Annotated in this window: 35 protein-coding genes and 4 pseudogenes (2 of these 39 running past the window's edge); 25 read left to right on the forward strand and 14 right to left on the reverse strand. The window is 58.7% G+C overall.

The window, feature by feature from the left end; all coding sequences use genetic code 11:
- The 5 genes from BH682_RS34875 to BH682_RS34890 form a co-directional block, all read right to left on the reverse strand.
- On the reverse strand, positions 1–251 hold the 5' portion of the coding sequence (locus BH682_RS34875; RefSeq protein ID WP_080961020.1) for a BldC family transcriptional regulator. It extends 43 nt beyond the left edge of the window; the window shows 251 of its 294 coding nt (coding positions 1–251); it begins with the start codon at positions 249–251; the stop codon falls past the left edge of the window.
- Entirely contained in the window at positions 242–589 is a 348-nt protein-coding gene (locus BH682_RS36570; RefSeq protein WP_190287619.1) for a hypothetical protein, read from the reverse strand. The genes BH682_RS34875 and BH682_RS36570 overlap by 10 nt, the downstream gene beginning before the upstream one ends.
- Positions 590–930: 341 nt before the next feature.
- Positions 931–1,863: a DoxX family protein gene (locus tag BH682_RS34885; protein WP_003944048.1), complete on the reverse strand. Its 933-nt coding sequence runs from the start codon at positions 1,861–1,863 to the stop codon at positions 931–933.
- A 234-nt stretch (positions 1,864–2,097) separates the two neighbouring features.
- Complete coding sequence (locus BH682_RS36575; RefSeq protein WP_087503835.1) at positions 2,098–2,253, reverse strand: DUF6131 family protein; 156 nt, start codon at positions 2,251–2,253, stop codon at positions 2,098–2,100.
- 615 nt (positions 2,254–2,868) lie between these two features.
- On the reverse strand, positions 2,869–3,273 hold the full coding sequence (locus BH682_RS34890) for a hypothetical protein (RefSeq protein ID WP_143542554.1): 405 nt from the start codon (positions 3,271–3,273) through the stop codon (positions 2,869–2,871).
- 223 nt (positions 3,274–3,496) lie between these two features.
- On the opposite strand from BH682_RS34890, the gene BH682_RS34895 reads away from it, so the two are divergent.
- A complete protein-coding gene (locus tag BH682_RS34895; RefSeq protein ID WP_047270445.1) occupies positions 3,497–4,402 on the forward strand; it encodes an IclR family transcriptional regulator in 906 nt (301 codons plus the stop codon).
- 657 nt (positions 4,403–5,059) lie between these two features.
- On the opposite strand, the gene BH682_RS34900 is transcribed toward BH682_RS34895, so the two are convergent.
- Complete coding sequence (locus tag BH682_RS34900; RefSeq protein WP_047270446.1) at positions 5,060–5,845, reverse strand: membrane protein; 786 nt, start codon at positions 5,843–5,845, stop codon at positions 5,060–5,062.
- Positions 5,846–6,165: 320 nt separating this feature from the next.
- The gene (locus tag BH682_RS34905; protein ID WP_047270447.1) at positions 6,166–7,080 is read right to left on the reverse strand and encodes a DUF2510 domain-containing protein; all 915 of its coding nucleotides are present in this window, start codon (positions 7,078–7,080) and stop codon (positions 6,166–6,168) included.
- A gap of 367 nt (positions 7,081–7,447) precedes the next feature.
- Between BH682_RS34905 and BH682_RS34910 the strand changes: the two genes are divergently transcribed.
- Complete coding sequence (locus BH682_RS34910) at positions 7,448–8,203, forward strand: hypothetical protein (RefSeq protein WP_047270448.1); 756 nt, start codon at positions 7,448–7,450, stop codon at positions 8,201–8,203.
- 1,058 nt (positions 8,204–9,261) lie between these two features.
- On the opposite strand, the gene BH682_RS34920 is transcribed toward BH682_RS34910, so the two are convergent.
- Together BH682_RS34920 and BH682_RS37250 are read right to left on the reverse strand one after the other, a co-directional pair.
- Positions 9,262–9,972, reverse strand: coding sequence for a DUF2254 domain-containing protein (locus BH682_RS34920; protein WP_263284180.1), 711 nt, complete (start codon positions 9,970–9,972; stop codon positions 9,262–9,264).
- Positions 9,973–9,989: 17 nt separating this feature from the next.
- A complete protein-coding gene (locus BH682_RS37250) occupies positions 9,990–10,352 on the reverse strand; it encodes a DUF2254 family protein (protein WP_317629244.1) in 363 nt (120 codons plus the stop codon).
- Between the two features lie 382 nt (positions 10,353–10,734).
- On the opposite strand from BH682_RS37250, the gene BH682_RS34925 reads away from it, so the two are divergent.
- Positions 10,735–11,133 (forward strand): hypothetical protein, encoded by a 399-nt coding sequence (locus BH682_RS34925; protein WP_047270451.1) that lies wholly within the window; start codon positions 10,735–10,737, stop codon positions 11,131–11,133.
- Positions 11,134–11,136: 3 nt separating this feature from the next.
- On the opposite strand, the gene BH682_RS34930 is transcribed toward BH682_RS34925, so the two are convergent.
- On the reverse strand, positions 11,137–11,442 hold the full coding sequence (locus BH682_RS34930; protein WP_047270452.1) for a MerR family transcriptional regulator: 306 nt from the start codon (positions 11,440–11,442) through the stop codon (positions 11,137–11,139).
- Positions 11,443–11,766: 324 nt separating this feature from the next.
- On the opposite strand from BH682_RS34930, the gene BH682_RS36205 reads away from it, so the two are divergent.
- From BH682_RS36205 to BH682_RS34945, 4 genes and pseudogenes are all read left to right on the forward strand, one after another.
- On the forward strand, positions 11,767–11,913 hold the full coding sequence (locus BH682_RS36205; protein WP_155419208.1) for a hypothetical protein: 147 nt from the start codon (positions 11,767–11,769) through the stop codon (positions 11,911–11,913).
- Positions 11,903–12,166, forward strand: a complete 264-nt coding sequence (locus tag BH682_RS34935) for a hypothetical protein (protein ID WP_143542612.1) — start codon at positions 11,903–11,905, stop codon at positions 12,164–12,166. The genes BH682_RS36205 and BH682_RS34935 overlap by 11 nt, the downstream gene beginning before the upstream one ends.
- 160 nt (positions 12,167–12,326) lie before the next feature.
- A complete protein-coding gene (locus tag BH682_RS34940; protein ID WP_047270454.1) occupies positions 12,327–13,127 on the forward strand; it encodes a SigB/SigF/SigG family RNA polymerase sigma factor in 801 nt (266 codons plus the stop codon).
- Positions 13,128–13,363: 236 nt separating this feature from the next.
- A pseudogene (locus BH682_RS34945) lies at positions 13,364–13,708 on the forward strand (DUF3349 domain-containing protein); the annotation flags it as partial.
- Between the two features lie 111 nt (positions 13,709–13,819).
- Here BH682_RS34945 and BH682_RS34950 read toward each other — a convergent pair.
- Entirely contained in the window at positions 13,820–14,077 is a 258-nt protein-coding gene (locus BH682_RS34950) for a hypothetical protein (protein ID WP_047270455.1), read from the reverse strand.
- Positions 14,078–14,991: 914 nt separating this feature from the next.
- Here BH682_RS34950 and BH682_RS34955 point away from each other — a divergent pair.
- The 15 genes and pseudogenes from BH682_RS34955 to BH682_RS37395 all read left to right on the forward strand — a co-directional run bounded on the left by BH682_RS34955 (position 14,992) and on the right by BH682_RS37395 (position 35,157).
- The gene (locus BH682_RS34955; RefSeq protein WP_047270456.1) at positions 14,992–16,392 is read left to right on the forward strand and encodes an IS1380 family transposase; all 1,401 of its coding nucleotides are present in this window, start codon (positions 14,992–14,994) and stop codon (positions 16,390–16,392) included.
- Between the two features lie 933 nt (positions 16,393–17,325).
- Positions 17,326–18,852: a sugar transferase gene (locus tag BH682_RS34960; RefSeq protein WP_047270457.1), complete on the forward strand. Its 1,527-nt coding sequence runs from the start codon at positions 17,326–17,328 to the stop codon at positions 18,850–18,852.
- A 127-nt stretch (positions 18,853–18,979) separates the two neighbouring features.
- Positions 18,980–20,002 (forward strand): GDP-mannose 4,6-dehydratase, encoded by a 1,023-nt coding sequence (gene gmd, locus BH682_RS34965; protein WP_047270458.1) that lies wholly within the window; start codon positions 18,980–18,982, stop codon positions 20,000–20,002.
- 5 nt (positions 20,003–20,007) lie between these two features.
- Positions 20,008–20,976 (forward strand): GDP-L-fucose synthase family protein, encoded by a 969-nt coding sequence (locus tag BH682_RS34970; RefSeq protein ID WP_047270459.1) that lies wholly within the window; start codon positions 20,008–20,010, stop codon positions 20,974–20,976.
- 130 nt (positions 20,977–21,106) lie between these two features.
- A complete protein-coding gene (locus BH682_RS34975) occupies positions 21,107–22,426 on the forward strand; it encodes a UDP-glucose dehydrogenase family protein (protein WP_047270460.1) in 1,320 nt (439 codons plus the stop codon).
- A gap of 576 nt (positions 22,427–23,002) precedes the next feature.
- Positions 23,003–24,286, forward strand: a complete 1,284-nt coding sequence (locus BH682_RS34980; protein WP_223304681.1) for a glycosyltransferase — start codon at positions 23,003–23,005, stop codon at positions 24,284–24,286.
- Entirely contained in the window at positions 24,286–25,458 is a 1,173-nt protein-coding gene (locus tag BH682_RS34985) for a glycosyltransferase family 4 protein (protein ID WP_080961170.1), read from the forward strand. The genes BH682_RS34980 and BH682_RS34985 overlap by 1 nt, the downstream gene beginning before the upstream one ends.
- On the forward strand, positions 25,455–26,810 hold the full coding sequence (locus BH682_RS34990; RefSeq protein WP_047270462.1) for a lipopolysaccharide biosynthesis protein: 1,356 nt from the start codon (positions 25,455–25,457) through the stop codon (positions 26,808–26,810). The genes BH682_RS34985 and BH682_RS34990 overlap by 4 nt, the downstream gene beginning before the upstream one ends.
- Before the next feature lie 77 nt (positions 26,811–26,887).
- Positions 26,888–27,715, forward strand: coding sequence for a glycosyltransferase (locus BH682_RS34995; protein WP_075836637.1), 828 nt, complete (start codon positions 26,888–26,890; stop codon positions 27,713–27,715).
- Positions 27,712–28,749 (forward strand): glycosyltransferase, encoded by a 1,038-nt coding sequence (locus BH682_RS35785; RefSeq protein ID WP_080961172.1) that lies wholly within the window; start codon positions 27,712–27,714, stop codon positions 28,747–28,749. Before BH682_RS34995 ends, BH682_RS35785 begins: the two co-directional genes overlap by 4 nt.
- Positions 28,750–28,772: 23 nt before the next feature.
- On the forward strand, positions 28,773–30,161 hold the full coding sequence (locus BH682_RS36210; protein ID WP_143542613.1) for an O-antigen ligase family protein: 1,389 nt from the start codon (positions 28,773–28,775) through the stop codon (positions 30,159–30,161).
- 81 nt (positions 30,162–30,242) lie between these two features.
- A complete protein-coding gene (locus BH682_RS37170) occupies positions 30,243–30,824 on the forward strand; it encodes an acyltransferase (RefSeq protein WP_080961173.1) in 582 nt (193 codons plus the stop codon).
- A gap of 98 nt (positions 30,825–30,922) precedes the next feature.
- The gene (locus BH682_RS35010; protein ID WP_075836641.1) at positions 30,923–31,465 is read left to right on the forward strand and encodes a DapH/DapD/GlmU-related protein; all 543 of its coding nucleotides are present in this window, start codon (positions 30,923–30,925) and stop codon (positions 31,463–31,465) included.
- A gap of 736 nt (positions 31,466–32,201) precedes the next feature.
- Positions 32,202–33,516: pseudogene (locus BH682_RS35020) on the forward strand (ISL3 family transposase).
- A gap of 1,374 nt (positions 33,517–34,890) precedes the next feature.
- On the forward strand, positions 34,891–35,157 hold the full coding sequence (locus BH682_RS37395) for a transposase (protein WP_190287666.1): 267 nt from the start codon (positions 34,891–34,893) through the stop codon (positions 35,155–35,157).
- 29 nt (positions 35,158–35,186) lie between these two features.
- On the opposite strand, the gene BH682_RS35030 is transcribed toward BH682_RS37395, so the two are convergent.
- Complete coding sequence (locus tag BH682_RS35030) at positions 35,187–37,037, reverse strand: DUF4012 domain-containing protein (protein WP_052959829.1); 1,851 nt, start codon at positions 37,035–37,037, stop codon at positions 35,187–35,189.
- Between the two features lie 192 nt (positions 37,038–37,229).
- Here BH682_RS35030 and BH682_RS35035 point away from each other — a divergent pair, with 192 nt between their 5' ends.
- The gene (locus BH682_RS35035) at positions 37,230–53,321 is read left to right on the forward strand and encodes a non-ribosomal peptide synthetase (protein ID WP_075836643.1); all 16,092 of its coding nucleotides are present in this window, start codon (positions 37,230–37,232) and stop codon (positions 53,319–53,321) included.
- Positions 53,322–53,437: 116 nt separating this feature from the next.
- Complete coding sequence (locus BH682_RS35040) at positions 53,438–54,946, forward strand: polysaccharide biosynthesis tyrosine autokinase (RefSeq protein ID WP_083954829.1); 1,509 nt, start codon at positions 53,438–53,440, stop codon at positions 54,944–54,946.
- Between the two features lie 500 nt (positions 54,947–55,446).
- On the opposite strand, the gene BH682_RS35045 is transcribed toward BH682_RS35040, so the two are convergent.
- Positions 55,447–56,016 (reverse strand): arsenate reductase/protein-tyrosine-phosphatase family protein, encoded by a 570-nt coding sequence (locus BH682_RS35045; protein WP_075836645.1) that lies wholly within the window; start codon positions 56,014–56,016, stop codon positions 55,447–55,449.
- A 295-nt stretch (positions 56,017–56,311) separates the two neighbouring features.
- A pseudogene (locus BH682_RS35795) lies at positions 56,312–57,146 on the reverse strand (transposase); the annotation flags it as partial.
- Between the two features lie 216 nt (positions 57,147–57,362).
- Here BH682_RS35795 and BH682_RS35060 point away from each other — a divergent pair.
- Positions 57,363–57,671: pseudogene (locus BH682_RS35060) on the forward strand (helix-turn-helix domain-containing protein); its annotated part runs 411 nt beyond the window's last position; the annotation flags it as partial.

Genomic DNA, 57,671 nt, shown 5'->3' on the forward strand with positions numbered 1-57,671 from the left:
GAGTGCAAGAGCATACGGATTTCGGTGCGGTGGTAGCGGCGGTGACCGCCGATGGTCGAGGTAAACCCGATTTTTCCTTCGTCAGCCCAGCGAGCGACTGTTTTCGGAGTTACACGAAAAAGTTCGGACACTTGTTTTGGGGTGAGTAAGTCTTCGGAGCCGATATCAAAGGCAGCGGGAGGAGGTGGCGGTCCATTGCCGCCGCTGCTTTCGTGCTGAGCGGAGGCTGGAGTCGACCCGTTCAGTCCCATGATTGTCCTTTCGAGGAGTCGACGGTGCGTGATTCTTTCTGACTCGGATGCCCGGTATCGGATCGAACTATTTTTCTGTAGGCGGTGAGCAGATATTTTTCGGCAGCGGTGTAGTCGGTGATCGGGGTGCCGTCTGAGTCTGTGGTCTGGGCGATGAGTTCGAGGTAGCGGCGGCGGTATAGATAGGCATCGGGTTGCTGCAGCAAGAATTGCGCGGCGGCGATGACTTCTGGACTTGGCGCTGCACGTGCGAATCTGGCGTGAGACTGCAGGTGGCGATCTATGTCGTTGTGCGGGTACGGATCTGACTCTGTATCTGTTGGGTCGTGGGCGTTCATCAGGTCGTGCTCCTGGCGTTGATTCGTTCTGTGTCGCCGTCGTAGTAGTCCAACAATCTCTGATCCATCACTCTCCGTAATCATCCGTCAATTTCGCGAGGCGGGTCCCTGTATGACCTGCCTATACCTTCGTGTTCGTTGGCGCACCCCCGAGTCGCGCTCTCAAGCAAAGCCCCGCGAGCGCAGCCAGTGGGTGCCCCGCTGTGTCATCCGCTCGGAGCACTCATCTTGTGGAGTGCATGTCCATCGCGTTTTCGGCGGCTACGAAATTTAGCCAGGAAACGCTAGCCAACAAACTCGTAGTAACGTCACTGCAGGTGGTGACCGTGTTTTCGGTGCACTCAGTGCGTCAATTCGTCCTTCTTGGCGCGAGCCTTTTCGAGCGCCTTCTCGGCGCGCTTTCGGGCACGCTTACCCAGCACCTCGGTCTGCTCCGACGCCGTTTCTGCCCACTCGTTGCTCTTTTCGAGCGCGAGTTCGGCGAACTCGGAGCTGCGCTTGCTCGCCAGCTCTGCCAGTTCGGCGCTGCGCTCACGTGCGGTCTCGGCCAGTTCGGAGCCGCGCTTCTGCGCGACTTCGAGGATGTCCGGGCCGCGTTCTTTGGCGACCTCTCCGAATTCAGCGGCACGCTTGCTCGCGATCTCCGCGAACTCGGAGCTGCGCTCCTTGGCAAGTTCGAGCCAATCCGTGCCGTGCGCCTTCGCGGTTTCGGCAAGTTCGGAACCGCGTTCGGACGCCACCGACAGAGCGTGTTCGACGCGATCGCTCGTGTGATCGGTCTGCGATGCGACCAACGGAAGTGCCGCGGCGATAGACGCCTGAGCCTTCTTCGCGGCGCGGCGGCCACGCCAGCCGAGCGACGGCTTGCCCTCGGTGTCGACGGACGCGATCATCAGTCCGCCGAGCAGGCTGACATTCTTGATGAAGTTGGTCCGCTGCATCGCTCGCAGTGACGGATCGGTTTCGTTCCAGAAGTCGTGACCGGCAAGCGTGGTCGGTACCAGGCTCCCCGCGAGGACCAACGACGCGAGCCGCGGCGCCTTGCCGGTGGCCAGCAGGGCACCGCCGCCGATCTGGACGGCGGCGTTGATCTTGACGAGTGTTTCCGGATCAGCAGGCACCTTCTGCGTCACTGCTCCTGGCAGCGTCTCGACGGATTTGTCGATCAGCGGTGACGCTTTGGCTGCTCGCTGAGCGGGGTTGCGCAAAGCATCGATTCCCCCGGCGATGAAGATCGTGGAAAGCAGGGGACGAGCAATTCGACGTACCAGCATGTTTCAAGCCTTCCAGAGTGAGTGCGACATTCGGAGATAACCACTCTCCGCGGGGCCTCCCGGCAGGTTGCTCAGCTGTACTGAACTCTGTCGACAGGCGCCCTCAAAAAAGTGGAGGTGGGATGTGTTTCAGTACCCCTCTTGCAGGAGGAGGTGGTCCTGGTAGTGGTGCATGATCATCGGTTGAGCCAGCCAGATGTCCCAGGCGGGAGTTAGGCCGGGGTATGTAGGGCATTAATACCAAACTTTTCGACCGCCCACAGAACGACCCATGGTGCCCAGAAGTGTCAGGATTGCGCCGACCACCACCAAGATGATGCCGAATGTCGTCAAAATATCGATTGCGGTGAAGTAACCGATCAAGGCCAGAATGATGCCGAGGACAATCACAGTGATTCCTATTCTCTCGCGAGGTTCTCGCTCTGCGCACCGGCCGGCCACCAGATCCGTAGGTGCGAGCGAGGCAATAGACCCCAGAATCTATACCACTCGACACAGATTATAGGCAACATTGAAGCCAGATGTAGGGAGGTGGCGCCTAAGCGCCGACCTGGCCGGCCAGGTCGGCGGTGTTTGGCGAACATTGAGAAACGCCCTAGCTAAGGGCCCACCGACACGGAGCGCGAGCAAAGTCTCGGTGGGCGGGCACGCGCCCGCCGTGTCGGCAACGGGCGCGAAGTTATGGTGGTCCACCGACCTCAGGTGTGAACATCGGGTCGGTGGACCGTGCGTGTCGGAACCGGCGACAACTCCGACACTCGGACCGAGGACCCGCCGGGACGGAGTGGGGGACTCAACCGGCGGGTCAATATCCTCGATGCCCTGGTGCCTTGTTCTACAAACATGTACACCCCGCCGTATTTGTCGAGCAGGCATAGAGGGGCCTAGCAGAAACCGATCAAGGCGGCGGACAGCACTCCTGATGTTGGCTGTGTCGTCCAGAGATGCCTGTTGCGGCAGATGAGCGTCATTCGGCCGTGCGTCCGTAGGTATATCGCCGCGTTCCTAATACTTGACTGAGAGCGTGCAGGTCGGCCCTCGTTCGAGGCTGGCGCGGGTGGGTGTGGGGCCGAGAATGTTCATCTCGATCACGCCGGCGGAGCGCGGCGGAGCGAAAGCCTCACGCCCGCAACTCGTTGCCATTCTCAGCGGTTGCGACTCGGGTAGACGTTGGTGATCACTCGCCGCGAAGTGGCGAGATCCTGGTGTCGGTCTACGGCTGATGTCGATACCGACCGGCTGTTCGATAACGCCCTTGCATCCGCTGCGGCAATCAACGAAACTTTCCCGGCGGCCAGTCAGTTCAGGCGGTGAACTGGAGTAGAACTCGAGCACGGTAATAGACAGCGGACCTCCGCATTGAAGGTGGTCGCGTCCGAGTTCGGTTCCGACGACGGGCACAGTGCTCACCAATCGACCATAGGCTAATTCCTCGAACGCGCATCCCTACTGGCAGGCAACGCATCCCGTCGCACCAATGGGACCGGTAAGTCTGTGTCGCGATGTATGTGTCCGCTGCGTTTACCGTCGCGTTCTGCAAGCGGGTCACCGAGTGTGTGAAGAACATGCTAGTTCTGAATGTGTCGACCGCAGTAGCTAGAATGAATTCTAGTTAATTTCGGAAGGAGTCTCCGTGGACATCGCTGACCAGAATGGCACAACGCCGAGCGCCTCGACGGCAGAGATACAGTCGGGCAAGGCCCTGCCGCCCTCGATGATCGAGCGACTGACGTTGATTCTCGACGCCTTCGGCGGCCAGGCGGCCCGGATCACGCTCGAACAGGTTGCATGCCGTACTCGATTACCGCGCTCCACTGTCCACCGCATCCTCGATCAACTCGTCACCTTCGGGTGGGTCGAGCACGCTTCGTTCGGATACTGCCTCGGTCGCCGTGCTCTCGGGGGAGGGGGCGGAGAGGGGAACGGCTTGCTTCGTGAAGCGGCCGCACCGTTTCTGCACGAATTGCACCATCAGACCGGTATGGTCGTGCATCTGACCGTCCTCGACGGCCCCGACGTTGTCTACCTCGACAAAGTCGGCGGGCGGTTCGCCGCTGCAATCCCGTCGCGTGTCGGGGGTCACGCCCCCGCTCACTGCACCGCCGGCGGAAAAGCGATCCTGGCGTGGATCGCCCCCGAACGTGTCGACGCTCTCTTCGGCGCAGTCCTTTCTCACGGTACGGAAAACACCATCACAGACATCAATGTTTTGCACCAGGAACTGAGTCGCATCCGCCGGCGCCGCGGTGTGGCCTTCGAGCGAGAAGAGGCAGCTCGTGGCGTGGCCTGCGTCGCGGCTGCGGTTCGCGGATACGATAACCCCGTCGGCAGCATCGCGCTGTGCGGCAACAACAGCTCTGCTCAGCTCGAACGCCTCGCCCCCTTGGTCGTCCACGCGGTCCGTGAGATTTCTCGATCGTTGTACCCCGAATCGGACCATTCCCGTAGACCACGGAAGGCACCTTCCGTTCCTGCGGACACGTTCTCTGCAGAGACGATGAATCGCCTCCTGGCGGCATCACCGGAAGACTGGACCTGACGTATCTCGACCGATCGAGTCCGCGGTGCCAGTATCTGGACTACATTCTCCGGGAACTCGCTGACGCATCCCTAACTCCTCGACCACGATGGATGCTCTCGCTTGTTGACATTTGCCGCAGTTTACCGTCGATGATCTTAACATTCTTTTTACGGGGTTAACACGTTGCGCTGCAGTAAATTACGTTCTCAGTGACAGTGGATTGTCATGTCGCGGTGCGGTTATCGTCTGGATTTACAACCCCCACAGCCGTTTTGTGTGATCGTTGGTGTCTGCCGCGAGCCTCGGGCCTCCGGACAGCGGGCAATAGGAGGCGAAACTGTTCGTTTGGGTCACGTCCTTCGTCAAGCAGTCGCAACAGCACCTTGAGCTTCTTGGCGAAGGGCTATCGTTCGGATAGGGGGAAAAGTTTATGGGAAAGTGCACTTCTCGGGGAACAGTCTCCGGTTCGAAATCGTGTAGTCGGTCGGGTGAGATGTGGGCTGTGGTCTGGCCGAGTAACTCCGCAATATCGGTCCACAGTTGAGTCCGTGCATACTTGGTTATCGAGAAGGAAGGTATCGTCAGGAATCCGCGGGATATCCCCTCCTAGTTGTATGAGGCGCGGACGTTGGTGACGCGGTGCCGGCGGTTAGTGTCTGGGACACGGCCTGTGTACTACTCCGCGATGATTGTGTCTCTCAACAACTGCGTATCGCTCGCACAGCTTGGCTTGGTGAGCGGCAAACTCGCGAGGTGCCTCCGAAGGCGCTTGGACATGGGCAAGAATGTGGCGAAAGTGAGACTGCCCGAGACGGCTGCCCCGACCAACGGAACGATCTTGGCCGCACTCTTGGCGAAGATCTGCTTGGTCATCTGGACGCCAAGAACTGTCGCGACCTTCTTGACTATCGGATAGATCGTGCCCTTGGTCAGCGCTTGCTGCGGGAGCTTTTTCGCCATCTGCTTCGCGATCAGCGCCGATACTTGCGCTACGCCGGCCTGCGCCGCATTAACCCCAAACATGACGCCGATGAACAGCGTCAGCATGCTTTCGGTCGCGGCGTCCATACCGTCCCCGTCAAACAGATCCGGCCAGCTGTAAATGTAGGCAAGCTTCTGAACAACGCGTAGGAGGTGACCATAGTATTGCGCGACATCGGCAGGGACAGTGCCGAACGCTGCAAATCCACCCGGAATGCCCGCCACAGCCGAGATCGTCGTTACTTTGCCTGTCTCGTACTTGATCACGCTGTTAGCGATCTGGTCGATCACACTCAGCGGAATGTTCGCTTCTGCGGGGGTCGTGGCAATCGCGCGGGCGATCTGGTCGTCGGAACAGAACCGCTTCAACTCGCTGCGGAGGAACGCTTCCCTATCGATCCGTACCCCAGGCATTTGGGCCGTTGCCCGCAAGGTTTGCTCGAACTTCGATATTGGCGCGATCTGATTGCCGTTGGCCATTGGGACAACCTACTGCAGTACTGCACCCGTCCGATTCCGCCGTCCGATTCGTGCCGTCTGGTGCATGCCAAGTTGCTGCAGCGGCTTTTCTTCACTATTTAATTGGCCATCTGCGACAGCGGGGTTGATGCGCGCTGTCAGTGCGAGCATCGCAGCCACGGATCACGGATCTCGGGTGGGGTGCCAGAGAGGTCAACGGAGTCTGTTGTAGACGTGGACCGCGGTGAATGGACCGGGCGTTACTCGTGGCCGGACGTTTTGGTGGCCCTTGCTGTCTCCCTGACTAAGTGGTTCCGAAGCCGATCGCAGGTGGTCCTCCTCTATGAACAATCTCGCGACTGGTAGTTCGAGCTCCCGAACCCCGCGCCGTCGTACCAGGTTCCAGCCATGAACCCGAAGGTTTTCCCCGTTGGCAACAGTGGCAGTTCCTTCGGATCGATTTGGATGACAACATCCTGGTCGTCCCGAAAGATTTTGATGTTCTTCGGTTGCTCTATACCGGTGCGCCCGTTGTCTTCGGAGAGGTATACGGCGAATCGGTCTTCGGGCCGGATTGACAGGTAGTACTTGTCAAACGCCCTTTCACCTCGAGACAACATGCTTTGTGTCTTGGACAGGGTTAGCTCCAAGGTGGTGACCGGCGTTCGGAGAACTCCGTCGGTATTCGGTGTCTTGTTTTGTGTCGGGACGGGGTCGAACCGTGCACGAAATTCCACCAGCGCATCGTTGTTCTCTGTCAGAGTGATTGATTTGATGATGGCGGGCGGCGTTTTGACTGCGTACTTGCCATCACCGCCGTACCAGTCGCAGGTGATGGAACGCGGGCCTTGCTCGGTCTGCAATTCCAGCGGATCCGTTCGGAAGGCGAAGTAGCCGACAGTCGAGGCCGCGGCAAGAAACAGGCACGCAGCGAGCGCGAGTATCGACCACTTGGATCGAATCCAATGCGGACCAGCGGCCTTCTTGGTGGGTACAGATGTCCCATCCGAGGACGTGACCTTTTCGATTTCTTCCCGGTACTGAAAGTCGTTCGCCTGCAGCGGTTCACTGCGACCGGATGTCGTGGTGGGCCCCGCGGGTGCGCTGATGGGTAGGGGAGTGGATGTCGGGGTTCCCGACGCGGGTGCCCATTTGTCGACCCAAGTCTGGCCGTCCCACCAACGGAGAGAAGGCGATTGCGGATCTGGATACCAACCTGGAGCAGGGTTGGGTGGTCCGGCGGAATGTTCAGGCACTGGTAGATGTTAGATGTCGACTTCGTGCGTCTATGCGGATTCTGGATGTCGACAAACTCACAAGTCGAGTAGGTAACGAAATCCTGCGAAGGGCGATTTTCAGCGCAATGCTGCCGGAAATGTTCGGCGATTTCTGATCGATGACTCGCGAAGGCGCCGCAGTGCCGGAATCGGCAGGAGATCGTCGGGCGGACGGGCTCGGCCACATGACGTCCAACAGCCCCGCCCACTACCACTAAAGGACTAACCCGAAAGAACTAATTTCTCCGGTAGATGAGGTTTGTCCGATTCGGCCTAGCACAAACCGTCCGGTCTGTGCTAATTTTCCCGGAGCTTTACTTTCCCCCTGTGAGAGGCGTCAATTCGCATGTCCAAGAACACTCGTCGTACCGGAACCATCGCTGCCCTCGTCGGCGCGGCCGCGCTGATCGCGCCGGCTTTCGCCAATGCGGCACCGACCGGTTCGCTCGGCTCCGCAGATCCGGGGGCGGGCTTCACGTGCTCCGCGACGTCGACCGAAACCACCGTCAACGGATGGGGCATCCCGTTCACCGACGAGAAGGATCAGACCGCTTCCTACTCGGCTGAGAACGTCTTCGACAAGGACGGCTCACTCAAACTCGAGGTCACCGATGTCAAGGATCGCTCCGTCTCGTACCACTCGGCAGGGGGTATCAAGCTCTCCGATGCCGCAGCGAAGGAGATCGGGTTCTCCGAGCGTGCCGTCACTACCAGCGCCGCGTTCCAGTTGCGTCTGACCGGCACCACAAGTCCGGCCGACAACGGTTTCACGACTCTGGTGTGGATGCCGAGTCAGAATGGCGCACCCGTTACGACGGACGCGGTGACGCACGAGAACATCCAGGTCGGACTCTGGTGGAGCACCCGCACCATCGGCGGCGCAGCCAAGGGCGTTCCCACCTCACTCGATGCCATCGTCGCAGCTAATCCCGACGCCAAGGTCGAGCACTACGGGGTCAGTGTCGGCACCGGCTCAGCCGCCTCGAGCGTCTTCGTCGACGCAGTGAAGCTCAACGGATGCACGACCAACTTCGCCAAGAAGGACGCCGACCCCGAGACGGGCACCGGCTCGCTCGGCAACATCTTCGGTAGCCTCTCCTGATCTGAGGCTCCACACAAAAAAATCAGGCCCACTCTCTCTCCACGCGAAGAGTGGGCCTGATTTTTACGTGACTGCGAGTGAAGATGGAAAGAGGGCACGGATCGCGTGCCACCCAAGTGTCGCGCTGCTACTCGACGGTTTGGCCCGATGAGGAAGGCCCATTCGGGTTTTGCGAATGGGTGATGTACACGATGTTGTTCGTGGGTAGCCAATATGGTTGCAGTAGAACTGATTTCAACGTTTGAGCTGTGTGACGACGCTATTCGCCGAACTGAACGTGGTCGCGACCATGGAAGGATGCTGAGATGCGTACGTTGATCGCAGCGGGGGCTGCAACCTTCTTGATTGGCGGTCTTATCTGCGTTGGCTTCGTGCTTTGGTGGCTCGGACAACCGACCCATTGCTCTTCGTACGCACCTCTGACATCGCAGATCACGGATCCGACCAACTTACCTACGATCTCCCTCTGCCCTGGCAGTGATGAGAGCCCGACGCTGTATCTCATCGTCGGGCCACTGGCCAGCGCTGCGGTCGGAGCGCTCACCGGGTTCGTTGTCTGGCGCAGCGGAGTTCAGTTGTCGCGCACCCGGTAATTTTCACCCTTCGCACTACCGACCTCGCGGCCAAGCGCTGAAGCGGCATGTGCTTCGCAACGGCGCGAAACCCGAATTCACCACGCATCGAAGCGACACCGCAGGTTGTCGAATGCTGGCACATCCGTCGCTACACAGCGGACCTTGCTTCCCGCATTGAGATCCTCAGTGCGACACGTCGAGACGCGCCCTCTTACATCCGAAAACAACTGCAGTCCAAGCAGCTTGGCAACGCGCTACCGCTACCTGTGAAATTTCTGCCGTGCACCTTTTCTGGATAGTTGCCCTCGTACTCGGCGGACTGGTTGTTGGTTTCTTGATTTTCGCCTTCGGCTACCAAAAGTGGGCAACGGTTAAGATGATTCGCGAGCGCCGTGCCAGGAACGAAAGACTGCTTGCCCAGCAGAAAGCGGAACGGGAAAATCGCGCGTTTTCGTCCGGATACGACTCAGGGGTTTACGGCGATTACATTCCGGTTGATCCTGAGACCGGCGAGCCGATACGAGTGACGCGACCCGACCGAATCAAGCTCACGACCGACCAGTTCAAGCGGGAGCATCCGTGTGGAGTATCCCTAGCGCCGTCCACGATGGCGGATAGGCCGCCAAATCCGTTGCGGTCTCGCTGATCGCGGGGGCAAAATCGACACCATTTGCCGCTTCGAGTGGAAACGCCAATTAGTGGGGACGACGTTTGTCGTTGAGGTGGTGTTCGGCGGGGGTCTTCGTCGGAGAGGGCGATTTCGTGGAATCGGTGCAGGTCGTGCGGGTGCATGAAGGGAGCAGTTTCCACCGCGTCGATGAGTAGCCGAAGTTGGGTTTCCAGTGCCGGAAGGTAGTCTTCGCGCCCGATTTCGTGAACGTACTCGATCAGCATGCGAAGCACCCGTGCCAGGGTGGTCGCTACGTGCTGCTGGTGGGCTCCGGCTTGTCGGATTTGATCGAAGGCGTGGTGGAGGTACTCCTGGCGGGAGAGCAGCCACGGCTGGAGCAGCGTCTTCCCTTTCGGTCCACGGATGGCTGTCGCTGGAACGTCGTTGTCGGAGATCAGGCGTAGAAGACTGCCGAGACGCAGTACTACCTCACTGGCGGTGGTGGGGTCGTTGATCGCGGAACTGAGGGCGCGTAGGGCGATGTCCGTCAATTGACGTAGCGCGAAATCAACGTCCTGTTGCATCGTACGAGTATCGGAAATCACCACTGACGCCTGCAGGCGCCCGGGGATCGTGTTTGCCAAGGGCGGGCGTCGTGCGGCAACCACAGCCGAAACAGAGCTTCCCCGCAGTGGATATACGCGCCCGGTCGTGTCTCGAGCTGAATCGTCGCGCTGTCGGGCACCGCGGCGAAAATCTGTTCGGTCGGGACCTGGGATATCCATCCGTCTCGATCGGCGGGGACGACGATCCCGGGACCCGCGACGACGTCCGGTGCGTTCCATTCCGTGCTCTCTCGCGCTCGGCGGCCGTCCGCTTCGATTGCCCGTGTCTCTCTACGCCACCGACGCCGACCACCTGCGCGCTCTCGCGCCGGCCTGTTCCGGCGAACTCGCCGCCCGATCGGAAGAGCTGACTGCGCTCACCGCGCGCCGGCCCGGTGAACATGAACGCGCATTCTGCGCATCTTCCGCACGAGGAGTTCCGCCCCTCCGAGACGACGCCGATCCCAGCACAAGACGTACGCCTAGGGCGGTGTCGCGATACGACAATGTTCGATTGTCCGCGGCTGCAGGGTGTTTCCGCCACAGGTAAGAGTGAGTCCTGGAGTCGGAGATCGTTTGCCTGCGCGTCCATGCGAATCTGCGCGCCCACAGTGCGGGACTGTACGACCGGTGACGGGCTTTGACTGGGTTAGGATCTTTGGCAGTTCCTCGCCCTGTGGCTGGAATGCTTCTGTGCCCGGTGCAGGGCACGGCGATGGCGAAGAGCAGGTAGGAGGGGCTGTGCCACTGACGAAGAAGTTCTCCGAGATGTATCAGGACGCTCTCGTGGCGTTGGCTGCAGCCTCGCAACGGCCAGTCAATGTCGTCAACCTCGACGGTGCCTACGCCATCCGGATCGATCTCGAATACAACCGCCATGTCCTGGCAACGAACTCCCCGCAGGGGCTGTGGTACGAGCCCGACGTGAACGGTTCCTGGTGGGTGCGCATCCTGCACACCGAAGAAGACGGCACGAACGCTCAGCTCAGTGAGGCCACGAACCCGTGGCTCATCGACGCGTTTGACTCGGCCGTCGAGAGACTCGAGAGCGGCGGAAACAAAATCGAGGCGGACGCCGAATTCGGCGACATCCGCCATACCGACGCACCCGTCTGCGCGCCACCCGACGCTCTCAGGTGAGGTTCATTCCTCCGATGGGCTGGCCAGCTGAGCTATCCGCGCCGCCAGGACGGCGTTCTCTGTTTCCAACGCGAGAATGACGCTGATGCCGGTCAGGTTGATCCCCTCGTCGATCAGCGCGCTGATGCGCTGCAACGTGTCGAGGTCCGCTTCGCTGTAGCGGCGTGTCCCACCGTCGGTACGGGCGGGAGTCAGGAGGCCGCGGCGCTCGTAAAGTCTCAAAGTTTGCGGACCGACTCCGGAAAGCTCCGACATCACCGAGATGCCGTACACCCCTCGGCGGGCGCGTACCGCAGTCTCGGATGTCACAACGACAGCCCTTTCCGTTCGATTCCGGTCCATATCGACTCTAACATGCACGCACAGCTCTTCTTCGCCCGTTCAATCCGCAAATATGATGCGTACGCCACATATTTCGTCTGCCGCGCGCAACGCAGGCGCGCAGCAACGAGACCCTATGGTGCCGATGTAGTTCTCTCGGTCGGCGCATCGACGGGAATCGATACCCCGGATCGACGTCGTAGCCGACCGCGCAATGCTGGAAGTGTTGTCAATTATCTGCGTCAGCTGATATAGATTTATGACATTGCAACGATGAGATACATGCGGGAAACCTGGACCTCGGGAGTACGAATGACCATCGCCATGACGTCCAGCACTGCTGACGTGATCAGCTTGAGCACTTCGCGTTCGAGCTTGGGGACTGCTGAACTCAAAGTGCGCATCGCGATGATGTTCGGCGATCCGCTGCCAGGTAAGGGTGAACGCGATGACCTGTGAATCGTTCGTCGAACGGGATCGAGCAGGTGTGATCCCCGTGCGTGAAAACGGAGCAAGGCTGGACATGCGGCGTTCGGCGTCGCGGGGGTGGCGAGGGGCGGCGATCGACGCCGTTCTGGTGGCGATGATCGCGGTGGTCTTGGGTGTCGCCGTCGGTTACGTGCTCGCCGGCCCCGTCGCGGGCGCCGTGTTCGCTCTTCTCGCCGCGATCGCCTTCCCCCTCGTGCTGCAGACGATCAACACCACCGGTTAAACGACCACGAACGTGAATTCGAGCAAACTGTGAGGCCCGGACTCTGGGACGCGGTACGCCCGCACCGCGGTGATCCCTTCGTCAGTGCGCGGACAGCGTCAACTGCTTCCCCTCAACGCTCGGCCCAGGCAGTGCCCCTCACCCAGGAGATCGTGAACTCATGACCGCCAGGACCACAGATGCCGACTACGCCCACCTGGGAGCTCTCTTCGAGCAGATGGCCTCAGCACCGCAGGACGGAGCGGGCCGTGAACGCGTGCGCGCGCAGATCGTAGAGTCGTGTCTGCCGATCGCCCACCACATCGCCGCCCGGTACCGCGGTCGCGGTCAATCCCACGAGGAACTCGTTCAGGTTGCCAGCGTCGGACTGGTCTGCGCGGTGAACCGATTCGACCTGGAGAAAGGGCGAGATTTTCTGGCGTTCGCGGTCCCCACGATGATGGGCGAAGTGCGTAAGCATTTCCGCGATCGCGGCTGGGACGTTCGGGTTCCGCGTTCCCTGCAGGAGAACTACCTCGCGCTTAAGAAAGCTCAGTCCTCGCTCACCCAGACCCTGGGCCGCGAACCCACGGTGCCCGAACTTGCTGCAGAACTGGGGGTGGACCCTGCTGACATCGGGGAGATAGCCGCCGCCGGAGACTCCTATCATGCCGCATCGCTCGATGCGACAACAGTCGATGACGGAAGGTCCCTGGCGGACACCCTCGGGGACTTCGACGCCGCACTCGACGGCATCGACAACCGCGAAACACTTCGGCCGGCGCTGCTTGCGCTCCCCGAACGCGAACGACTGATCGTGGTGTACCGCTTCTTCGGACAGCTCACCCAAGCGGAAATAGCCGCCAAGGTCGGACTCTCCCAAATGCATGTTTCCCGGATGCTCACCCAGTCCCTCGAGACCTTGCGCATGTCGCAGTCCTTGACTACATCACGCACCGGCGTCGAGGCAGTTGCCGCATGAGACCGTAAACGAAAGACGCACTCGAACCTGGCCATGCCGACGGAAGTTACTGCAGCGCAAGTTACACAAAGCTACTGGAGCGCACGGTAAATAAGACCCGCGGTGGCCGCCGGAGTGAACCGTCGCACGGATGAGCGACTCGGCGACAAGTGCGTACAGTCCCTCGGGATCGTTCGTTGACCAACGAGTCCGAGGTGCCGGAGTCGGGCCGAGCAGAGCGTGAGGCGGTTGTTGTGGTGAACCGTCATCCGGTGAAAACTGTGCGCGATTGGCTCAGAAGTGGTTACCCGGAAGGGATTCCGGAGAAAGATCATTTCGCAATGCTTGTTGTCCTACGGCGGCGGTTGAGCGAAGACGAACTCGAGGCAGTGGTGGCGTTGTCCATCGAGCACGCCCACGAGACCCCGCGGCGCCGTATCGATTACGGCCATGTTCGTGCTGTGGTGGCGGATGTTTTGCGGGAGGAGCCATCCGAGGACGATGTTGCCCGGGTGTCTGCGCGGTTGTCAGCGGGCGGCTGGCCTGTGGAGCACGATGATTCGCCGGTGCCCGAAGACAGAAGACTGGCCGATGGGACCGGGCATGCTGCCTCTGTCGAGCAACGCGACGAACAGGGGACACCAGAGAAGGCAGCCCCGCCGACGGACGCCAGCGGACGGGAAGGATCGACCTAGATGGAGTGCGGGATGGTGTCAGATCCAACCGGTGCCGTCGTGCCTGTCGCGGTGAGCGCGCTGTTCTCGTTGCCCACGAGCACTTTTCACTCCACGGGTCCTTACGGCTCGCCGTTGTTGCAGACGTATCAAACATGCACTTGCTCCGCCTGCGACGATCAGCCAGGCGAGAGTGGCCACCCACATCGAATGCGCCAGCCCCACGGCGATGCCGACCACTGCGATCAGCAGGACGGACCACAAGAACATCGCGCTGAACTTGGTGAGGGGTGTCACGGGAAGGCTCCTAGAGTTGTCGTCCGATGGTCCTCCCACAGGTGGCGGCGCAGACAGGTCCGTACGCGGGTCGACACCTCGTAGAGGGTCGCGATGAACGAAGAGACTGTTCTCATCGGACCCATTCGTTTCTGCCCACCTGTTCACGACGCATACAAAAAGGTGGTCCGCCCAGTCGCTCGTCAGTAGTCGATTGGGCGGACCGTGTGCGCCCAAATCCGACTAAAGAAAAGGCGCACAGTCCACGTAGCTTCACCGGATCCCCAGGGGTACTCCGGATTAGCTGTGCGCGTCAGGGTTGACAGGCGACGCGCAGTTTGGATGGCCCACCTGGACGGGTGCGTTTGTTTCGGTGGGCCGAGCTATTACTGCCCTCGGCCGCTAGTTCCTAAACCTAAAGAGTCGGCCCGCCGATCCCGAGCAGTAATTTCGATTGAGTCTTGGAGGCGTCCAAGGCCTGGCCGGTCCACCGAGACGGCCGGTTGGGTGCTCGACCGCGCGGGTACTGCGGTGATGGCGGGGGATGTGATGGCGAGCTGTCGCGCATTCAGCGCCCGATTGCCCACTAGGGGTACGGGTTCGAGCGCACCGATGGAAGGGCAAACGAACGGTGTGGAGGTCAGCGGTTCGACGGCCATTCCCGCGGTGGGTGCTTGAATCGAATCGAGCTATGGTTCGCAGCCAGCGTTAGCCGCGTGTCGGTGCGTTATCTGGCCGGAGCACCGACGTCGCTTTACCGACGCCTGGAGCGCCGGCGGCACGTTCGGCTCTACGTGGGTATGTTCGACGCCTAACCCGGGTGATTCATGGGAATCTGCGGATCGCTGGGCGTAAATAGACCGAAGTGCTTCCTGAGCAGGGGAAACTGGGACTTGTCTAAGGTTCCATGTTCTCCAGCAGAAAGCACTCGGTAGGTGAAGCGTACTTCGTGGTCGGCTGGTCTGTCCGTTACTGCTGATGGTGTCGGGGTGATCTCGCATGCCGGGGCTATCGTGCCTCGACTTCTGGCTGATCAGGTCGGTCTGACCGCCGAGCTGTCAGGGGCCATGGCTCGCCGCCGGTTCATCCCGATCCACGACCGCGGCCGTGTGTTGATCGACGTCGCGGTGATGCTCGCCGATGGCGGCGAGTCCATCTCCGACATCGGCGTCCTGCGCCACCAGTCCGGGGCCCTGGGCCCAGTGGCGTCGGCGCCGACGGTGTGGCGCACGCTCGATGAGGTCACTGCCGGCAAGCGCAAGAAGATCCAGGTGGCGCGGGCTCGGGCACGGCGGCACGTGTGGTCCCAACTGCCCGGCGGAGTACCCGCATCGGCGTGTGCGGGGCGGGATCTGGGATCGACGGTCGTGCTCGATGTGGACGCCACCATCGTGGTCACCCACAGCGAGAAGGAGAACGCCGCGCCGACGTACAAGCGCACTTTCGGCTACCACCCGATCGGCGTGTGGTGCGACAACACAGAAGAGTTCCTCGCCGCGAGCCTGCGCCCGGGCAACGCCGGGTCCAACACCGCCGCCGACCACATCGACGTTCTGGGCCAAGCCATCGCGCAGATCCCCGCCGCCCGCCGGCGTGACCTGCTGATCCGCTCCGACGGTGCCGGCGCCTCCCACGACTTGCTGGATTGGATCACCGAGCAGAACCGCGTTCGTGGTCGACGGGTGGAGTACTCGGTCGGCTTCGCTATCACTGCCCCGATTCGCCGGGCCATCGCGACCTGCCCCGAGGCCGCGTGGGGACCAGCGCTCAACCCCAACGGGGACATTCGTGACGGGGCCGACATCGCGGAGCTGACCGGATTCCTCGCTCCCGGGATGCTCGCAAAGTGGCCAGACGGGATGCGGGTGATCGTGCGCCGCGAGCGGCCCCACCCCGGCGCCCAGTTGTCGATGTTCGAGGAGATCGATGGATGGCGCTACCAGGCTTTTGTCACCAACACCAGCGCCGGGCAGCTGCAGTTTCTTGAAGCCAGGCATCGGGCTCACGCCCGGGTCGAGGACCGGATCCGTCACGCAAAAGACACCGGGCTCGGACGTCTGCCCTCACGCGAGTTCGCGCTCAATCAGGCTTGGCTGGTGGCGGTGATGATCGCCGCAGATCTGGTGGCGTGGACGCGGATGCTGGCCTGCATCGGCGAGGCCGCAGTTCTCGCCTTGTGCGAGCCCAAGGCGCTGCGATACCGCTTCCTGCACGTGGCAGCCCGGCTGACTCGCAGCAGCCGCAGGCGACGCGTGAAGATCCCAGAGACGTGGCCCTGGGCCGTCGCGATCGTCGCCGTGTTCAACAAGATCGCCGCGATCCCCAAACCCGCCTGACCCCACCTGCCCGCCCACGACAGCACCACCCGGAGACCCGCCCACGACAGCACCAGCCGGCACCCCCGCACGCCCACACGCGAAAACAAGCCCGCCGTCACCCGACATCAGCAGTTACACCGGCCCGTGAATCAGCGGGGTTAGCGAGGGCGGCGTCATGGAGCAACTTGCCGATAGGCATGCATCGTCTCAGGGGTTCAGTTTGTCTGAGGAGAAACGGCCGCCCCCATTACGACCAATCCGTGGACTGGGCACGAATACCAAATATCAAAATCATGTGATCTATATCACTTTTGTCGAGTGTGGCTCGGATACGTTATGAGCGATTGCCGGCGCGAACTCGTGCAGCGCGCCGCGTAACAGGGAGCATTCGCCTATCGGTTGCGGGATTTATTACTCTGAAGCCTCCTTAGGACTAAGGTCCTGCGATGCCAGGGTTGTTAAGCCCACCTCGTTGCGGTACTTATTGAGCTCTGGCTACGGGTACAAAAACAAGTTACCTGCAAATACCTCGTTAATCGGCGATGCTGTGGTCGGGGGGGCGTAGTGAAGGTTTTTCGTATCCCTGACGAGTAGGTGACCTGCTAGGAGTTTGCCAATTAGTGAGGTGAATGTGAAATTTTCTCGATCAGCGTCGGTGTCGAGGCCTTTTTGCTACGGAGAATCGCCGGCGGTCGCAACGCAGCCGCGACGGGAGGGTTTCGCTTTGGCCTGCAGACCTGTCGCGGATACATCCTAAATTCGGACAACAATGCGAGAATGCTTGCGAGGTCCGTAACGGACACAGCGAAATCGCGATTAGTCATGTTGACGTGGAAGCGAAATACTTGCTTCGGGCCGGTTTGGGCTGAGCATTTGCCTCGACTAATCTACAAATCGCCATGCTAGGCCGCTTTCCGCTCGTCGGACGGCAAGGAAAGGGGAAGCGGTCCAGTGACGGCGTTCTACGACAGTGAGCAGTCCCACGCGCGCCTTCGTGCGGTAACCGACGCTCGGTCACAGCCGTCGACACGTCACCGGTGGCAGGCCAACTACGTCCGGCGATTGGCAATCAGTGACTCAGTGATAATCATCGCGGCGGTAGCACTCGCGCAGTGGTTTCGGTTCGGAGGAGAATCAGTTGGAGTGACGTCAGGTGGAGTAACCCCGAACGTGTCCGGTCAGTACAGCTATACCGCAGTATCGCTCGTTCTCGTACTCATGTGGATCGCGACCCTCAGCGTCTTCCGAACCAGATCAATCCGAGTAATCGGCAGCGGACCCGAAGAGTACAGACGAATCTTCGTGAGCACTGTACGACTCTTCGGTCTGATCGCGATCGTGAGCCTGCTCCTCCAACTGGACATCGCCCGCCTGTATCTCGCTTTCGCCTTCCCCGCCGGCCTGGTGGCGTTGATCGCAAACCGTTGGTACTGGCGACGCGTCATCGCCCGCCGACGTGCTCACGGCGAGTTCAGAACGTCCGTACTCGTTGTAGGTAGTCGGCAAGGAGTAGTCAACCTAGCTGAGAACTTCGAGCGTGGAACGGCTGACGGCTTCCAAGTCGTCGGAGTGTGCATTCCAGGACATAACCGAAAAGTGAGCCAGGCGATCACAGTTGGTGATCGAAGCATCCCCGTGCTCGGTAACGAACATGACGTCGCCCAAGCGCTCGACGTAGTAGGGGCAGATACTGTCGCTGTCACCGCGACCGAACATCTCGGGTTGGACGGAATGCGCAAGCTCGCGTGGGATCTGGAGAGCCAGCATGTCGACCTCGTAGTGTCCCCCGGCATTCTCGATGTCGCCGGACCCCGACTGTCCATGCGCCCCGTCGCAGGCCTCCCGCTGATTCATGTGGAACGCCCGCGATATCACGGGGCCCAGAAGTTCGCGAAGACGTCGTTCGATCTTCTGTTCGCGACGACGGTTCTACTTCTCATCAGTCCGGTACTTCTTGCTGCTGCCTTAGCGGTAAAACTGACAAGCGCAGGTCCCATCATTTATAAGGCCGAGCGTATGGGCTTGGACGGCGAACCGTTCCCTATGCTCAAGTTCCGCTCGATGGTGCAGGACGCCGACCGACAAATCTCCGCACTGATGAAAGACAATCAAGGCGCAGGAGTCCTCTTCAAGATACGAGACGATCCGCGAGTCACGCCGGTGGGGCGATTCTTACGCCGGTACTCCATCGACGAATTACCACAGTTCTTCAATGTCCTCCGCCGCGAAATGAGCGTCGTCGGCCCGCGCCCGCCTCTCCGTCGCGAGGTAGAGACCTATGACGGAACCGTCAGTCGACGACTGCTGGTCAAGCCCGGGATCACCGGACTTTGGCAGGTAAGCGGACGGTCGGACCTCTCCTGGGAGGACACTGTGCGGCTGGATCTTTCCTATGTCGACAATTGGTCAATGATGGGAGACATTCTGATCATCGCCAAGACTCTCAAGGCGGTGGTGGGGAGTGATGGGGCCTACTAGTGCGTCGCAGAAAGCCCTTGAGTGAGATAGAAACCGTGTCCCGATAGCCGGATGGTCGCCAAGTCTCGAATGTGCCTGGCCCATTCTTTACCCGATGTAGTTTGCGACTAGTAAGTAGGAGTATTCAGTGAAACGAGCATTGATCACCGGGATCACAGGTCAAGACGGGTCGTATCTTGCCGAACTTCTTCTGAGTAAGGGTTACGAGGTACACGGTTTGATTCGCAGGTCGTCGACGTTCAATACGTCTCGTATTGACCACTTGTATCAGGATCCGCATGACACGGATGCGAGATTATTCCTTCATTACGGGGATTTGAGTGATGGGGCTCGGTTGGTGACGCTGCTGACCGAGATTCAGCCTGACGAGGTGTACAACCTCGCTGCCCAGTCACACGTGCGTGTGAGCTTTGACGAACCTGAACACACCGGGAACACCACCGGGGTCGGGTCTGTCCGCCTCCTTGAGGCTGTCCGGATGGCAGGCCTGGAGTGTCGCTTCTACCAGGCGTCGAGCTCGGAAATGTTCGGAGCGACACCGCCTCCTCAAGACGAAAACACTCCGTTCTATCCACGCTCGCCGTACGGTGCAGCGAAGGTGTATGCCTACTGGGTCACCAGAAACTATCGAGAAGCTTACGGTATATTTGCTGTCAACGGCATTCTATTCAACCACGAATCACCAAGACGCGGTGAGACTTTCGTGACGCGAAAGATTACGCGAGCGGTTGCGCGAATCAAAGCGGGTCTTGAGCAGAACCTCTACATGGGCAACTTGGACTCCATCCGCGACTGGGGGTATGCACCCGAGTACGTAGAGGGAATGTGGCGAATGCTTCAGGCAGACGAGCCCGAAGATTTCGTGCTGGCTACCGGCGGCAATTTCTCAGTCAGGGATTTTCTCACAGTCGCGTTCGAACACGCCGGTCTCGACTGGGAGAAACATGTCAAGTTCGATGAACGGTATCTTCGCCCCACCGAGGTCGATGCTCTCATCGGCGATGCGAGCAAAGCCGAACAGAAACTTGGATGGAAAGCCACGGTACACACCCCAGAACTCGCCCGGATCATGGTTGATGCAGATGTCGAGGCACTCGAGCACGAGGGTCGGCACTGGATCGACACACCATCGCTACCGGACTGGGCATGAGACCTATGACTTCCGAATTCGAGCCCAATACCCTGGACCGCGACGCGCCGTTCTACGTGGCTGGGCATCGCGGGCTGGTCGGGTCTGCAATTTGGCGTCAACTGGAGGGCTCAGGCTTCTCGCATCTAATCGGTCGGACCTCGGCCGAACTCGACCTCAAGAACCGTGACGCGGTGTTCGCCTTCTTTGCGCAGCAGAAGCCGACGACAGTAGTGCTCGCCGCAGCCAAAGTCGGTGGAATCCTTGCGAACAGCACATATCCTGTCGACTTCCTCTCCGAGAACCTGCGAATCCAGGTGAACGTACTAGACGCCGCACTCGCCCACGGTGTTCAGCGCCTGCTGTTCCTGGGTTCATCATGTATCTACCCCCAGTTGGCGCCGCAACCGATCAAGGAAGAGTACCTCCTCACCGGTCACCTTGAGCCGACCAACGACGCCTATGCAATCGCGAAAATCGCTGGCATTCTGCAGATTCAGGCGGTGCGAAAGCAGTACGGCCTGCCATGGATCTCGGCGATGCCGACCAACCTCTACGGTCCAGGTGACAACTTTTCGCCACAGGGCTCGCACGTATTACCTGCCCTCATCCGTCGGTACGACGGTGCGCGCCGTGACGGCATACGAACGGTAACTAATTGGGGCTCAGGCTCGCCACGACGAGAATTCCTCCATGTCGATGACATGGCGAAAGCCTGTATTCACTTGCTCGAGCATTACGACGGCCCCGAGCAGGTCAACGTCGGTACCGGCGAAGACTCAACCATCAAAGAAATCGCCGAGATCGTCGCCGACGCAGTAGGATTCACCGGCACTACCGCATGGGACACCACCAAACCCGACGGCACTCCACAGAAGCTACTGGACGTCACCACGCTTCGGGAAGCGGGTTGGAAACCGAAGATCAGTTTGAACGACGGTATTGCATCAACCGTCGAATGGTATCGGTCGCACGCGCAATCCCTGAGGACCTAGCGACGCGAGGTGCGGCGATTCGCTACCGCTGCAACCTGTTCCAATCTCTTTGTCCAACCGAGATCAGAATTTCAACATCTAGCGTCCACCACACTAGGTCGGCGGAACGTACGTAAAGGAATGCGAGAGCATGCGAATCACGGTCTTCGGTACGGGCTACCTCGGTGCAACACACGCAGCATGTATGGCGGAATTGGGCCATGACGTGCTCGGAGTCGATGTCGATGAGTCAAAGCTGCACAAACTCGAGGCCGGAGAGGTCCCATTCTGGGAACCGGGACTCGAGGAAATTCTGCAACGAAACATAGCCGCAGGCCGCCTACGCTTCACCGCCTCCTACATCGAGGCCGCTGAGTTTGCTGAGGTCCATTTCTTAGGCGTCGGCACACCGCAGAAAAAGGGCGAGTACGCCGCCGACATGAAGTACGTCGATGCGGTGATCGAGACGTTGGCGCCCCTGCTGACAAGGCCCGCCGTGATCTTCGGAAAGTCCACCGTACCCGTCGGAACCGCCGAGAGGCTCGGTGCAAGAGCTCGGGAGCTGGCACCCGCCGGTGCTGGTGTCGAGGTAGCGTGGAATCCCGAGTTCCTCCGAGAGGGATACGCAGTCAAGGACACGCTGCATCCGGATCGACTGGTACTCGGAGTTGACCCGTCACGAGCGGGGCGAGCAGAAGAATTGGCGCGGGGCATCTATGCACAACTGCTCGACGAGAATATCCCGTTCATTATCACTGATCTGGCCACTGCAGAGCTAGTGAAGGCTTCGGCCAACGCCTTCTTAGCAACGAAAATATCGTTCATCAATGCTATCGCCGAGGTCTGCGAAGCAGCGGGCGCCGACGTGACGGTTCTGGCAGACGCGATCGGACACGATGATCGAATAGGCCGAAAATTCTTAAACGCCGGCATCGGGTTCGGTGGTGGTTGCCTGCCCAAAGACATACGTGCGTTCATGGCGCGCGCTGGAGAGCTAGGTGCCGATCAAGCATTGACGTTCCTTCGAGAGGTAGACAATATCAACATGCGCCGCCGTTCGCGCATGGTGGAACTGGCAAGAGAAGCATGCGGATCTCTTCTGGGTGCGCGTGTGGCAGTACTCGGTGCTGCGTTCAAGCCCGATTCCGACGACGTACGGGATTCACCAGCCTTGAACGTCGCAGGGCAAATCCAGCTTCAAGGCGCAACCGTAAATGTGTACGACCCAAAAGCGATGGACAACTCCCGCGCCCTGTTTCCCACGCTCAACTACAGCGCATCGGCTTTGGAAGCGTGTCGGGGTGCCGACGTGGTCCTAGTACTTACCGAATGGAAGGAATTCAAGGCGCTTAAGCCGGCCTCGCTTGGGTCTATCGTACGACAGAAAAAGTTGATCGACGGACGAAATTGTCTGGATCCCAACCAATGGCGTTCGGATGGGTGGATGTACAGGGGACTGGGTCGGCCATGAAATGGATCGGCACGAACTACCTTAATCGGCTGATGAGTCGGCGGAACCATACTACGATGGCTGATCCCGGTCGGCAGCAACTGACGAAATTTGAACAGTCATGACTACAATCAACAAGAATGTAACGGGTTTGGGGCGCAAACTGGACTTCCGTCAAGCCAGTTTACGTGCGTCACCAGTTCGACGTGGCGACCTTATCATAATTGGTGGACCGTGGGGTAGGCCAGTATTGGTGACGCGATCGTCATCATGGGCAAGGAATCAAGGCTCCGCCATTTTTTCGCACCTTTCAATTTCATCAGTGAAACAATCGTGCGAAAGTGCGACTAAGGGGTCGACAAATCGCAATAACCGTCACTTTGTCGTAGCTCGTTGCGATTCCCCGAAATTCTTATCCGGGTTTGCTTCATGCGCTCCGCGCGGAGTCCAACCAGAAATCCTCGTCGAGAATCCTTCGAAGAGCAGGAAATTATGGGCTCAAAACCCAGAAATCCCTCATTGCCGCGGCAGGAAATCCCTTCTGGCATATCGATCTTCTAAAAAATCAATACAAGAATCTATGAATGGAGGTCGGCAATGATGAACGATATAGGGGCGGGCGCAACATCGACGCGGAAAATTTCGATCCTGATAGTGGGACTGAATTATGTCCCAGAGCCTACAGGGATATCGGTGTATACGAGCGGATTGGCCGACGGGCTGAAATCGAGAGGGCACGAGGTAAATGTCAAAACAGGTTACCCCCATTATCCAGCTTGGCGGATAGATCGTAGATATCGCGGTATCCGTCGGACTGAAAATATCAACGGAATCGAAATAAAAAGATATCGGCATTTCGTGCCAAAGAGGGCTAGCCCGGTCGGCCGAATAGCAATGGAAGTCAGTTTCGGCCTGTCAGTTGCTTTTAGTAAATGGGGCAAGAACGATGTCATCATCTGTGTCAGTCCGTCGTTGCTTGGCTCTACCATTTCTATTCTGCGACAGCGAATACTTCGAACGCGGACCCCAATGGCTATTTGGGTGCAGGACCTCTACAGCGCAGGTGTGCGCGAAACGGATGCATTACATGGCACGTCAGCATCGATAACAACATGGCTTGAGTCACTTTCGTTACGTTCTTTCGACAAGGTGGTAGTAATTCATGAGCGTTTTCGCAAATACGTCGAAAACGAGTTGAAAGTTAATGCTTCCCAAATCGTCGCAATTCGCAACTGGACGCATGTTCGGCTACCTTCTATGCCGGGGGAAAATTCACAACGTAAGGGACTATCTCGAAAAGGTGACGAGTGTATCGTTCTTCATGCCGGTAACCTCGGAGCCAAACAAGCTATGGAAAACGTTATCGAAGCCGCCAAGATAGCACAGTCGAAAAGTATTTCAGTAAAATTCGTATTGTTGGGAGATGGAAATAAACGCGCCGAACTGGAGGAGAAGAGTCGGGGACTCGAAACTATCGAATTCATTGATCCATTACCTGATCATGAATTCATGGAAGCGATTCGAAGCGCAGATATACTCTTGGTGAATGAGGGAAAGGGTGTCTTTGAGATGGCTGTTCCGAGCAAACTGACCACCTACTTTGCCAGCGGTCTTCCAATAATAGCTGCGACTGAAGCCGGCAGTATCACTGCATCTGAGATCGAGCAATCCGGTGGAGGTATCCGAGTGGACCCTGGTTCTCCATCCGCCTTGCTCCGCGTCGTCGAAAAGCTACAAAATGATCCACAAGCACAAGATAGAATGGGCACCGCGGGCCGAGCGTACTCATTTTCCAAGCTGTCACAGCAAAGTGCGCTGGACGATTTCGAAACCATATTGTTGGCCATGGCCAACAATGGCGAGAACAGAAGAGCGACCTAATGCTGCCGTACCATTCGAACCTATCTTCAGAGGGTGAAGCGATTTCCGATCTTGTCGTAACCAGAGTTGTAACGCTGGGTAGTGCGACAGGAAAATATGGCGGGCCGTTCGACACTGCGACGCGACAGTCAGCGATTCTCGCCGATGCTGGGATTCGAGTAAATTTCCTAGCGGCGCATCTTGTTGATGACCGCCCCGAAATGCCTCAGACGGCTCTGGTGAAATGTGAACTTTTTCAAGTGCGACAAATATTCTCCCTATTGGGATTTTCGGGTCTAATCTCGGTTGGTGGAATCTGCAAGATCGTCGCGAATGTCAGAAAGTCCGACATCGTTCATATAAGCTACGCCCGCGAAATTATACCGCTGCTCGCAGCCGTTGTAGCGATCCTGTTTGGCAAAAGAATAATTATCCAACCGCATGGCATGATGACTGCTCGAAAGAGTTACATTAACTCGCTAGTGGATATCGTAGCGCTGCCAGTATTGCGGCGTGCTGATTCTATCATCTCACTAACGAAACGGGAAACATCCGATATCCGAGAACTGACAGGCGTCGGGGAAAATATGTGCTTCGAACTCGGCAATCCTTTACCGACCGGACTAAGCATTAAAATGAACGCATGTGAAGGCCGTGGTGTCCAAGCCCTGTTCTTGAGCCGACTTCACCCGAGAAAACGCCTGCGCGATTTTATCGGAGCCGCACAGATTGCGGCCGCGAACGGGTGGGTGGATCAATATCGAGTGGTGGGACCCGATGAGGGGGACCTGAACCAGATTGAACAAGCAGCATGCAGAAACTTACATTATGAAGGCGCCATAGGGGGTGACAAAGTTGCAGATCGTGTTGACCAATGTGATGTTTTCGTGATGGTCTCTGAAAACGAACCCTGGGGGAACGTACTGGCCACCGCGTTAGCGCTTGGCAAACCAGTTGTGGTGACTAAGTCTTCAGCAATCGCGTCTTCAGTTTCCTCGTTCAATGCAGGAATCGTGGTGGACGACAGAAATCCGGCCGCGGTAGCCGATGCGGTACATCGGATACTCAGCGACACCGCTCTTTACTCGAAATTAGCTTTTGGTGCAAACCGGTATTCGTCCGAGCATCTGCTTCCCGAAGCGCAACAGAAGAATTTGCTACGCGCCTACGCTAGGGTCGGCAAGATGTTATGACGGCCAAGCACCGTGTTCGACCAAAGAAACGCGGCGAGTTCGGGACCCTGCGCAAAAGCCTTGGAGCAAGGCTATTTACGTTTCCAGTGACCGCCATCAGCGGGGTGGGATCCACATACTTATTGGTTTCGCACTACGGCGCGATATCTTTCGGCGCGATATCGTTACTCGCTACATTGTTCTTACTTATCCCGTTCACCGATTTCGGAATGGGTGCGCCGATCATGAGCGGAGTTGCAGACCCAACCAAAACCCTAGTCAGTAAGGCGCAACTCGTTGCTAGGGTTTTCTGGTTTCTTATTTTTTCAAGTCTTGTATTGGTGGCATTGGTAACGACCTTAAGCAGATTCGTATCATGGTCAGCCATTTTAGGGAACGAGCACCTTAACAGATCACAATTCGATCATGCATTTGTGGCCGTCGTTGCGATATTCGTTATCTCAATTCCGTTTGGGATCGGATCCAGAATATTGATCGGAATCGGACTAAATCATGTAGCAATTGCAATTGCCGGTCTTAGTAGTCTAGTTAATCTGGCGTGTACCTACGTTTTCGTAAATACTCAAATAAGTCCTCCGTATGCGGCCATTGCGCCGTCATTGGGAATCTTATTCTCTGCAATAGTGGGGTTTGTCATCGCGCTCAACAGACTTCAGATGCATCCGAGGTTGCTCCTGATTCCTGGAAAGTTGAGAATACGAGAACTTTTCAAAACCTCTGGACCGATGTTCATTGTTATGCTAATGATTCCTGTAGCATTTCAGTCTCATCGTATATTGATATCGAGATATGCGGATCCAATCGATTTGTCCGTTTATAGCATCGCTATGCAAATATACGTTCCCATCTGGTCGCTGGTTTCTACGTCGGCGGTAGCGTTATGGCCAATCTTTGCGAATAAGCGGCAAGCAAGAATGGATACTGCCAAACTTTATCGAAAAGCCTTAGCATTGTTCACGCTTGGTGGGGTACTTATTTCGTGCGCAATTATTCTAATCGGTCCGGTATTTGCTGCTGTAGTTTCTGATGCATCGATAGAGTTGAGCACTTCAATTCTAATTGCGCTGGGTTTTTTGTTGATCGTGCAGTGTGTTCAGCAGGTTCCAGGTATGTTCTTGACTTCAGAAGTCGGTCTTGCATTCCAAGCTCGAAGTGTAGTTGTGATGTGCGTGGTGGCAATAGTTCTCGGCATCTATCTTACGAAAAATTTCGGAGCGATTGGACCGCTCCTTGCAACAGCATGTGCGGTGCTGTGCTGTCAAGTGATACCCGGCCTTTGGAAGTCGAGGTCGATGCATGACGATGGGCAAATGCAAGACGAAGGTTCTTTTCTAGCGAAAGAATCATCGTAGAAATCTGGTAATCAAACGGTTTTAGTTTCCTCAGAACACTATTGTAGAAGTATTCAAGAACAGGATTGGAGTAAGCCTTGCGATATAGCAATCCCGCAAAAACCGTCGCCCTGACCATTGTTACAGTCTGCTATGAAGATCCTGACGGTGTCGCGGAGACTTTAGCTTCAATACAGCGGCAAGTTGGATATGAAATGCCGATTGAGATCATCGTCATTGACGGATCTTTAGACGAGAGGACCAGACTGAATTTTCTTGAATTTGCAGATCGCTGGCCGTCGCAAATGGCAACCTTGATCAGCGAATCGGATGATGGTGTCTACGATGCGATGAACAAGGGTACCGAGGCAGCTGCAGGGAGGTATGTTCAATACTTGAATAGCGGTGATTCTCTTCTCGATTCGGGTGCTTTCGCAAGGTTGGAGAACGAGTTCGCCAGATCGCCTGAATGGATTGTTAGTGGGGCGATGCATGCAATGGGGACAGGGATACCGCAGCGTCCTATCCGAAATATTCCGCATCGTAGACTTCGTCATATCTTTGGTATACAGCCACATTGCCATCAAGCTTGTTGGTTTAGAACGGACCTAGTCAGGATGTTGGGAGGATACGATCCGACCTTTGGATTTGTAGCGGACTTCGATTTGGTTGCGCGATTTAGTGAAATTAATTCGCCCCTGCAGATTTCGAATTTTCTGGTGCTATACGAAGGTGGTGGTATATCCGCAAATAATGGACTGGAGATTCCCGATAGGATTGCAAAGGTTCGACAAATTCGACTTTATGGCGATTTGCCATTACTCATTTCAATAGACAGGATGTTTGTTCGCATGCAGAAATCAAAGCGGTCATCAATTTCCACTTTGAAGGGCAGGATTACACGCACGAGGAATTTGTTTCGATGACCAAGTTTTCTGCAAAACTCATGATTTTTGATCCAAACTCAGTTAATCCGTATGGTGCGGAACTTGCACGAGTTCTGAGTTCAAAAGAAACGGACGTAACCCTATATTCGGCGGGTGTTGGCGGCAAGTACTATTCTCCGACTATTTCATTGCATCTCAACCGGCCGCCCGGATTGATTGGTTTGATAAGTTGGGGGTTGAATCGTCTTCTTGCCCCACTGAAATTCGCAGTGGCGTCTTTGCTAAGCCGGAATTCGATTTGCATCTTGGTTTGGATACGGGACCCCTGGCAGGCGTTGGTAATGTTGGGATTATCGAAGTTCCGATCTGTGTATTGGATCGATCACAATCCTGTCGGTACTCGGATGCAATCGGGACCCACTGGGATAAGTGGGCTCTTACGTAAAAATGTCAAGGCATCACCCGTTCATTCAGAGGTTCTCGATGGCGGGAAGGAACCAACCATTTCGCATCCCTCATATCGAGGTATGGTGTCGTCGGTTAGGGAGGATGCGCATTCACTTCTCTCTGGCGAATCGGGACGGGCACAATTCGCATATATCGGCGCGCTGCGCCCCGATAAGGGCGCGGATGTGCTCGTTGAGGTGTGTCGTCTATTTTCTCGGCCTTATCATCTGACTTTGGTTGGTTGTAGCGAGGTTCCGGAAGATCTTTGGATTGCGGTACAAGAAAGTGCCGTAGGGACGGTTGAGGCCGTCCATTTTCCGGTTTCGGATAGTGATTTAGTTAGTCATATAAGTAGGGCCGATTTGATTCTCGCTCCATATATTGAACCTACTCAGAGCGGATCGCTTATTCTTGCTCTAACGGTCGGTGCGACTGCGATTGCGTTTGAGGGGGGAGCGATCGGCGAGTTGCTCCCAGATCGGCAGCTAATAGGGCGGGGGGACAGTGCGGAGTTCGCCAAACGGGCGTTCGAGGTATTAGACCAAGGCGGCTCCAGTTGGCGTGTCTCAGCTGTACAGTTGGACGCTGACTGTTGGCGTTCGTGGTTGAAAATTTTAGACCAGTAAAGTTGCGGTGGCATCGCTTACGAGTGGAGGAGCAGTTGAACAATCTATTATATGGCCTCGCGGGTATCGTGGCGTTTGCCATGATCGCCTCGTCGCTTCGAGTTTCGTTGTCGTTGAAGGAATTTGATCTCACCGCCGTGACAGTCGGTGCAGTCGTAATCCTTCCGAATCTTACTACAACCGTTGCGGTGTTTACCGGAGGCCGCATTATCGAGGCCGATGTTAATTTTAATCGAGTCGTTACTTATGAAGGAATGTCGGCTTCAGTCAATCAGATTGCGTCACCGTTGCTTGCTATTTTTCTAATTGCCGTAGTGGGTTATCGCTCGATGCGGCTAAAGCAGTTTAGAATCAGCGGACTAATTTATGTGTCGATAATTATGCTCAGTGCACTTCTTTCATTTAGGGTAATGCCGGGGGCGCAGTTGACGCTAATATTTGTTGCGTTGGCGGCTGCTACCCTAAGGGGTGGGAACACGGCAGCGGTTGGTGCTGGATACGCTGTTTCTATGCTTACTGCACTTAGTTTTATCGGTGCTTTTGTTGCTCCAAGTGATGCATATATTCCGTGTGATGCGAGGAAGTGTGGCGTGACAGGAGTCCTTTTCTCGGGCATCGGGGACAATCAGAATTCGTTCGGACTGCTCATGGCTCTTGGAGTTCCATTCGTATATTTAGGTCTTCGAAAGTGGAACAGAACGCTTAGCGCATTTACGGTATTGCTTGCCTTGGCGAGTGGAGACCGTACGGCGCAGATTGCTGCACTGGTTACATATCTTGTCCTCGTTGCGTGTGATGCGAGACCGGCGGGGCTTGGGCGGTTCCCGCGATTGCCGATTCTTATTTCGGGCACAGGTATTTCGCTTATGGTAATTTTGCCGCTGGTAGGCTTAAAAGGCGAAAGTCTTACGGGAAGACCATATTATTGGGCCCTTGCGCTAGCTCGATTCGAGGATAGTGGTCTTCGCGGTTACGGTACGGATGGCTGGCGTAGTTTGGTCGGTGCAGGTGTGATACCACTGCAAGCAGGATATTCTACGCATAATCAGTTCGTCGAAGCATTATTCTTTGGTGGATTAATTGGTGCTGTTCTTTTCGGTGTCTTGGTATGTTGTATCGTAAAGAACGCAGTAAATTTGCCGCTGCTATCGATAGCTGCCATTCCTGTTATTGTCTGCGGTATCACGGAGCGGCCATGGTCTCTGGATAGGATTGATTGGATGAGTTGGTCATTTGTCGCTTTAGTCCTTCTTGCCCATCCAATTGGAGGCAGTTCGGATTCTGTCGAAGACAAATCGTCTGGGGGGACCATAGACACGATGTCTAGTCGTTCAAATAGTGAGCGCGAAGGATATGATGCTGCTGCTCGACGTCGATTCCGCTTGGGCGGAAAATCTGGGGGGCTTCCGTAATGGGGCAGACTTGGCGCCGTTGATATGTGTCGAGCATCGACTATCCGCTTATTGGTCACTGGAGGTTAAAAGTTTGTGAAGATGATTAGTTTGATCAAAAAGTCTCGTGTTGCGAAGCCGTTGTTGCTCGCTAGGGTCGGATTTTCGCTGCTCCTTGCAAAGTATATTGGCCGTATTCCAAGTAAGAAAGTCCGTCAGTTTGGTGCGGCGAAAATTTTGCGTGTAGAAATTTCACCCTCTGCCCATCTTTACCAGTGGCGAGAGATTCGAAACCCTCGCATGATTGTGATCGATAGAGGTAGCATTATCGGAACTGACTCAATACTCGATGGTCGACTTGGAATTCATATTGGTGAGGATGTCAATATTTCAAGCGAGGTAGCGCTGTGGACGCTCCAACATGATCCACAAAGTCCGATTTTCGCCACAAAAGGTGGTCCAATATATGTTGGTAATCGAGCGTGGATAAGTTTTCGGGCGACTATCTTGCCTGGTGTCACTGTAGGAGAAGGTGCTGTAATCGCGGCGGGATCCGTTGTCACCAAGGATGTTCCTCCGTATAGCATAGTTGGTGGCATACCGGCGAAGGTCATTGGGAAACGTAATCGCGATCTAACCTATAGTTGGGAAAACTCCTCCGCTGACGCTGCTTGGTTTATTTGAGCGTTGTTTATTTGAATTTTGCAAGATATATTACGCCTGATGATCATCTATTGTGGGATTTAGTCTGGAAATCTGGTTCGGGACGAGTGGAGTAGTGTATGAGTTCTGGTGTAGGTCAACGTGAATTGATTAATTTCAGGGGCGAAGGGTACGACAAGGGGCGCAGCAGGATCGTGCAAGCACTTTGGCTGGCGGTTTCATCTTGCATCGTGACGAAGTGGTGGTGCCCGAATCGGTTGCGCGTGCAATTGCTTCGTTGGTTTGGGGGGAAGATTGGAAATGATGTGATTATCCGGAGTGATGTAACAGTTCACTGGCCATGGAAGCTTACGGTTGGAGACTCAAGTTGGATCGGACAGAAGTCGTGGTTACTGAACTTGGAACCTATCGAGATTGGCAATGATGTTTGCATCTCGCAGGGCGCCTTGCTCTGTACGGGAAGTCATGATCGATTTTCGCCGAGTTTCGAGTTCGATAATGCTCCCATTCGGATAGAAGATGGTGCGTGGATTGCTGCTCGCGCCGTTGTCCTTCGTGGAGTTACTGTGGGCGCCGGCACTACTATCGGTGCGGGTGTTGTGTTGGCGCGGTCGGTTGGTTCGGGGCGGATCGTTCGACCACTGAGAAATGTGGTCGATTGACGAGTTGACGTGGTCGAGAAAGATGCTCGAAAAAGGCGGTTTGCGTCAACGCACGCTTGCGGAACCTCGCGATCTCGTTGTCCATCCCTGGGCGGATCCGTGCGGCCTGGGATTTCGAGATGCTCGAGGTGGCCTCCATACGACGACTTTTTGGGGGCCACGGACTGGTGGTCGTAAAACAAGCGCGCCGGCACGCGGGTTTATGCGAGTGCGGCGGTGCGGTTCTGTGCCGATATGGGTCCGTCGGGCTCGATGCTCGGTATTCCTTCGCGAACCCCCACATCGATGAGGCTTGGACCTTCCAACGAAACAATCTTTCCGGCGATTCGCAGGGCATCCGTGGCGATATCGCCGAATGCGTCACCGGTTCGAAGACTGTGAAGGGATCTGTCGACGGACTGAGTTTGGCTTCGATTTGGACACTGTGACCTCTTACGGATCACTCTGCCTTAACATGTCATAAAGATGGTTGGTCGGAGGGGTACACCTCATGCGGATCATGCCACTAATATCTGTGCCCGTGCCGATTAACTGTGCAACTGAAAGAGGCTTATGACAGTGGGTCTCGCGCTTTCTGCTTGAGTCGGGTGTTTTCCGGCTCTTCCGGATCCGGAGTGCATGAGTCCGATCCGGCAGTGATCCGATGAGGCACAAGATGTAGTGGCGTGAAAGCGGGTCCTGGGGTGTGAGGATGAAGGTTCTTGACGCCTGATCCCCTCGCCGCCCAGAACCCAACTTGCAGCCTACCGAGCTTGTCGCCGATACCATCTGCCGAACCGTCGAACTCGGTGTCACCATCACCGGCGCCGCCATCGGCGAGGCCTTCACCCACATCGAATGCCGACCGGTTGTCGAAGATCCGATGTGCCCGTCCTGCGGTCATTGCGGCAAGCTCCGCGACCACGTCACCCGCACCCTCACCGACCTGCCTGTCGTCGGGCATCCCACCCGACTGCAGGTGCGGCTACCGAGGTTCGTCTGCGAGCAGGACAGCTGTGCGGTATCGGTGTTCCGCCAGCGCATAGACCGGGTCGCTGCTCCGAAAGCCTCCACTACCCGCCGCACCGCCCGCTGGATTCTCCATTGCCTGGCGGTCGAGAAAATGTCCGTCTCCGCGGTGGCGAAGGTACTGGGAGTGAGTTGGGACGTGGTCAACTCCCTCGCCCTGTCCACAGTGCACAACCTCGTTCACGCCCAGCCCGGGCATCTGGACAAGGTCCGAGTCCTCGGGGTGGACGAGCATAAATGGAAACATGTTCGCGGACAGGGTGATCCGAGTTTCGTAACTGTCATCGTCGATCTGACCCCGGTCATCGACGGGGCCGGCCCCGCCAGGCTGCTCGATATGGTTGCGGGTCGTTCCGCCGCTGCGCTCAGGACTCAGGACATGGCTCGGCGCGCGCGATCAGGCGTTTCGGGATCGGGTGAAGATCGTGTCGATGGACGGATTCACTGGCTACCACCGCGCCGCGAAGGACGTATTACCGCAGGCACGGACGGTGATGGATCCCTTCCACGTAGTGCACTTGGCTGCGGAAAAGTTGACCGTGTGCCGGCAGCGGATTCAGCAGGTCACACTCGGGCATCGCGGCCGCTCCGGTGACCCGCTCTACGGCATCAAAAGGGTTCTGCTCACCCGCAAGGTATTGCGCACCGACAAGCAGAAAGCGCGGCTCGAGGCTGTGTTCGCCGACGAACAGCACATCGACGTCGAAGTCACAGAACATCTCTACCAGGACCTGGTCGCAGCCTATTCCGACCCGGACAAGCGAACCGGGAAACTCACCATGTTCAAAACGCTCAAACGCATCAAATCCGGTGTACCGGCAGAGCTTGCGGAGTTGGCTCAGCTCGGTCGTAGTCTCTGGAAACGGAGGAAGGAGATCCTGGCATATTTCGATACCGGGGCCTCAAACGGTCCGGTCGAGGCGATCAACGGTCGGCTCGAACACCTTCGTGGTATTGCACTCGGATTCCGAAATCTCGACCACTACATCTTGCGGTCACTGATCCATTCCGGTCAGCTCCGGGAACGCATCAACGCACTCTAGAAACGGAAGAGCCAAGTAACCTTTGTTTTTAAAAGTGGGACCGGCGAATTACGTTCCAGTCCATATTCGGTGGGGCCGCTCAAGTTCCTTTTGCATTGAGCGCTTGGTAGATCGACTCACCCGAGCATTTGAGTGCAAATCGTGAACCGATCGACTAGCTGTATGAGGCACGGACGTTAGCTACGATCAGGACGAGATCGCTCGCGAAGAGAACTACGATTGTTGTCGGGGGCAAGGTTCGTTGATTGCTCGCGGAGCTCGCTTCGGGGGTGTCGGTGCTGACGATGTGCCTGCTTGGTCCCGTTTCTCAGAAACCCCGGGCCAGTGTCGAGGTTCGGAGAATGTCTCGGCGGCAGCATTCGAGAAAGGTTCTCGGGAGGTAGTCGAAACTGTTGCGGTAATAGTTGGGGCGACTTCTGCCACTGCTTCAGGCCTGGTGTTCGCCCTAAACCTCGCGAGATTTTCCGATGAAACCAACTCTGGGGATCGAGGGCCAGATTTGCTGGTCCGCCGCAGTGTCTCTACTCCACACGTCGCAGCGTTGGTAACCCGGCCGACCTCGTTGCCACGTTGCGATGCGGTGATGACCGCGAATCAGTGATTTTCGTGCATCCACGCCGCGCTCTGTAGCGCGAATCAAGGATCAACGCGGTGATTGCCTACGTCTCGTCCCGGGCGGCAAAGCGGACTTGACGGCGGCTGCGCTGTGATCTGTTCGCGGGCGGCGAAGGAGACACCCGTATCGCGTCTCGTGGTCTTGCGGGCGTGGTCGGCGCAGTCGATTGATATTGAGAGGTAAGTGTACCCTGACAGTCTGGCGGACCCGACATTCGCGGATTCGGCGTCTAAACGGCCCAAGAACGCAGTCGGCCCGCATAGAACTCGATTTTCGAGGATTACGATAGCGATTTGTTCTCCCGGTCGATGTGTGCGCCGCGTGCGAGGCCCGGTCAGTCCGTTCGGGTTCGCCGGGGACGTGCTAGATCAGGGAAACGGTTAGAACTGCCAGAACGCCTCGCACGCGAGGCCGGTTCGTTGACGCTCTCGTAACGAATTTTGGGGTATCCCTCTTGTCCGACCGGAATACCAGGCCGGCACCCGCGGAAGACAACAATTGCCGCCAACAGGAACCAGCATCGCACCCGGTTGGTCGCCGACGTCCGCGCCGGACACGAGGAACAAACCGTCACTGTTCCGAGAAAGGCAGGTGCCGAGATCGTTTAACCGAAATCATTCGGCTCATTCAGGCCATTTTCGGCAACGCGAACAATCAGTGACGGCGTGGAGAGGTTGTTTGATGATCGCGCTCTTTCCCAGGTCCCGCGCACGAAACTTGCTTGAGGTCGGTGACGAGAGAGCATTCGGCTCAGCCGCTTGCCCCCGGCCGCCTACGCTGGGATCGCACCCGTCACCCACCGCAAAGGGACTTTGATTCGCGGGGAGCACCCCGCACTATCGGGTACTCGGAAACTCAAGCGCGCCTTGCTGCTCTCGGCGCTCGCTGCGTTGCGCGACACCGTCAGCCGCACCTACTACGACCGCACACGAGTCGGAGGAAGGGAGCGGAACGGCGCGCTCTGCACGTTTCGTCATGAGCCAATCGATGTGGATGACCGATTTGAGTTCGTGACCGCGGGGTAGCGGCAGTGCCTCGCACGTCGAGATTCGCGTTAGCACGTTGGCACGTCGACGGTTGTAGTCGGTTCGTCTACTAGTGGTTGGATCGGCACTCGCGCTTCACCTGCAGAAGTAGGTTCGATGAGTTTGAAAACCACATTGGTTGTTTCTCCGCGCGGCACTTCCGCCAGAGTCATGAAAACCGGACGATTCTGTTCCTTGCCGCTGATGGCGAAGGCTATTCTTCCATCGATCGCGACACTTTCGAGCTTCGCTCCCTGAGTTGAGAGCAGGGACACTGCAGCCACGTTAGTAGCTTGGGGAAGGTTCTTCGGATTTACGACCATTCCGTCGACGTAGTCGGGAAGATTGCTCTGCGGGGTGTTATTGGTGAGGCTGACTGTCACCGTCGAGCTTCGAGTTGCCGCTTCACAACTTCCGGCAGAATAGTTGATCGAGCGAGTGAGGTAATAATCAAGTTTGTTTCCGGCTTGATTGTTGATCACTACGTTCGCGTAGGGTGCTGCGTCGTCAGGGACTGTATGCCCCAAAGGCGTTGAAGCTATGATCTTCTGCTCGTCGGGATGTGAGCTCCACACGGCAATACGTTCTTCGGACACTGCTTTGCCCACGGCTTCGAGTAGCGCGCTGGGGGAAGTGATCTTCCCGGTCATCTTTTGGACTACGCTAGCCGCAATCGTTTGGAGGTACTGTTTGCGCGCATTGTTGTCTTCTGCGAATCGTGTGTATGCCGTGGACTCGGTGAGTTCTACGACGTTGTCGGCTGACACCACTTCGCCGTCCGGCATGGTGATTGGCCCCATCACACCGAGTATGTAGCTCAAGGCAATCGGGTCGATCGCGATGGCTCCGTCGACCATTTCCCCATTCGATTCTTGCGACCAGAGTGATTGCCAGATTTGGGCGGCGTAGGGGAAGTGCGAACTGAGGTTGCTGTTGCGGACGTCAGTGGTAGGTCGGCTCGCCCCGTAAAGATTGGCGAAGTCGGGACCAAGGTCTATCGGTGCTTTGTCCATACTGAGTTCGGAGTTACGGCTCAGCGACGCGATGCGTGCAGTTCCGTCTTGGACGTGGATGATGCCGTAGCCGCCCAGAAGACCGCCGGTGCCGCGAGCCTCGGCGTTTGTTTGGAATCCGATGAAGTAGTTGCGCGGGCCGTCAGCTCCGAGCATCGACGGCACTAGGTACGAGGCGGTTGCGGTGTTGTCGAGAAGATTTGCCAGGTCGGCTGTTTGGTCGATGAGGGTGATTCGCGCATCGTTTACGGCGCCGACAAGTGCGGCTTCCTGTATGGCATCAGCCTGGGCGGCTAAGTGTTTGGCAGCTTTTGCTGTCTGCTCGAGCGCGGGAGCGGCATCTCGTAATGGTTCGAGGGCAATTCGTCCGCCGGACTGTATTAATTCGTCGGGTGCCAGGGCTGTTCCGGCGTCGACGGCTGGTAGTAGAACATCCTGTGTCAAGCCGCGCACGACGTCTGACATCTGCTTCGTTGTTTCGAGAGGGCTACCGATAAACGGTATGGGGGAAAGGATGTTCCACGGTAGTGAATGGGTACCGGAGCGCGCCAGTGTTGCGTATTTGTCCGCATCGGCGGCCGAGCGTTTTGCCTCTTCTGTCTTTCCCGTCAGTAGCGCGTTTTTGGCAGCCTGGGCGTGATCGCGGGCCGCTTCGAGGTTGTCCTTGACCTGAAATGCGCTGTATCCCATCCATGCGGTGAAAGCTGCGATAACCAGTGCCGCAATGCCTAATCCGGTTGCGATGTTGCGTCGACGATGGGTGTTTCCGTCTCTTCGGCGGCGGCGTACTCGGATTGGCGTGGAAGCCATCGATTCCGTTGCACTAATTTCGTCGGGGGACTTAGGTCCTGGTGTGGGGCTAGACATTGCGAAGCGCTCCTGATTTTCGAGGTGGTGAGAGGCTACCGCCAGGGCAGGGGGGTGCACCCCAGATGGTGGGGAGGCCCGCCGCACAGTAATGTGCGACGAGGCCGTAGGTGATGCGCGTTCACAGCGATTCACCGGATCTGCCGGCAATCTTTCGGAAATAACCGGGTCGATAAAGTGAGGGGATAGATTTTGAACCCATTCCCGCTCTCTCGCGCGCAACAAGCGTTGTGGCTCGCCCAACAGGTGAGTCCGTCGATCCCATTCGTTGTAGCACAATATGTGGAAATTCGCGGCTACGTTGATCTGTCCGTGCTAATCGAAGCGACAGATCGCGGAAGCCGGGAGATCGAGTCTGCTTTCGTACGTTTGATCCAGACGGACGCAACTCCGCTCCAAACGGTCGACCCGTCCATCTCAGATGCACTTGGGTATGTCGACTTGCGAGGAAGCGAGAACCCAGTTCAAGATGCCCACCGTTGGATGACGCAGCGGTACTCGCATCCGCTCGATGTGATGGTCGATCGCCTGATCGCCTCAACGCTGTTGCACGTGAACGAAAATCACTATTTTTGGTACTCGCATGCCCACCATCTCGTGCTCGACGGGCATGGGGCAATGACTCTGATGAATCGGGTGGCATCGTGGTACACCCACATGCTCGAAGATACGAAGCCAGCGCCACTGCAAGCCCTCGGACTGCAAGCACTGTACGAGCTGGACATGTCCTATCGTTCATCCTCCCGATTCGAAACAGACCGGCGATACTGGGCTGCGCTCACTACTGATATGCCCGAACCTGTGCGTTTGACCGAACGGCGCGCGTCGCCGTCAATGCCGCAACGCATGGTGACCCGAACGATGGATCCGGCACTCACTCTACGGATCGCGGTCGTCTCCAAAACGTGGAACACGAGCGAAGTCCCGGTGATCGCCGGCGCCTACGCCTTGTACCTGGCGCGGATGACCGGAGCCACGGAAGTCGCTTTGAGCTTGCCCATTTCCGGGCGGACCACTGCAGCCATGCGACGTTCCGGTGGGATGCTCGCGAACATCGTGCCGCTTCGTGTCGCGATCGATCCCGAATCCACTCCGGCTGAACTCGTGAAGCAACTCTCCACACAGCTGACCGGAGCGCTACGGCATCAGCGCTTCCGCTACGAAGACATGCACATCCACGGAGAGCATGATGGAACCCGCGATTCGGCGGGGCCGGCAGTGAACATCATGATGTTTCACGAAACGATTCGGCTGGGCGAGATAGTGGGAGAATTTCACCTACTGACCTCAGGCCCGATCGACGACTTGTTCTTCAGCATCTATCCCTCGGTCGCCGGCACCGAGCTGCGATTGGGGTTCGAAGCGAACCCCGCCCTCTACACCGCACGCGATCTGGACCTTCACTGCCGCCAATTCGAGCGCACACTCGACCAATTCGTGACCGTGCCGCCGGAGACCACCGTCGGGCAGATCGAGGTGCTCACCACCGACGAGCGCCGGCTACTGGTACCCAGCGCAGGGTTGCCGGCACGCGAGCCGGCAACGCTCCCAACGATTCTGTCCATGGGGGCGCACGTCGGCGGGGTCAGGAAAGTGGCTCTCCGAGCCACCGGACAAGAACTGACGTACGGCGAGCTCGGGAGCCGTGCGAACGTACTGTGCGCCAGGTTGGTGGACCACGGTATCGGTCCGGGCGACGTGGTGGCGATCCTCGCCCCACGTTCGGTGCAATCGGTGATCGCATTTCATGCCGTAGTCCGCTCCGGTGCTGCGCTGTTGTTCGTGGATCCCGAGTATCCGGCCGAGCGCATCGAATTCATGCTGACCGATGCTCGCGTGAGGGTTGCCCTCACATCACGAGCAATTCGACTGCCTGCATGTGTCGAGCAGGTCGGTATTGCCGACAGCGATCTCACTGAGGCGGGGGAGCGGGAGTTACCCGGACCGCGAGCTCCTTCCCTCGACGACGTCGCTTACGTGGTGTACACCTCGGGGTCGACCGGACAACCGAAAGGCGTTGCAGTTACCCATCGGGGTGCCGCGACACTGCTGAACGCTCATGTCCGGAGCTTGGAGGTCGACGTATCAGCCCGGATCGCTCACATGGCCGCGACGTCTTTTGACGTTGCAATGATGGAACTCCTTCTGGCACATGGGAGCGGCGCAACCGCAGTGGTGGTGCCGCCCGGGCTGGTCGGCGGGATAGACCTGGCGGACTTCCTGCGCGTAGAACAGGTAACCCACCTGCTTGCCACTCCGGCTGTGCCTTCATCGATGACTCCAAGTTCGCTGCCAGAATTACGCACACTCAACGTCGGTGGCGAATCACCGTCCCCTGACCTGATCGCGCAATGGTCACAGCACGTCAGAGTCGTCAATTCGTACGGCCCTACCGAGGCGACCGTCACCGCAGTGATGAGTGAACCGCTGAAACCGGGCCGACGCATCACCCTGGGTCGGCCGATCGACGGCGTTTCGACCGTCGTGCTCGATTCTCGACTGCAACCGAGTCCGATCGGCGCCACAGGTGAGCTGTACTTGATGGGCGCAGGATTGGCACGCGGGTACATGCGCCGAATGGCTCTCACCGCCGAGCGATTTGTTGCTGCACCGTTCGGCGGCCCGGCGAACCGCATGTACCGCACCGGGGACCTGGTGCGTTGGACGGTCGACAGGCAACTCGAATTTGTGGGACGAGCAGACCACCAGGTCAAGATCCGCGGTGTTCGTGTCGAACTGGGGGAAGTGGAAGCTGCTCTCGCGTCGGTCCCTGGTGTCGGATCGGCCCTCGCTGTAGTCGACGAGGGCAACATCGCAGCCTATGTCGTGCCGAGCTCAGGCCTGGCCGCCGACGATCTTGACACGATTCTGATCATGGAACACCTCACGCAGGTGCTGACCGCTGCGATGTTGCCGACCACCCTGGCCGTGCTCTCGAAATGGCCGGTGACTGCGCACGGCAAAATCGACCGTGATTCCTTACCCTCCCCTCGACCCATCACACCCGCTACGCGGCAATCCACCTTCGATCATCATGAAGATCTGGTCGCCACCGTCATGGCAGATGTACTTGGAATCCCAGCATTGACAGCGGACACCGACTTCTTTGCCGCAGGCGGAAACTCACTGGGAGCGGTGTATGTCGCAAACAGGCTCGCCGCTGCACTGAACACACGTGTCGGGGTCCGCGACGTCTTCGATGCGTCGACTCCGGCTCGGCTCTCACGCCGCATGCGTCGCCATGTCAACGAAACAGCACAACCGGAACCCGTGTCCGTCCCAGCTGACACCGCGGTGGAACCTTCACTGGCACAACAGCGAATCTGGCTACTCTCGCGCATCGCTCCAGAATCGTCTGCCTACAACATTGCCTTCGAGGTGACGTTCGACGGACCGTTGGACTCCACCGCTCTCGCTCAGGCATTTGCCGATATCGAGCACCGGCATGCCATCCTGCGGACGACATATCCGAGCGGTCCCTCCGGCACACCTCTGCAAAGTCTGGAACACGGTACGACAACTCTGGCGCCGGTACCGATCGAGGAATACGAGGGCCTGGCGGCGGACGCGGCCCGACGGGGGTTCGACGTGACCTCGGAGTTGCCCCTCAGATTGGTGCTCACGTCCTCCAGCGACCTCAAGCATCGACTGACGGTCGTCGCTCATCACATTGCAGTGGACGGACTTTCGTTCGCAACTGTCGTCGCCGACCTCGCCCAGGCCTATCATGCTCGTTCCCGAGGAACGACCCCCGGCTGGGCCACACGAGAGCTCGATTATCGCGACTTCTCGCTGTGGCAGCGGGCTGCGCTCGGCGATCCATCAGATGCAGGAAGTCTCGCTCACGAACAGTTGACATTCTGGGACAGTGCTTTACGCGCCTTGCCGGCGCATCTGGATCTACCCACCGACGGGAGACGTCGGCCCGGGGTAGAACCACCGGCGGGGTCCCTCCGATTCGAGATACCGGCAGACATTCACACGAAACTGACTACGATTGCGCGTCAACAGAATGCCACCCTCTTCATGGCGTTGCACGCGGTGCTCGCGATTATGCTCCACAAGATCACGGGTGCAGAAGATTTCGCTATCGGGACACCCACTTCCGGGCGTACGCACCCGGCCTTCGATTCCACAGTAGGCATGTTCGTCGGTACAGTCGCGCTCCGTACCCGCACCCGGCCAGCCGACACCTTCGTCGAATTTCTCGAGCAGGTGCGAGAAGTCGACCTCGCCGCCATGTCCCACGCGGACGTACCTTTCGACTGGGTAGTCGATCGAGTGGCGCCACACCGAGGTCACAGCAGGAATCCGCTCTTTCGTGTGATGCTTGCTCTCGATGTAGTCGATCCCGACATCGGAGCCTCATTCGGTTCGCTCCACGCAAAGGGCGTAAGTATCGCGCTCGAGCACGCGCGATTCGATATCGAGATGACCGTTCGGGAGGATTTTCTCGCCAACGGAGCACCCGGAGGAATCGAAGGATCACTCCGCTACGCCAGTGATCTGTTCGGTGATGAGACAGCGTCGAACTGGATGGAACGGCTACTGCGCGTATGCGAAGCGGTCACCACCGACCCACACATCACTCTTCGGGCTGTGGACGTACTGAGCAGTGAGGAACATACCGAAAACACCGAAAATGCCCATATCGAACCCGCACCCCGCCTCTCGGCACGGACGCCGATTGAACTGTTTTTGACGCAGGCCGCGGCACACCGCGACGCAATCGCCGTCAGCGCAGACGGAAACCACGTCACCTATGGCGAACTCGAACAGCGCTCGGCAGAGCTCGCCGGCGCGCTGGTCGAGCGCGGCGTCCGAGTCGGTGATCGGGTCGCGATTGCCGTACCGCGCTCGGCGGAGTTCGTGTTAGCAGTGCTCGCAGTCGTCCGGGCGGGCGGCGTCTATGTTCCGGTTGATCTCGCCTACCCCGACGCGCGAATCGAGCATCTGCTCTCCGACGCCGCACCGACACACCTTCTGTGCACCAAATCCGCTGTCTCACAGTTGGAACATTTCGGCTGCGATTTAGTCGATGTCGACGCGGTCGGTGATCCGGGCATTGCCCGGCGCCGCCGGGCAATGCCCGGGCAAGACGCGTACGTGATCTACACATCTGGCTCAACCGGCGCGCCCAAAGGCGTTGTAGTTTCCCACGCCAACATCGCTGCGCTTTTGGCGTCCACCGACCACATTTTCGACGTCGGAGCGAACGACGTGTGGACGATGTTCCACTCGGGTTCTTTCGACTTCTCGGTTTGGGAGATGTGGGGCGCGTTGGCAACCGGAGGGCGGTTGGTCCCGGTCGACCCGTATGTCGCTCGCTCCACTGTCGAATTCGTCGAGTTGGTGGTGCGCGAAGGAGTGACTGTTCTCAACCAGACCCCGTCAGCCTTCTACGTTCTCGCAGCGCACACCGACACTGTCGACCTTCCGGTGCGTCTGCTGATCTTCGGCGGCGAGCCTTTGGACCTTCATCCGGTCCGGCGATGGCTCGATCATCACCGGGACACGCGGGCAGTGAATATGTTCGGGATCACCGAAACAACGGTGCACGTCACGGCATTCGAGATCTGCGCTGGACACCAAGAAGAGGAGGTGTCTCCCGAGACGAACGCCGAATCGATGATCGGCTCGGCACTTCCAGGATTACGGACTTACGTACTGGATGCATCGTTGCGGCAGGTGCCGGAAGGCTCCATCGGTGAGCTGTATGTTGCCGGACCTCAAGTTTCCTCCGGGTATTCCGGTAAGCCGGCGTTGACCGCGACCAGGTTTGTTCCCGAACCCGGCTTCGCCGGTTCGGTGATGTATCGCAGTGGCGACCTTGTGCGTGCGAGGGACGCGGTACTGACCTTCATCGGCCGGGCCGACAGCCAGATCGAGCTTCGCGGATACCGAATCGAACCGGGGGAGATCGAGTCGGTATTACTGCGCCGACCCGAGGTCACACAGGCGGCTGTCGTTCTGCGTCATTTGCCTACCGGGCCGGCGCTCGTCGGTTACATAGCGCCCGACTTCGAAGTGGACGTCAAAGAGGTCGCCGCGGCTTTACACGACCAACTGCCTACGCACCTGATTCCTTCGCTGATCGTGTCGCTACCTACTTTGCCGACCACGACGCACGGCAAACTGGACCGAGATGGCCTGCCGGACCCAACTCCGCATCAACCGCCCACCCGCCTGCCACGTGATCCGATGGAAGAAGCAGTCGCGGCGGTATTCAGTGAACTCCTGCACCTCGAAACCGTTGATGTCACACGCAGCTTCTTCGACCAAGGCGGCAATTCTCTGATCGCAACGCGATTGGCTGTGCGCCTGAGCGAGGTCTTTGACATCGACATCGACGTGCGAGAGGTATTCGAGCACCCGACAGCAAACGAGCTCTCCGCGGGCATCGGAGCCCGAATCGGCCCCTCGGGAACGGGAAGCGGTCGCAACCGCATTCCGCTCGCGCGCGCCGGACACGATGCGGAACCGGTCTTGTCCCCGGCTCAACATCGCATGTGGATCCTCAACCAGTTCGACACCGCCGCAGCGGGATACAACATTCCCGTACTCCTACGCATCGAAGGAGACGTCAATACTGTCGCGTTGCGCGAAGCCACCGAAGACGTCGTCCTACGACATGAAACCCTCCGAACCATCTACCCGATCGGCGCAGACGGCGTACGCCAACTGGTGCTCGATCCACACCTGGTCGCTCCGACACTCCTACCCGTGCCGACCGACGCCGACTCGGTCATCGACAGGATCGCGGAACTGGTAGGGACGGGATTCGACGTCACCGTCGACCCTCCCCTTCGCGCCGAACTTTTCCACATCGACGACCGCACACACCTTCTGGCGCTGATAATCCACCACATCGCCGCAGACGCCTGGTCGATGGACGTCCTGATCCGAGATGCCCTCACCGCATACTCCGCCCGAGCGGCAGGCATCGCACCCATATGGACAACGCTGCCGATCCGCTACATCGATTACAGCATCTGGCAACGTGACTCAGGGGTGCCGGAGCACGTCTCAGAATACTGGTTACGGAACCTCGCGGATTTACCCGAACAAGTGACGTTGCCGCTCGACCACCCCCGACCGCTAACCGCGTCCGGTCGAGGCAGATCGCATCACGTCGACATCGACGACGACTTGCACACGATGATCGGTGCCCTTGCGCGAAACCACCGCGCCACCACGTTCATGGTGATGCACGCCGCGCTTGCTGTGCTCCTCTCTCGGTACACCGGCAGCTCCGACGTCCCGATCGGGACGGTGTCCGCAGGTCGATCCGACCCGCAGCTCGACGACCTCGTGGGAATGTTCGCCGGAACATTGGTCCTACGAACCGCAGTCGACCGAACAGCCTCGTTCGCCGATTTCCTCAGCCACGTTCACCAGCAAGACCTCGCCGCCTACGCCCACGCAAACATGCCTTTCGAGACGCTGGTCGAACTTTTGAACCCGACGCGATCCCCCTCGCATCATCCGCTGTTCCAGGTGGCGCTCTCTTTCCAGGCTGCACGCCCGACGACGTGGGAGCTACCGGGGCTGACCCTCGCCCCGATGACCGCGGAATTCGAACACGCGAACTTCGATCTGCAACTCAACATCACGGACACCGCCGACGGGCGACCGATGCGGTTGGAATTCGCCTACAACGCCGACCTGTTCGACGACGCGACCGTATGCGGCTTCGCCGAACGATACGTACGGGTACTCGAACAGGTCGCTAAGGACCCGGGAGCGCTTCTGGGCCGTATCGACCTCCTCGACGACGCCGAACGCTCGGCGCTGTTACCCGCCCGCAGTACCGGAAGTGCCGCAGGAACCAGCTTGGCGTCGATGCTCACCCGCGGGGTACAGATCGCGCCGGATGCGCTCGCGGTGCGCGGCCAAGGTGAGGAACTGACCTATCGTGACCTCGATCGTCGCTCGGACGACGTCGCTGCCGACTTGCGTGCTACTGGTGCCGGTCCGGAACGGTTCATTCCATGGACAGCCGACCGGACGGTGGACTCCATCATCCGACTGTGGGCGATTGCCAAGACCGGAGCAGCACCTGCCCTGGTCGACCCCGCGCACCCACCCGACCGCACCGCCGATGCCCTCAGCCCGGCTGGAGCCGGTGCATCCCTGCCCGAGGACCGAATCGTAGAGAAGGCGCGAGACGCCAGTGCGGCATACGTCGTATTCACCTCCGGCACCTCCGGCACCCCCAAAGCGGTCGTGGTCACCCATGCCGGCCTGGGGGCACTGGCGGCGGATCTGGCAACCCGCTACCACGCAGTTCCCGGCTCACGAGTCCTACACCGCGGTGCCCCCGGATTCGACATGACTCTCTTGGAAGTGCTGATCGCCGGATCGAGCGGGGCAACGCTGATATTGGCCTCGGATGTCGAGCTCGCCGGCCGTGCACTCACCACCTTGCTCGAACGCGAACACATCACGCATCTGTGCGTCACCCCCACAGTGATGAACACCATCGGCGACACCGACCTGCCCCACCTGGAAATGGTGATGTTCGGCGGAGAACGACTGAGCGCCGAACTGATAGAACGGTGGTCACCCGGACGCAGAGTAGTCAACGGGTACGGCCCGGCCGAAGCAACCATGTACACGGTTGCGACCGAACCACTGATCGCGGCCGCCCAAGACGTCCCGATCGGATACCCCATTCCCGGCGTCGACGCTCTCGTTCTCGACGACTACCTGGAACCTGTGCCGCCCGGCGTAACCGGAGAGTTGTATCTTGTCGGTGCCGCGCTGGCGCGCGGGTACGCCGAACACCCGGAGTGGACCGCTGAACGCTTCGTGGCAGCGACCGGCGGCACGAGAATGTATCGAACCGGCGATCTGGTCAGATGGAAGCACACCGACATAGGCCCTCGACTGCACTACCTCGGCCGCAATGACGCGCAATTGAAAATCAACGGCGTCCGAGTCGAACCCGCCGAAATCGAATCGGCGATCGCGGCGATCGTCGACATCGACTTTTGTGCCACAATCCTGCAACCCAACACCGCCGGGACGTCGATTCTGCTCACGTACGTGTGGTCTCACCGCGACACCCACCTCGACGGCGACAATCTACGCAGGAAATTGGCGGACGTGCTGCCCGCGTACATGGTTCCCGCAGCGGTCGTGGTCCTCGAAAGCGCTCCACCCGTCGTGAACGGAAAGTTGGACGCTCGAGCGCTGCCCGCCCCCGAGAAATCAGTGGTGTCCTTCGAACCCCCTCACACCGACATCGAGCGCACCGTGGCAGCGGCGTTCGCGGCAGTACTCGGAAACCACGAAATAGGGCGCGGCACACACTTTTTCGACCACGGCGGAAATTCGCTGCTAGCCACCCAGGTCAGCTCGCGTCTGAGAACAGACCTCCGACGGGCGATCTCACTGAAGCTGTTCTTCGCACACCCCACCGTGGCGGAACTGGCTGCGGCACTGGAAGAATCACCTCCCGAACCGGACATCACAACGATCGCCGCCCGAACCCGCCCGGAAGACATTCCACTCTCCCGTCAGCAGCACCGGATGTGGGTACTGAACACACTCGACACCAGCAGCAGTGCCTACAATTTGCCCCTCGCCGTGGATCTACGCGGACGACTCGACCGTGCCGCGCTCGAACACGCAGTCAACGAAGTGCTCGGAAGGCACGAAATCCTCCGAACAACGTACCCTCAGCGTCCACCAGTCCAGCGGATCCTTCCGGTACCGACGCTGACCCTCGAACCGCATCCCCTCGCCGACACTGCGCTGGACAGTGCTTTGCACGCATTCGCGTCCCACGGCTTCGACGTCAGCACACAACTACCAATTCGTGTCCGGTTGTTCATGCTCTCGGCGGACCACCACGTCCTGGCGGTGAACCTGCACCACATTGCCGCTGACGGAGGCTCACTGGTGCCACTCGTCCGCGACGTCCTGGCGGCATACGCCGCCTACCGCGACCGAACACTCCCTTTTTGGGATCCGCTGCCGATCCAGTACGCCGATTACGCCCTGTGGGACCACGAAAGCGAAACTGCCACGGAATCGGTACATCATTGGCAATCCGCGCTCTCCGAGGTCACCACGGTCTCGCCCTTGATTCCCGATCGCCGGGCCTTGGGTGGGCCGCGAGAGGCGGGCCGAGAGTCGTTTTCACTGTCCGCCCAGACGACGGAGGCCGTGGCGAAATGGGCTAGCCGTGCGCACGCAACGCCCTTCATGATCTATCACGCGGTGCTGTCTGCAGTTCTTTATCGGTTGAGCGGGACCCCCGACATCGTGATTGCCACCGCAGTCGATGCGCGGCGCTCGACTGCTCTGGACGGATTGATCGGAATGTTCGTCGACACCGTCCCGCTGCGAACGCATGTGTACGGAAACCTGACGATGGAACATCTCCTGGATCAAGTGCGCGATGCAGATCTGGCAGCGTTCGAGCACAGCGCTGTACCGGTCGAGGTCCTGAGCGCCATCCTCGGTGGCCGAGCACCGCAGGTCGCGCTCGCACTGCAAAACTTCACCGTTCCACACCTTGACTTCACTGACCTCACCGTCAACGTCGTTGAAATCGACACCGGCGCAGCGAAATTCGATATGCAAATCTCGCTGACCGAGAGAATGGACGGAGGCGCGGACGGCCTCGTCATCTACAGCCGTGAGTCATTCGAGGCCGCGACAGCGAGATCGGTCGCCGACCTGTTCACCGACGTCATGAGTCATGCGCTCGCCGATCCGTCGACGACGGTGGCCGACGCGACCACGATCTGTGCTCCCGCGTGGGCGTCGACGCCGGTGGATACTTCTCGAACTCTGGCCGAGATTCTCACGGCGACCGCAGCACGGTTTCCCCACAACATTGCAGTCAGCGATGGCACCCGGACGCTGAACTATCGTGAACTCGACGATGCCTCGAACATGGTGGCTCAAGAACTCGTTGCTGTGGGCGCCGGACCGGGCGCAGTACTGGAGATCAACGCAGTGCGGTCGATCGAGTACATCGTCCAGCTCTGGGGAATCACCAAAACCGGAGCAGCGTTCGCTCCGATCGCCCCTGATCTCCCGGACGTCCGTCGAGACCAGATGCGTACAGTCCTCCAACCCCTCAGTCCAGCCCCGGGCAGGCAGATTCCGGAGGCCATCGCCTACGTCATACACACGTCCGGTTCGACCGGCACCCCCAAAGCAGTCGCGGTGACGCATCAGGGCCTGGGCGCACTCACGGACGTGGCAGTCCATCGATACGGAATGCACTCGGATTCGATTGTCCTGCAGGGGTACAACCCCAGCTTCGACGCGGCCCTCCTCGAGATGATGCTCGCCTTCGGCTCGGGAGCAACACTGGTGATTGCGCCGACCGATGTGTACGGAGGTCGAGAACTCGAGAAGTTCGTCAACGAAAACTGTGTCACGCACTTGTTATCGACGCCAGCAGTGCTCGAGACGCTGGACCCGGACAATCTGCCACTACTCGAACTCATTGCAGTCGGTGGCGATGTTCTGTCGACTCGGACAGCACACAACTGGAGTCGCCGAACACGGATGCTCAACGCATACGGTCCGACGGAAAGTAGTGTCGTGGCCACCCTCGCGGAGATCGACGTGCGCTCGGAGACCGAAATCGGCATCGGCGCGCCCATCCTCGGCACTGGGGCCGAGGTACTCGATTACGGACTGCGACCGATTCCGTTCGGGGGAGTGGGGGAGCTCTATCTGAACGGCCCTGGACTCGCGATGGGGTATCTCGGAGATCCGGCGACGACTGCCAGCGCCTTCGTAGCGGCACCGGAGGGCGCGCGACGATATCGTACCGGGGATCTGGTGCACCGCAGATCGGACGGCGAACTCGGCTTCCTCGGCCGGACGGACCGTCAGGTCAAAGTTCGCGGCGTACGAATCGAACCGGCCGAAATCGAAGCCGTCCTGCGCGCACAACCTGACGTAAAAGCTGCTCGTGTGATTTTGGTCGACGACGTGATGACCGCATTCGTCGTCGGATCCGGTCCCGGGTACGACGAGAACGAACTCAAGCGTGAATTGATCGTGCAACTTCCCCGGTACCTCGTCCCGACACGCATCATCACACTGGCGGCCCTGCCTCTGACCACCAACGGGAAAGTGGACGTCGATGCATTGCGCACATACCTCGGAAACCGCACTGCAGAGATTGGACCACTCACACCCACCGAAGAACTCGTGACATCAGTGATGTCACATCATGTTCCGCACATTGTCGGTGTAAACCACGATTTCTTCGAATCGGGGGGAGACTCGCTGTCTGCCACGGCCGTCGCCAGCAGGTTGTCGGCAGCCTTCGGCCGCGAGGTACCCGTTCGTGAGGTGTTCGAGAATTCGACGCCGCGTGCGATGGCACGATGGCTCGATTCAGCTGACGAGGTTTCCGCCCGCCCACCCCTCGTCCCGCGCAAAAGTGGTGACCGTGTTCCGTTGGCTCCTGCTCAGCAACGGATATGGTTGACCGCGCAACTTCATCCCGACTCATCGGCATACCACCTCGTCTTCGCCGTTACCCTCGACGAGGACCTCGACCTCGACTCGTTAGCCGCGGCGGCCAACGATGTGCTGACACGACACCGCATTCTGCGCACCGTCTTCCCGTCCGACTCCGCCGGGCCACACCAGGTCGTGACCGACACGAAACCGGTCGAGTTCGATCCCATCATTGTCGACGACTTGCACCAGAGCGCAGCGATATTCGCCTCGTCCCCATTCCGGCTCGAGCGCGAGACGCCGGTGCGCGCGCAGGTGATGGTCGGTCCGACCGGCACTCGGGCCCTCGTACTGGTAGTGCACCACATCGCCCTCGACGGCGGTTCGATGGACGCGGTGCTCTCAGACCTCGGCACCGCACTGTCCGCGAGAGTCGTTGGACATCAACCCATGTGGGATCCGCTGCCCCTCGACTACCACGATTACAGCGCGTGGATGAGTGCGGTGCTCGGACGGCCGAACGATCCGACATCCCTGGCTCATCGCCAATTAGATTACTGGACAACCGTTCTCGCCGGTGCGGAAGATGCGCTCGCGCTTCCGGCCGATCGACCCCGGCCCGCAATCGCATCCCAACAAGGTGCTCTGGTCCACGACACCGTGGACGGGGATCTCTACGAGAGCCTCATGTTATTGGCCCGCTCACGCGGGGTCACCGTGTTCATGCTCATGCACAGCGTGCTCGCCGTTCTCCTCGCGCGCGAAAGCGCTACCGACGACGTAGTGGTCGGCACAGCGGTCAGTCTGCGCAATAGTCCGGATCTGCTGGGGATGGTCGGCATGATGGTCGGCACCGTCGCGCTTCGAACGACCATCGACCAGCGAATGCCGTTCTCCGAACTCCTCGATCACGTCAGAGACGTCGATCTGGGCGCGATGGCCCATGCAGACGTTTCCTTCGACGACGTGGTCGCACGGATTGCCCCGCCGCGCAGAACCAACGAGCAACCGCTCTTTACCGTGATGCTCGCCTATCAACGCACGAACACCCTGCACGACGTACCCGGAATCACTCCGCTCCGGCAGTCAGAGACGCAAGCGCCGGGCGAAGAGCGCGTTGCTGCAGACTACGATTTGACCTGGGACATCACCGATCTCGGAGATGCTCTACGCGTGCGATTGCTCTATGCCACCGACCTGTTCGAGTGCACAACCGCCGAACTCCTGACCCAACGATTCGCTCGCATACTGACGCACATCGTGGCCCACCCGCACACCGCCGTAGGAGACATCGATCTCCTCACCGCGATCGAACGGGCGAGCCTACCTCACCAGGGACGGCACTCCGTTCCCCCACGATCTCTGGCCGACATGTTCGAACATGCCGCCACCAATGCCCCCGAATCTGTAGCCCTCGAAGTCGACGGTCGGCATACGACCTACCGCGAACTGTTCAACCAGTCCACCCACTGCGCTCAGGAACTCGTGGACCGCGGCATCGGACCCGACGACGTCGTCGCGATCGCCACCGGACGAGGTCAACCATGGCTAGTGGCACTGTGGGCCGTAGCCAGAGCGGGCGCCGCCTGGGTGCCCCTGGATCTGAGTCAGCCGCGCGACCGACTCGAGTGGATCGTCACCGACTCACGCGCGACGGTCGGACTCTCGGGGGACACCGCGAACCCCGACCTTCCCTCGCAGCTGGACTGGATACCCGTCGTTCCGGTCGGACTAACCGCCACGACGCTGACGGGTGCACGAACGGCGAGCCCTGACAGCCTCGCCTACGTCATCTACACCTCCGGATCCACCGGCGCACCCAAAGGCGTTGCAGTATCCCATCGTGGGCTGGCGAACATTTGTGCAACTCACCTCGCGACGCCGGATCCCGACACCGGCACGCGTGTACTCCAGCTGGCGTCGCCCACCTTCGACGCCGCGGTCCGCGAACTGTTGCTTGCGGTCTCAACGGCCGGAACCTTGGTCATGGCACCCGATTTCGTTTTCGCCGGACGTGAACTGACGGAGTTCGCGATCCACCACGAAATCACGCACCTGATAGCGACACCCACCGTCCTCTCGACGATGGACCCGTGCACGCTCCCCTCGATGGTCGTCGAATCAGTGGGCGAACCATTGAGCGCCGACCTCGCCGAGCAGTGGTCGCGTACCCATCGCCTGTTCAACGGGTACGGACCGACCGAAACGACCATCGTGGCAACGACATCACCGCAAATTGCTGATGCAGACGTCACCATCGGGACCCCGGTTCACGGCGCCACCGCATTGGTACTCGACACGCGGTTGAATCCAGTTCCGGCCGGGGTAACAGGCGAGCTCTACATTGCCGGTGACAATCTTGCTCGCGGATACATCCACGCATCACCGCGCACGGCTGGCCGCTTCGTCGCCGACCCCCACCGCCACGGCGCACGAATGTATCGCACCGGTGACCTCGTTCGCAGGCGGAGACGTGACGGACTACTCGAATTCGTCGGTCGCAACGATCAACAGGTAAAAATTCGCGGCATTCGTGTCGAACCGGCTGAACTCGACGCCGGGTTGCGGAGACACCCGGCCGTGACGTTCGCGACGACCATCGTCTCGTCGCAGACGGCAAAGCACATCCAAATGTCCTCGTACGTAACGGTCAACGATGCCACGGTCGACGCAAATGACATCAGGATGTTCGTCTCCGCAGTCTTGCCCCGCCACCTCGTACCGACCACCATCACAGTGTTGGACACCGTCCCGTTACTACCGTCGGGAAAACTCGACAGGCTCGCCCTACCCTCACCGGATCACCGCCACGACCATGTCGGTGAATCACCGCAGACCGAAATGGAAGTCGTGATCGCGGAAGCCTTCACACACAACACCGCAACCGAAACGGTAGGACGCCATGACAACTTCTTCCTCATCGGTGGTACGTCCATGGGCGCAGTAGATGTCGCAGCCGCGTTACGGGACCATCTCGACCGTGAGGTACAAGTTCAGTGGATTTTCACCCACCCGACCGTGGCCGAACTCGCCACACTGATCCAAACCGGTGAAAGGTCCCATTCCATGGACACCGTGATCCGTTTGGGTGGGGATCCTCAAAATCTGCGCCCACCCCTCTTCTGCATCCATCCGGTCAGCGGAATGGCGTGGTGCTATGCGGAAATGGCGCAGCATCTCGACGGTCGCCGTGTCTACGGCGTGCAAGCCAGCGGTCCCGGCGAGCTACCCGGAACAATTGCCGCGCTCGCCGAGCGATACGTGCACGCGCTGCGGTCGATCCAGCCACAGGGCCCGTATCACCTTCTCGGATGGTCGCTCGGCGGAACGCTGGCACAGGAAATGGCTGTGCAACTCACGCATTCCGGAGCAGAAGTCGGATCAGTTGTGATGCTCGACACCTTGCCGCCTGAAATGATCCCGATCAGACAAAGCGCTCCAACACCGGGCGAATTGATGCTCGAGCTCGGACTGCCGGAAACCGGCACCGACACACCCAGCGTGTCGCTGATGACATTCGAACAAGCCGCCCGTGAAATTCGCCGCAGAACACACTTGGAGTTCATCACAGCGGATCTTCTCGAAGCAGCGACAGCCCGAGTGGAGAAACTCGCCAGGATGGCCAGTGACCACGAACCGCGTCACTATGCAGGTCGCGTGGACCTCGCTGTGGCACAGAAAAGTACTGGGCGAGACCATGATCTGGCGGAGAGATGGTCGAAACGTGTAGCGACAGTTCGCGAGCACCCAGTCGCGGCCGCGCATGCCGAAATGCTCACGTCCGGCGTCCTTCCACACGTCCTGCGCATCATACGACGCGCGGAAGGCCCCGATTCGACATAGAACAACGACCGACAATTTGTCTTCATTCAACATCGCCACACCGACGAATGTCGCACGCACGAACACGCCATTGCTCGGACGCGTAACAGAGCGCGTGAGCTGAAAGGGATTCAAAGATGGACGTACAGGATTACCTGAAGATATTGAAGACGCGTTGGAAGATCATCGCCGGCATTACGGTGGTCGCGATCCTCGGCGCACTGGGCGCTTCGTTGCTCTCCACGTCGATCTACCAAGCTTCGACCCGGCTGTTCGTCTCGACCTCGTTGGGGGGCACGGTCAACGAGGCATATCAGGGAAACCTGTTATCACAGCAACGTGTGACGTCGTACACCAAGCTATTGACCGGACAAACGCTCGCGCAGCGCACCATCGACGCGCTCGGCTCGGCGACAGTGGGAGGGATTTCGGCGAAGACCCTGGCCGGAAAGGTCACTGCGACATCCGCACCGGACACCGTTCTGATCGACGTAGGCGTCCAGGACACGTCGCCCGAGCGTGCACGCGATATCGCCAACGCACTGTCGGACGAGTTCGTGGTGATGGCAAAGGAACTGGAAACCCCAGAGAAGGGCGGAGTGCCCGCAGCGCGTGTGGTCGTCGAACAGCAGGCAGAAACACCCACAACGCCGGTATCACCGAAAATACAGCGTAACCTCGCGCTCGGCGCGGTGGTCGGTCTGCTGTTGGGCATCGCGCTCGCCGTTCTGCGCGACCGACTCGACAACACGGTCAAGGACCGCCGTGTAGTGGAAGAAGTCGCCGGGGCGGCAATGGTGGGAACCATTCCATTCGACAAAGAAATGCAGACCCGCCACGCTATCGACTTCCACGACGGCAACTCCGACAGCGCGGAGTCCTACCGTGAACTGCGAACCAACCTTCAATTTCTCGAGGTGGACAATCCGCCGCGCGTCATCGTGGTGACCAGCTCGCTGCCCGCCGAAGGCAAGACGACAGCCGCAGTCAACATCGCTCTCGTTCTGGCGGAGGCAGGAAAGTCGGTCTGCCTGATGGAAGGCGACCTACGTAAGCCGCGAGTATCGAAATACCTAGGGTTGATCGGCAATGTGGGTGTGAGTTCGGTGCTGTCCGGCCAAGCAGAACTCGACCATGTATTGCAACGCACCAATCTGGGAGGATTGGTGGTGCTCGCATCGGGGCCGATCCCCCCGAATCCGAGTGAACTGCTCGGCACCGATCACGCACGACAGACATTGGCCGAGCTTCGTGCTCGCTACGAATACGTCATCATCGACGCGCCGCCGTTGCTCCCCGTCACCGATGCAGCCGTGCTGGCTGCGATGGCTGACGGTGCCTTGGTCATTGCGCGACATGCCACTACGAAACGGGATCAGCTAGCACGCGCCGTGGGGAACCTTCACAGCGTCGGGGCGAGAATTCTGGGCACCGTGATCACCATGACGCCGACAAATGGGCGAGGCGGGTATGACTACAAGTATTACTACGAGTCGGATCAGTCGACACCCCGGATGCAGACGGCGCCGGCGGTACCCGCTGCCGACCCCACCGCACCGCACTACGAGTCGCCGAAGTTCAGCGATGCATCAACCCAGGAGTTCGAGGTCAAAACTAACCGGACGAATCATCGTTATCGTGACTGACGTGCTCCCAGTCAACGCTGGGAGCACGTGCGTTCGCAGCATTACACCTGTTGAGCGGGAAATAGTTTCTTTGCAGCGGAAAACTATTGTCCATGATCGGTTTTCGCACCGGACACGGTACGCATTGATACTATCTTCGAGATGGCAATCCGCCATTCGAAATTAGAGGATTCGGAGGATCGAATGTTGGGTTCGCTTTTTAGTCTCAGTTCAGATATCGGTGTACCATCCATCGATGGCATTCTGGAAGCAGTCGGATCGATTTTCGCTGCCTTGTTCAGCCTGAGCTGATAAACCGCTGTACAATAAGCCCCTGCCGGTCGAGAGTCGGCAGGGGCTTGTCGTAGATTGTGATCGAGAGCCCGCGTTTCATCTCGTAGATTGTGATCGAGAGCCCGCGTTTCATCGATTTCATTACGCCATTCGGAAGATCCGCACCACAGCAACGCATGCTTGCAAAGCGACAGTGCACTGGGAGGTTCATCCGGGTCAGCAGCCAGTTATCCAGTGTCAGAAGATGTCTCTGGAGCAGAGAGAGACAGATCTCGACGAGAAGGAATAATTAACCGCTGGAGCAACGGCCCGAGAAGTTCGGCGATCTCACTTCCAACGTCTTGGAACACTGCCGCATCGGCGCCGATCGGGTCGAGGATGTCCTCGGCATCCCGCACTCCGTATCGTGTGCGGGCGTCCGCAAGTTCGGCAACAGTGCTGGCGGCCGACTCTTCCGCTAGGCGAGCAGCTTCGCGCAACGTGAAGGTCCGCCTGAATTGCATCGGCGCCAATCCAAGTACCTTGTCACGGTGACGCTCAGACATCGTGAGGATCAAATCTGCCTCCGACGCGATCCGAGCGGTCAAGCGTCGCGCACGGAAATTGCCGGACGCCCCTCCCAAGCCCTCCAAGACTTTTGCCGCTGTCAACTCGATTGGATGACCGATCACCGCTCGGGTACCTGCACTCGACGCCGTGAAATCCGAAACTCCAGCTTCTTGGGCAAACGCATTCGCGAGTCGTTCCCCCGTAGGTGATCGGCAAATGTTTCCTGTGCAGACAAAGAGAACGTGCATAACTCGAGCATATGTGCTCGGTCGTCATTGCCAGTATTCCCACACTCGGCGACACGATCAACCGCCTGCGACGACGTTGCGGGGGTGATTTCATCGGAGGATTGGTAGGGAGATCCGCCGTTTGCATTGCCGTGCGAGTCCGCCGATCAGAGACATTGCCCGACCGTTGGGGTTTCCCGACCATGCCCGCGGTTACTTGCCGTTCACCCGCTCCGATTCACGCTATAGGTGTCGACGGTACAGCGGTGCATCGACTAGGTCGCCGATTCCGAATGTCGTGCTTGCCCAATGCATCTGCTACTGGAATTGGGGGCACCCTATAGGTTTCGTCTAGGGGCTCGTGGTTCTTGAGCGTGACGTAATGGGGTGTCGCAGCGGTGTCTGGCGAGTCAGATGAGGGTCGCGTTGATTCTGCCGTCGGCTCGTTTGCGGTCGTAATACGTGGGCTGGCGGGGTCGTGCAGGGCCGCGAACGCCGAGAAAGGCAGTGCGCGTGTGAGTTTACGGTTACCCGACCAGGGGGTGTACTCCGTGGATCGAGGTTGATGGGTCACGGCTGCGATCCCGGCATAGTCGGCCAGATGGCCAGCGGAAGCGAATACTGATCCCTCGCCGACTTCGAGCAGGATTCGTGCTGCTGTCCTCACGCCGACACCCGGCATGGAGGTCAGGACCAGGGAAAGAGGGTGGGCATTGAGCATCCGCTCCACGTCGTCGCCGATGGATTTCGTTGCCGGAGAATCACTTTCAGTGAATCAGCAAGTGTTGCCAGCATGATATCAGCGGCCGCAATCCAGGAACGACGACGGTCTGCGCCTCGAGAGCGGAAAAGATGTCGGCAGCGAGTCTGGCAGCCGTACGTGGCGCGTTCTTCGCTGTGATCGCGGCCAGTGTGCGTTTCCCGGCGGCGCGTATTCCTGCGGGGCCTCCGCAGCGGGAGAGGATTTCGAGCACTCCGGGGTGCGTGATTCGCAGTCCGAGGCACATTCGAGGGCTGGATGAAGGCTAGTCAGCAGTCCGCGGGATTCGGTTGCTGCTCCGGGTGGCTTCCCCGGAGAGATCGTCGTCGAGGCCGACGAGCACACCGAGCTCGGCGCGTGTGTCGTCGCCGGTGTCCACTCGACGAATAGAAGCAGACCAAGGCGGTTGAATCCTATGACCTCACGAAGATAGGCGGGACGAGACTGCTGCCCCCTCTCGCCACGTCCCGAAGAGAGTGCATCTGAGAGCTGAACTGCTACGTCGTGGTTGGAAGATCCGCTCAGCGCGGAAGATTGTTCGCAGCGCTAAGTCTAAAACTGATGGAGGTTGTTGACAGTTGGGTCTTCCGATGAGAGGAAGATTCCCATGTCACCACGAGAGCTCGAACGTCGGGCGAAACACAAACTCGCAGTGCTGCGCCACGTCGAGGAAGTCAGTGGCAGCGTCGCCGCCACCTGCCGTTACTACGGCATCAGCCGGCAGTGCTATTACGTGTGGCGGCGACGGTTCGACGAAGAGGGGTTCGAGGGTCTGAACGATCGGTCGAGCGTGCCGCACCATCAGCCGACCAAGACCGATCCGGAGGTGATCGAGAAGATCCTCTGGCTTCGCCAGCAGTACCATTTCGGGCCGCAGAGGATCTCGATGTATCTCGCGCGCTATCACGACGTCACC

Source organism: Rhodococcus sp. YL-1, from assembly GCF_001942025.1.
Taxonomy (GTDB): Bacteria; Actinomycetota; Actinomycetes; order Mycobacteriales; family Mycobacteriaceae; genus Rhodococcus_F; species Rhodococcus_F qingshengii.

Coding starts and splice junctions, on each gene's coding strand:
- BH682_RS36570 (WP_190287619.1), bottom strand. CDS start 589: ATGAACGCCCACGACCCAACAGATACAGAGTCAGATCCGTACCCGCAC.
- BH682_RS34885 (WP_003944048.1), bottom strand. CDS start 1,863: ATGCTGGTACGTCGAATTGCTCGTCCCCTGCTTTCCACGATCTTCATC.
- BH682_RS34900 (WP_047270446.1), bottom strand. CDS start 5,845: ATGGCCAACGGCAATCAGATCGCGCCAATATCGAAGTTCGAGCAAACC.
- BH682_RS34910 (WP_047270448.1), top strand. CDS start 7,448: ATGTCCAAGAACACTCGTCGTACCGGAACCATCGCTGCCCTCGTCGGC.
- BH682_RS34920 (WP_263284180.1), bottom strand. CDS start 9,972: ATGCAACAGGACGTTGATTTCGCGCTACGTCAATTGACGGACATCGCC.
- BH682_RS36205 (WP_155419208.1), top strand. CDS start 11,767: ATGACCATCGCCATGACGTCCAGCACTGCTGACGTGATCAGCTTGAGC.
- BH682_RS34935 (WP_143542612.1), top strand. CDS start 11,903: ATGACCTGTGAATCGTTCGTCGAACGGGATCGAGCAGGTGTGATCCCC.
- BH682_RS34940 (WP_047270454.1), top strand. CDS start 12,327: ATGACCGCCAGGACCACAGATGCCGACTACGCCCACCTGGGAGCTCTC.
- BH682_RS34970 (WP_047270459.1), top strand. CDS start 20,008: ATGACTTCCGAATTCGAGCCCAATACCCTGGACCGCGACGCGCCGTTC.
- BH682_RS34975 (WP_047270460.1), top strand. CDS start 21,107: ATGCGAATCACGGTCTTCGGTACGGGCTACCTCGGTGCAACACACGCA.
- BH682_RS34980 (WP_223304681.1), top strand. CDS start 23,003: ATGATGAACGATATAGGGGCGGGCGCAACATCGACGCGGAAAATTTCG.
- BH682_RS34985 (WP_080961170.1), top strand. CDS start 24,286: ATGCTGCCGTACCATTCGAACCTATCTTCAGAGGGTGAAGCGATTTCC.
- BH682_RS34990 (WP_047270462.1), top strand. CDS start 25,455: ATGACGGCCAAGCACCGTGTTCGACCAAAGAAACGCGGCGAGTTCGGG.
- BH682_RS35785 (WP_080961172.1), top strand. CDS start 27,712: ATGACCAAGTTTTCTGCAAAACTCATGATTTTTGATCCAAACTCAGTT.
- BH682_RS37170 (WP_080961173.1), top strand. CDS start 30,243: ATGATTAGTTTGATCAAAAAGTCTCGTGTTGCGAAGCCGTTGTTGCTC.
- BH682_RS35010 (WP_075836641.1), top strand. CDS start 30,923: ATGAGTTCTGGTGTAGGTCAACGTGAATTGATTAATTTCAGGGGCGAA.
- BH682_RS35030 (WP_052959829.1), bottom strand. CDS start 37,037: ATGTCTAGCCCCACACCAGGACCTAAGTCCCCCGACGAAATTAGTGCA.
- BH682_RS35040 (WP_083954829.1), top strand. CDS start 53,438: ATGGACGTACAGGATTACCTGAAGATATTGAAGACGCGTTGGAAGATC.
- BH682_RS35045 (WP_075836645.1), bottom strand. CDS start 56,016: ATGCACGTTCTCTTTGTCTGCACAGGAAACATTTGCCGATCACCTACG.